This window comes from Phyllobacterium sp. T2-21, from assembly GCF_055378485.1.
The window spans coordinates 1180491-1234745 of sequence record NZ_AP027912.1 but is presented as its reverse complement, the minus strand read 5'-3'; the positions used below and the strand labels follow the sequence as shown (position 1 = coordinate 1234745).

The 54255-nt window shown below is 59.0% G+C and carries 60 protein-coding genes and 2 tRNA genes (2 of these 62 running past the window's edge); 22 read left to right on the top strand and 40 right to left on the bottom strand.

Annotation, left to right across the window (positions count from 1 at the left end):
- A protein-coding gene (gene edd, locus ACZ5FP_RS06165; RefSeq protein ID WP_464662761.1) for a phosphogluconate dehydratase crosses the window boundary here: on the top strand, positions 1-1554 show its 3' portion. Its footprint begins 264 nt before the window's first position; 1554 of the gene's 1818 nt are visible here — the last part of the coding sequence; its start codon lies beyond the left edge, outside the window; its stop codon occupies positions 1552-1554.
- Here edd and ACZ5FP_RS06160 read toward each other — a convergent pair whose 3' ends face one another.
- Both ACZ5FP_RS06160 and folD read right to left on the bottom strand, forming a co-directional pair.
- Complete coding sequence (locus ACZ5FP_RS06160; RefSeq protein ID WP_105736378.1) at positions 1555-2517, bottom strand: GlxA family transcriptional regulator; 963 nt, start codon at positions 2515-2517, stop codon at positions 1555-1557.
- 38 nt (positions 2518-2555) lie between these two features.
- Positions 2556-3455: a bifunctional methylenetetrahydrofolate dehydrogenase/methenyltetrahydrofolate cyclohydrolase FolD gene (gene folD, locus ACZ5FP_RS06155; protein WP_223611778.1), complete on the bottom strand. Its 900-nt coding sequence runs from the start codon at positions 3453-3455 to the stop codon at positions 2556-2558.
- A 211-nt stretch (positions 3456-3666) separates the two neighbouring features.
- On the opposite strand from folD, the gene ACZ5FP_RS06150 reads away from it, so the two are divergent.
- Positions 3667-4920, top strand: a complete 1254-nt coding sequence (locus ACZ5FP_RS06150) for a sarcosine oxidase subunit beta family protein (RefSeq protein ID WP_464662760.1) — start codon at positions 3667-3669, stop codon at positions 4918-4920.
- An 8-nt stretch (positions 4921-4928) separates the two neighbouring features.
- On the opposite strand, the gene ACZ5FP_RS06145 is transcribed toward ACZ5FP_RS06150, so the two are convergent.
- Entirely contained in the window at positions 4929-7043 is a 2115-nt protein-coding gene (locus ACZ5FP_RS06145) for a GumC family protein (RefSeq protein WP_464662759.1), read from the bottom strand.
- Between the two features lie 255 nt (positions 7044-7298).
- Between ACZ5FP_RS06145 and proC the strand changes: the two genes are divergently transcribed.
- The 4 genes from proC to ACZ5FP_RS06125 are packed head-to-tail and all read left to right on the top strand — an operon-like array spanning position 7299 to position 9652.
- Positions 7299-8114 carry a pyrroline-5-carboxylate reductase gene (proC, locus tag ACZ5FP_RS06140; protein ID WP_464662758.1) on the top strand — a complete coding sequence of 272 codons (816 nt, stop codon included), beginning with the start codon at positions 7299-7301 and terminating at the stop codon, positions 8112-8114.
- Positions 8115-8151: 37 nt separating this feature from the next.
- Positions 8152-8985, top strand: coding sequence for an urease accessory protein UreD (locus tag ACZ5FP_RS06135; protein WP_464662757.1), 834 nt, complete (start codon positions 8152-8154; stop codon positions 8983-8985).
- Between the two features lie 50 nt (positions 8986-9035).
- A complete protein-coding gene (locus ACZ5FP_RS06130) occupies positions 9036-9338 on the top strand; it encodes an urease subunit gamma (protein WP_105736392.1) in 303 nt (100 codons plus the stop codon).
- Between the two features lie 8 nt (positions 9339-9346).
- Entirely contained in the window at positions 9347-9652 is a 306-nt protein-coding gene (locus ACZ5FP_RS06125; protein WP_464662756.1) for an urease subunit beta, read from the top strand.
- A 32-nt stretch (positions 9653-9684) separates the two neighbouring features.
- Here ACZ5FP_RS06125 and ACZ5FP_RS06120 read toward each other — a convergent pair whose 3' ends face one another.
- Entirely contained in the window at positions 9685-10053 is a 369-nt protein-coding gene (locus ACZ5FP_RS06120) for a hypothetical protein (protein ID WP_464662755.1), read from the bottom strand.
- 187 nt (positions 10054-10240) lie between these two features.
- Between ACZ5FP_RS06120 and ureC the strand changes: the two genes are divergently transcribed.
- The 4 genes from ureC to ureG are packed head-to-tail and all read left to right on the top strand — an operon-like array spanning position 10241 to position 13738.
- Positions 10241-11953 carry an urease subunit alpha gene (gene ureC / locus ACZ5FP_RS06115; RefSeq protein WP_464662754.1) on the top strand — a complete coding sequence of 571 codons (1713 nt, stop codon included), beginning with the start codon at positions 10241-10243 and terminating at the stop codon, positions 11951-11953.
- Between the two features lie 12 nt (positions 11954-11965).
- On the top strand, positions 11966-12463 hold the full coding sequence (gene ureE / locus ACZ5FP_RS06110) for an urease accessory protein UreE (RefSeq protein WP_464662753.1): 498 nt from the start codon (positions 11966-11968) through the stop codon (positions 12461-12463).
- Positions 12399-13124, top strand: coding sequence for an urease accessory protein UreF (locus ACZ5FP_RS06105; protein WP_464662752.1), 726 nt, complete (start codon positions 12399-12401; stop codon positions 13122-13124). The genes ureE and ACZ5FP_RS06105 overlap by 65 nt, the downstream gene beginning before the upstream one ends.
- A complete protein-coding gene (gene ureG / locus ACZ5FP_RS06100; RefSeq protein ID WP_346306016.1) occupies positions 13121-13738 on the top strand; it encodes an urease accessory protein UreG in 618 nt (205 codons plus the stop codon). The genes ACZ5FP_RS06105 and ureG overlap by 4 nt, the downstream gene beginning before the upstream one ends.
- Here the strand turns inward: ureG and ACZ5FP_RS06095 are convergent.
- The 7 genes from ACZ5FP_RS06095 to ACZ5FP_RS06065 form a co-directional block, all read right to left on the bottom strand.
- Positions 13735-14754: an LLM class flavin-dependent oxidoreductase gene (locus ACZ5FP_RS06095; RefSeq protein ID WP_463011723.1), complete on the bottom strand. Its 1020-nt coding sequence runs from the start codon at positions 14752-14754 to the stop codon at positions 13735-13737. The genes ureG and ACZ5FP_RS06095 overlap by 4 nt on opposite strands.
- Before the next feature lie 122 nt (positions 14755-14876).
- Positions 14877-15122 carry a hypothetical protein gene (locus tag ACZ5FP_RS06090; RefSeq protein ID WP_464662751.1) on the bottom strand — a complete coding sequence of 82 codons (246 nt, stop codon included), beginning with the start codon at positions 15120-15122 and terminating at the stop codon, positions 14877-14879.
- A gap of 303 nt (positions 15123-15425) precedes the next feature.
- A complete protein-coding gene (locus tag ACZ5FP_RS06085) occupies positions 15426-15701 on the bottom strand; it encodes a hypothetical protein (RefSeq protein WP_464662750.1) in 276 nt (91 codons plus the stop codon).
- 536 nt (positions 15702-16237) lie between these two features.
- Positions 16238-16456 (bottom strand): hypothetical protein, encoded by a 219-nt coding sequence (locus tag ACZ5FP_RS06080; protein WP_223611805.1) that lies wholly within the window; start codon positions 16454-16456, stop codon positions 16238-16240.
- Between the two features lie 136 nt (positions 16457-16592).
- On the bottom strand, positions 16593-17849 hold the full coding sequence (locus ACZ5FP_RS06075; RefSeq protein WP_464662749.1) for a glycerate kinase type-2 family protein: 1257 nt from the start codon (positions 17847-17849) through the stop codon (positions 16593-16595).
- Positions 17850-17854: 5 nt separating this feature from the next.
- Positions 17855-18166 (bottom strand): Dabb family protein, encoded by a 312-nt coding sequence (locus ACZ5FP_RS06070; RefSeq protein WP_464662748.1) that lies wholly within the window; start codon positions 18164-18166, stop codon positions 17855-17857.
- 153 nt (positions 18167-18319) lie between these two features.
- Positions 18320-19621, bottom strand: a complete 1302-nt coding sequence (locus ACZ5FP_RS06065; protein ID WP_464662747.1) for an amidase — start codon at positions 19619-19621, stop codon at positions 18320-18322.
- Between the two features lie 188 nt (positions 19622-19809).
- Here ACZ5FP_RS06065 and ACZ5FP_RS06060 point away from each other — a divergent pair, with 188 nt between their 5' ends.
- A complete protein-coding gene (locus tag ACZ5FP_RS06060; RefSeq protein WP_346306010.1) occupies positions 19810-19953 on the top strand; it encodes a DUF1127 domain-containing protein in 144 nt (47 codons plus the stop codon).
- Positions 19954-20010: 57 nt separating this feature from the next.
- Here ACZ5FP_RS06060 and ACZ5FP_RS06055 read toward each other — a convergent pair whose 3' ends face one another.
- Entirely contained in the window at positions 20011-20856 is an 846-nt protein-coding gene (locus ACZ5FP_RS06055) for a MipA/OmpV family protein (protein WP_403169942.1), read from the bottom strand.
- Positions 20857-21136: 280 nt separating this feature from the next.
- Here ACZ5FP_RS06055 and ACZ5FP_RS06050 point away from each other — a divergent pair, with 280 nt between their 5' ends.
- Entirely contained in the window at positions 21137-21979 is an 843-nt protein-coding gene (locus ACZ5FP_RS06050; RefSeq protein ID WP_464662746.1) for a glycosyltransferase domain-containing protein, read from the top strand.
- Between the two features lie 105 nt (positions 21980-22084).
- Here the strand turns inward: ACZ5FP_RS06050 and ACZ5FP_RS06045 are convergent.
- A tRNA-Phe gene (locus ACZ5FP_RS06045) sits at positions 22085-22160 on the bottom strand.
- Positions 22161-22351: 191 nt separating this feature from the next.
- Between ACZ5FP_RS06045 and ACZ5FP_RS06040 the strand changes: the two genes are divergently transcribed.
- Complete coding sequence (locus tag ACZ5FP_RS06040) at positions 22352-23425, top strand: Gfo/Idh/MocA family protein (protein ID WP_464662745.1); 1074 nt, start codon at positions 22352-22354, stop codon at positions 23423-23425.
- Positions 23426-23456: 31 nt separating this feature from the next.
- On the opposite strand, the gene yacG is transcribed toward ACZ5FP_RS06040, so the two are convergent.
- The 9 genes from yacG to ACZ5FP_RS05995 all read right to left on the bottom strand — a co-directional run bounded on the left by yacG (position 23457) and on the right by ACZ5FP_RS05995 (position 29176).
- The gene (gene yacG / locus ACZ5FP_RS06035) at positions 23457-23663 is read right to left on the bottom strand and encodes a DNA gyrase inhibitor YacG (RefSeq protein WP_374042664.1); all 207 of its coding nucleotides are present in this window, start codon (positions 23661-23663) and stop codon (positions 23457-23459) included.
- A gap of 11 nt (positions 23664-23674) precedes the next feature.
- A complete protein-coding gene (locus ACZ5FP_RS06030) occupies positions 23675-24301 on the bottom strand; it encodes a Maf-like protein (RefSeq protein ID WP_403169935.1) in 627 nt (208 codons plus the stop codon).
- A 59-nt stretch (positions 24302-24360) separates the two neighbouring features.
- Entirely contained in the window at positions 24361-24579 is a 219-nt protein-coding gene (infA, locus tag ACZ5FP_RS06025) for a translation initiation factor IF-1 (RefSeq protein WP_008122731.1), read from the bottom strand.
- Positions 24580-24715: 136 nt separating this feature from the next.
- Positions 24716-25195 (bottom strand): arsenate-mycothiol transferase ArsC, encoded by a 480-nt coding sequence (locus ACZ5FP_RS06020; protein ID WP_223611819.1) that lies wholly within the window; start codon positions 25193-25195, stop codon positions 24716-24718.
- Positions 25192-25677, bottom strand: a complete 486-nt coding sequence (locus ACZ5FP_RS06015) for a UPF0262 family protein (RefSeq protein WP_223611821.1) — start codon at positions 25675-25677, stop codon at positions 25192-25194. Before ACZ5FP_RS06015 ends, ACZ5FP_RS06020 begins: the two co-directional genes overlap by 4 nt.
- 7 nt (positions 25678-25684) lie before the next feature.
- Positions 25685-26977 carry a histidinol dehydrogenase gene (hisD, locus tag ACZ5FP_RS06010; RefSeq protein WP_464662744.1) on the bottom strand — a complete coding sequence of 431 codons (1293 nt, stop codon included), beginning with the start codon at positions 26975-26977 and terminating at the stop codon, positions 25685-25687.
- 21 nt (positions 26978-26998) lie between these two features.
- Positions 26999-27436, bottom strand: a complete 438-nt coding sequence (locus tag ACZ5FP_RS06005; RefSeq protein ID WP_223611825.1) for a DUF2948 family protein — start codon at positions 27434-27436, stop codon at positions 26999-27001.
- A 135-nt stretch (positions 27437-27571) separates the two neighbouring features.
- Positions 27572-28861 (bottom strand): UDP-N-acetylglucosamine 1-carboxyvinyltransferase, encoded by a 1290-nt coding sequence (gene murA / locus ACZ5FP_RS06000; RefSeq protein WP_223611827.1) that lies wholly within the window; start codon positions 28859-28861, stop codon positions 27572-27574.
- A gap of 117 nt (positions 28862-28978) precedes the next feature.
- Complete coding sequence (locus ACZ5FP_RS05995) at positions 28979-29176, bottom strand: hypothetical protein (RefSeq protein ID WP_464662743.1); 198 nt, start codon at positions 29174-29176, stop codon at positions 28979-28981.
- Positions 29177-29330: 154 nt separating this feature from the next.
- Here ACZ5FP_RS05995 and ACZ5FP_RS05990 point away from each other — a divergent pair.
- Positions 29331-29405: transfer RNA gene (locus ACZ5FP_RS05990), tRNA-Thr, on the top strand.
- 86 nt (positions 29406-29491) lie between these two features.
- Here ACZ5FP_RS05990 and ACZ5FP_RS05985 read toward each other — a convergent pair.
- From ACZ5FP_RS05985 to ACZ5FP_RS05975, 3 genes are all read right to left on the bottom strand, one after another.
- Entirely contained in the window at positions 29492-30478 is a 987-nt protein-coding gene (locus tag ACZ5FP_RS05985; RefSeq protein ID WP_464662742.1) for a glycosyltransferase family 2 protein, read from the bottom strand.
- 14 nt (positions 30479-30492) lie between these two features.
- On the bottom strand, positions 30493-31194 hold the full coding sequence (locus ACZ5FP_RS05980; protein ID WP_464662741.1) for a polysaccharide deacetylase family protein: 702 nt from the start codon (positions 31192-31194) through the stop codon (positions 30493-30495).
- 193 nt (positions 31195-31387) lie between these two features.
- Positions 31388-32293: a LysR family transcriptional regulator gene (locus ACZ5FP_RS05975; protein WP_464662740.1), complete on the bottom strand. Its 906-nt coding sequence runs from the start codon at positions 32291-32293 to the stop codon at positions 31388-31390.
- A gap of 114 nt (positions 32294-32407) precedes the next feature.
- Between ACZ5FP_RS05975 and ACZ5FP_RS05970 the strand changes: the two genes are divergently transcribed.
- The gene (locus tag ACZ5FP_RS05970) at positions 32408-33025 is read left to right on the top strand and encodes an FMN-dependent NADH-azoreductase (protein ID WP_464662739.1); all 618 of its coding nucleotides are present in this window, start codon (positions 32408-32410) and stop codon (positions 33023-33025) included.
- 107 nt (positions 33026-33132) lie between these two features.
- Here the strand turns inward: ACZ5FP_RS05970 and ACZ5FP_RS05965 are convergent, their stop codons facing one another.
- Together ACZ5FP_RS05965 and galE are read right to left on the bottom strand one after the other, a co-directional pair.
- Positions 33133-33318, bottom strand: a complete 186-nt coding sequence (locus ACZ5FP_RS05965; RefSeq protein ID WP_464662738.1) for a hypothetical protein — start codon at positions 33316-33318, stop codon at positions 33133-33135.
- 179 nt (positions 33319-33497) lie between these two features.
- A complete protein-coding gene (gene galE, locus ACZ5FP_RS05960) occupies positions 33498-34490 on the bottom strand; it encodes a UDP-glucose 4-epimerase GalE (RefSeq protein ID WP_464662737.1) in 993 nt (330 codons plus the stop codon).
- A gap of 304 nt (positions 34491-34794) precedes the next feature.
- Between galE and hemA the strand changes: the two genes are divergently transcribed.
- Positions 34795-36072 carry a 5-aminolevulinate synthase gene (hemA, locus tag ACZ5FP_RS05955; RefSeq protein ID WP_464662736.1) on the top strand — a complete coding sequence of 426 codons (1278 nt, stop codon included), beginning with the start codon at positions 34795-34797 and terminating at the stop codon, positions 36070-36072.
- Positions 36073-36125: 53 nt separating this feature from the next.
- Here hemA and ACZ5FP_RS05950 read toward each other — a convergent pair whose 3' ends face one another.
- The 3 genes from ACZ5FP_RS05950 to mscL all read right to left on the bottom strand — a co-directional run bounded on the left by ACZ5FP_RS05950 (position 36126) and on the right by mscL (position 38941).
- Entirely contained in the window at positions 36126-37178 is a 1053-nt protein-coding gene (locus ACZ5FP_RS05950; RefSeq protein ID WP_464662735.1) for an AbrB family transcriptional regulator, read from the bottom strand.
- Complete coding sequence (locus ACZ5FP_RS05945; RefSeq protein WP_464662734.1) at positions 37175-38341, bottom strand: pyridoxal phosphate-dependent aminotransferase; 1167 nt, start codon at positions 38339-38341, stop codon at positions 37175-37177. The genes ACZ5FP_RS05950 and ACZ5FP_RS05945 overlap by 4 nt, the downstream gene beginning before the upstream one ends.
- A gap of 186 nt (positions 38342-38527) precedes the next feature.
- A complete protein-coding gene (mscL, locus tag ACZ5FP_RS05940; protein ID WP_464662733.1) occupies positions 38528-38941 on the bottom strand; it encodes a large conductance mechanosensitive channel protein MscL in 414 nt (137 codons plus the stop codon).
- A gap of 223 nt (positions 38942-39164) precedes the next feature.
- Between mscL and ACZ5FP_RS05935 the strand changes: the two genes are divergently transcribed.
- On the top strand, positions 39165-42647 hold the full coding sequence (locus ACZ5FP_RS05935; RefSeq protein ID WP_464662732.1) for a hybrid sensor histidine kinase/response regulator: 3483 nt from the start codon (positions 39165-39167) through the stop codon (positions 42645-42647).
- 13 nt (positions 42648-42660) lie between these two features.
- On the opposite strand, the gene ACZ5FP_RS05930 is transcribed toward ACZ5FP_RS05935, so the two are convergent.
- The gene (locus ACZ5FP_RS05930; protein WP_464662730.1) at positions 42661-43332 is read right to left on the bottom strand and encodes a response regulator; all 672 of its coding nucleotides are present in this window, start codon (positions 43330-43332) and stop codon (positions 42661-42663) included.
- Positions 43333-43560: 228 nt separating this feature from the next.
- Here ACZ5FP_RS05930 and pip point away from each other — a divergent pair, with 228 nt between their 5' ends.
- Positions 43561-44511, top strand: coding sequence for a prolyl aminopeptidase (pip, locus tag ACZ5FP_RS05925; RefSeq protein WP_223611852.1), 951 nt, complete (start codon positions 43561-43563; stop codon positions 44509-44511).
- A gap of 43 nt (positions 44512-44554) precedes the next feature.
- Here the strand turns inward: pip and ACZ5FP_RS05920 are convergent, their stop codons facing one another.
- Both ACZ5FP_RS05920 and ACZ5FP_RS05915 read right to left on the bottom strand, forming a co-directional pair.
- Positions 44555-44998, bottom strand: coding sequence for a VOC family protein (locus ACZ5FP_RS05920; RefSeq protein WP_223611854.1), 444 nt, complete (start codon positions 44996-44998; stop codon positions 44555-44557).
- Positions 44999-45141: 143 nt separating this feature from the next.
- On the bottom strand, positions 45142-45594 hold the full coding sequence (locus tag ACZ5FP_RS05915; protein WP_464662728.1) for a hypothetical protein: 453 nt from the start codon (positions 45592-45594) through the stop codon (positions 45142-45144).
- A 132-nt stretch (positions 45595-45726) separates the two neighbouring features.
- Between ACZ5FP_RS05915 and ACZ5FP_RS05910 the strand changes: the two genes are divergently transcribed.
- The 3 genes from ACZ5FP_RS05910 (at position 45727) to ACZ5FP_RS05900 (ending at position 48323) form a co-directional block, all read left to right on the top strand.
- Positions 45727-46074 (top strand): DUF952 domain-containing protein, encoded by a 348-nt coding sequence (locus tag ACZ5FP_RS05910; RefSeq protein ID WP_464662726.1) that lies wholly within the window; start codon positions 45727-45729, stop codon positions 46072-46074.
- On the top strand, positions 46071-47168 hold the full coding sequence (locus tag ACZ5FP_RS05905) for a quinone-dependent dihydroorotate dehydrogenase (RefSeq protein ID WP_464662724.1): 1098 nt from the start codon (positions 46071-46073) through the stop codon (positions 47166-47168). The genes ACZ5FP_RS05910 and ACZ5FP_RS05905 overlap by 4 nt, the downstream gene beginning before the upstream one ends.
- A gap of 78 nt (positions 47169-47246) precedes the next feature.
- Positions 47247-48323: a D-alanine--D-alanine ligase family protein gene (locus ACZ5FP_RS05900; protein ID WP_464662722.1), complete on the top strand. Its 1077-nt coding sequence runs from the start codon at positions 47247-47249 to the stop codon at positions 48321-48323.
- A 5-nt stretch (positions 48324-48328) separates the two neighbouring features.
- Here ACZ5FP_RS05900 and ACZ5FP_RS05895 read toward each other — a convergent pair whose 3' ends face one another.
- The 5 genes from ACZ5FP_RS05895 to ACZ5FP_RS05875 all read right to left on the bottom strand — a co-directional run bounded on the left by ACZ5FP_RS05895 (position 48329) and on the right by ACZ5FP_RS05875 (position 51949).
- Positions 48329-49684 carry an MATE family efflux transporter gene (locus ACZ5FP_RS05895; protein WP_464662721.1) on the bottom strand — a complete coding sequence of 452 codons (1356 nt, stop codon included), beginning with the start codon at positions 49682-49684 and terminating at the stop codon, positions 48329-48331.
- A 94-nt stretch (positions 49685-49778) separates the two neighbouring features.
- Positions 49779-50276: a CAP domain-containing protein gene (locus ACZ5FP_RS05890; RefSeq protein WP_464662719.1), complete on the bottom strand. Its 498-nt coding sequence runs from the start codon at positions 50274-50276 to the stop codon at positions 49779-49781.
- A gap of 76 nt (positions 50277-50352) precedes the next feature.
- Entirely contained in the window at positions 50353-50619 is a 267-nt protein-coding gene (locus tag ACZ5FP_RS05885) for a DUF6460 domain-containing protein (RefSeq protein WP_464662717.1), read from the bottom strand.
- A gap of 165 nt (positions 50620-50784) precedes the next feature.
- Complete coding sequence (locus ACZ5FP_RS05880; protein WP_223611866.1) at positions 50785-51036, bottom strand: DUF982 domain-containing protein; 252 nt, start codon at positions 51034-51036, stop codon at positions 50785-50787.
- 169 nt (positions 51037-51205) lie between these two features.
- A complete protein-coding gene (locus tag ACZ5FP_RS05875) occupies positions 51206-51949 on the bottom strand; it encodes a hypothetical protein (RefSeq protein WP_464662715.1) in 744 nt (247 codons plus the stop codon).
- 49 nt (positions 51950-51998) lie between these two features.
- On the opposite strand from ACZ5FP_RS05875, the gene ACZ5FP_RS05870 reads away from it, so the two are divergent.
- Positions 51999-53306 carry a glycosyltransferase gene (locus ACZ5FP_RS05870; RefSeq protein ID WP_464662713.1) on the top strand — a complete coding sequence of 436 codons (1308 nt, stop codon included), beginning with the start codon at positions 51999-52001 and terminating at the stop codon, positions 53304-53306.
- Positions 53307-53413: 107 nt separating this feature from the next.
- On the opposite strand, the gene ACZ5FP_RS05865 is transcribed toward ACZ5FP_RS05870, so the two are convergent.
- Both ACZ5FP_RS05865 and ACZ5FP_RS05860 read right to left on the bottom strand, forming a co-directional pair.
- Entirely contained in the window at positions 53414-53914 is a 501-nt protein-coding gene (locus tag ACZ5FP_RS05865) for a Holotricin-3 precursor (protein ID WP_464662711.1), read from the bottom strand.
- A 76-nt stretch (positions 53915-53990) separates the two neighbouring features.
- A protein-coding gene (locus ACZ5FP_RS05860; RefSeq protein ID WP_464662709.1) for a hypothetical protein crosses the window boundary here: on the bottom strand, positions 53991-54255 show its 3' portion. Its footprint extends 26 nt past the window's final position; the window shows 265 of its 291 coding nt (coding positions 27-291); the start codon falls outside the window, past its right edge — the gene reads right to left on this strand; it ends in the stop codon at positions 53991-53993.

Genomic DNA, 54255 nt, shown 5'->3' with positions numbered 1-54255 from the left:
TATCCGCAACTGATCAAGGCGGCCGTGCACGAGGCGGGCGGCGTGGCGCAGGTTGCCGGCGGCGTGCCGGCCATGTGCGATGGCGTGACCCAGGGACAGCCGGGCATGGATCTGTCGCTGTTCTCCCGCGATGTCATTGCCATGGCGACGGCCGTTGGCCTGTCGCATGACATGTTCGATGCGGCTGTTTATCTCGGCGTCTGCGACAAGATCGTTCCGGGCCTCGTCATCGGCGCGCTGACGTTCGGTCACCTGCCCGCCGTGTTCATCCCTGCCGGTCCGATGACCACGGGCCTTCCCAATGACGAGAAGGCAAAAACCCGCCAGCTTTATGCGGAAGGCAAGGTCGGCCGCGACAAACTGCTGGAATCGGAATCCAAGTCGTACCACGGACCGGGAACCTGCACCTTCTATGGCACGGCCAATTCCAACCAGATGCTCATGGAAATCATGGGGCTGCATACGCCGGGCTCGTCCTTCATCAATCCGGGCACCCCCTTACGCGAAGCATTGACGCGCGAGGCTGCCAAGCGCGCCCTTGCCATCACCGCGCTCGGCAATGAATACACGCCGGTCGGCGAAATGATCGACGAGAAGACCATCGTCAACGGCGTTATCGGGCTGCACGCTACGGGCGGTTCGACCAACCACACCATGCACCTCGTCGCCATGGCTGCGGCTGCGGGCATCAAGCTGACATGGCAGGACATTTCCGACCTTTCCGATGTGGTGCCGCTGCTCGCCCGCGTCTATCCAAACGGTCTCGCCGATGTGAACCATTTCCATGCGGCCGGCGGCATGGGCTACATCATCCGCGAATTACTGGATGCAGGCATGCTGCATGAGGACGTCAAGACCGTCTGGGGCGAAGGCCTGCGTGCCTACACCATCGAGGTCAAGCTCGGCGAAAACGGCACGGTGGAGCGCAATCCCATTCCAAGCGAAAGCGCCGACAAGAAGGTCCTTTCCACGGTCAAGGAACCGTTCCAGGCAACCGGCGGCCTGAAGATGCTGAAGGGTAATCTCGGCACCGCCGTCATCAAGACATCGGCAGTCAAGCCGGAACGGCGCATCATCGAGGCGCCTGCCATCGTATTCGACAGTCAGGCGGCGCTGCAGGACGCTTTCAAGGCCGGAAAGCTCGACCGTGACTTTGTCGCCGTGGTCCGCTTCCAGGGTCCAAAGGCCAATGGCATGCCGGAACTGCACAAGCTTACGCCGCCGCTCGGCGTGCTGCAGGATCGCGGCCATATGGTTGCGCTGGTGACGGACGGGCGCATGTCGGGTGCCTCGGGCAAGGTGCCGGCGGCAATCCACGTGACGCCGGAAGCCTTGAGCGGCGGCATCATCGGCAAGATCCGCGATGGCGACATGGTGCGGCTCGATGCGGAAATCGGAACGCTCGACGTGCTCGAAGACCCGGAGGTTCTCGCCGCCCGTCCCGAACCGGTCGTCGACCTTAGCCACAACAGCTACGGCATGGGCCGCGAACTGTTCGCCGCCTTCCGCAACGTGGTGGGCCGCGCCGACGAAGGCGCTTCGGTTTTCGGCTGATCAATAGGTGGTGCGGCGCTCATCGGAGGGTGAGCGCCCGAACTGCGCCCGGTAGCTCTGGGCAAAATAGGAATGGGACGTGAATCCCGTTGCCAGCGCCACGTCGAGAATGGGCGAATGCGTCTGCCGCAGCAGCTCGCGCGCCCGTTCCAGCCGCAGGCTCATGTAGTAGCGACCCGGCGTCATGTTGAGATGGCGCAGGAACAAGCGCTCCACCTGCCGGACGGAAAGACCAACGGCCTTGGCCAGCCGCACCGCCGATTTCGGCTGTTCGAGATTGTCGGCCATCAGCTCGACGATCTTGCGCAGCTTCTCGGATTTTCCGGTCAGGTCCCGCTCGGGCCCGATGCGCTGGCGATCGGTCTGCGAGCGGATGCGCTCATGGTGGAACTGGTTGGCCACTTCATTGGCAAGGCCGGGATCGAAATCCTGCCGGATGATCTCCAGCATCAGATCGATCGAGGTCGTCCCGCCCGCGCAGGTATAGCGCTTGCGGTCGATCTCGAAAACATTGCCGGTGCATTCGATCTGCGGGAAACGCTCCTGAAAACCGGCGCGGTTTTCCCAATGGATCGTGCAGCGATGCCCTTCGAGCTGCCCTGCCTCGGCGAGGATGTAACTGCCGATGTTGAGCCCGCCCAGCGCCGCACCGCGCCGTCCGAGATTGCGCAGCGCTGCGATAACCTTGGGTTTTTCTTCAAACTCGGTGGTCAGCCCAGCGCAGATGAAGAAAATATCGGCGGCGGGAAGCTCCGCCAGCGAATATTGCACATTGATCTGCAGACCGTTCGATGCGGTGACCGGCGCACCCGTGGCGGACACGGTGGTCCACCCGTAGAATGGCTCTTCCGCCATACGGTTGGCCGTGCGCATTGTATCGATGGCAGCGGCAAGGCTGAACATCGGGAATTTGTCGACAAGCAGAAAAGCGAAGGTTCTACTGACCTTGAGGGCTTCGGGCATATGCTGTTCTAACGACAATCCGGTTGCAAACCAATGAATTAGAAGCGGGGCGGTGTTTTTCCGGCACTGCGGTGGGCGGCAACCAGCGTGTTGGCCATCAGCATGGCAATCGTCATCGGCCCGACACCACCGGGAACCGGCGTCAGTGCGCCGGCGACGGGAGCCACGTCGGCAAAATCGACATCGCCGACAAGACGCGTCTTGCCTTCGCCCCGCTCGGGAGCCGGAATGCGATTGATACCGACATCGATGACAGTCGCCCCTGGCTTCACCCAGTCCGCCTTGATCATCTGCGGACGGCCGACGGCGGCCACCAGAATATCGGCATTGCGGCAAAGGCCTGGCAGATCCTTCGTCCGGCTGTGGGCAATCGTGACTGTGGCATTGTGTGCGAGCAGCAGATTGAACATCGGCTTGCCAACGATATTGGAACGGCCGACAACCACCGCATTGAGGCCGGAGAGATCACGGCCGAGAATGCGGTCGATCAGCAGCATCGAGCCCTCGGGCGTGCAGGGGACGAATGCGGTATCGAGCTCGCCGGTCCCCAGCTTGCCGACATTGATGAAGTGGAAGCCGTCGACATCCTTGTCAGGTGAAATGGTCTGGATGATGCGGCCGGAATCGATGTGCTTGGGCAAAGGCAATTGCACGAGAATGCCATGGATGGCCGGATCGGCATTGAGCGTTTCCACCAGCCTGACCAGTTCATCTTCGCTCGTCTGTTCCGGCAGGGTGTGCTGCACGGAATGGAAGCCGCATTCCTTGGCCTTGCGTCCCTTCGAGGCGACATAGACCTGGCTGGCGGGGTCCTCGCCGACGATCACCACGGCAATACCGGGCGTGATGCCAGTGACCTCAATCAGCTCGGCGGCGGACGCCTTGACCTTTGAAACCACGTCTTCGGCAATCTGCTTGCCATCAATCGTCACTGCCATGTGCTGCTCCTGGGCATCGCGCTTCGGGAATGGACGTCATTCTGAGGATTCTTAGGCAATACAATACCGCCAGAACGGCGTTCACTGACGCAATAACGAAAGCGGCCCATAAGGGCAATGCGATGATGTGACCCAAGGATGGTTCTGGGGCTTGCGAATACGCCAAAACCACGCATGATCACACTGTTCCGCCCGCAAACTGGATTCGTCGATGCGCTATTCCGCTTTCTCCCTTCTCAAGAACGCCCTCAACGGCAACAAGGACTGGAAGCCTGCGTGGCGCAAACCCGATCCGAAGCCGGCCTATGATGTGGTGATCATCGGCGGCGGACACGGGCTGGCGACCGCCTATTACCTGGCCAAGGAACACGGCATCCGCAATATCGCCGTGGTAGAAAAGGGATGGCTCGGTTCCGGCAATATCGGCCGCAACACGACGGCGGTGCGATCCAATTATCTCCTGACGGAAAACCAGCACTTCTACGAGGCGTCGATGAAGCTCTGGGAGACCATGTCGCACGACCTCAACTACAACGTGATGTTCTCGCAGCGCGGCGTGGTCAATCTTGCGCACAACCTGCCGCAGCTCGATGTCTATATCCGGCGCGGCAACCAGATGCGGCTCAACGGCATCGACTGCGAGCTGCTCAATCCGAAACAGCTGGAGAAACTCATTCCCGGCCTCGACACCAGCGCATCGGCACGGTTTCCGATCATTGGCGGCCTGATGCAGCGCAGCGCGGGAACCGCACGCCATGATGCGGTGGTCTGGGCCTATGCCCGTGCGGCCGACCAGCTCGGTGTTGATATCATCGAGAATTGCGAAGTCACCGGCTTCATCAAGGACGGCGACAAGGTCACCGGCGTCATGACCACACGCGGTCCGATCAATGCAAAAAAGACCGCCTGCGCCGTGGCCGGACACACCAGCGAGCTGATGCGCCGGGCAGGTGTCGACCGGCTGCCGCTGGAATCGCATGTCCTGCAGGCCTTTGTTTCGGAAGCGCTCAAGCCCGTCGTCGATACGGTTGCGACGTTCGGCGGCGGCCATCTCTATTTCAGCCAGTCGGACAAGGGCGGGCTGGTTTTCGGCGGCGATATCGACGGCTACAATTCCTATGCGCAGCGCGGCAACCTGCCCGTTGTGGAAGATGTGATGAGCGAGTTCGTCGCCCTCATGCCGGCGCTGGCCCGCGTCAAGCTGCTGCGCTCCTGGGGCGGAATCATGGACATGTCCATGGACGGCTCCCCCATCATCACCACCGGTCCATTGCCGGGCATGTATCTCAACACCGGCTGGTGTTACGGCGGCTTCAAGGCAACGCCGATCTCCGGCAAATGCTTTGCCTGGACCATCGCCAAGGATGAACCGCATCCGCTGTCGGCGCCGTTCACGCTCGACCGGTTCTACAGGGGCTATGTCATCGACGATAAAGGCATGGGGCCGACGCCGCGTCTGCACTGAACGCGGCTTTAGTCTCCGGCGGCGCGCTGGCGCAACACATCGCGAATCTCCGCAATATCGGCGAGCATGTCCTCGATGTTGGAGTTGTCATGATGGCGCGGGGCGAAATGCATGTCGGCATATTCGTAGAGAAGCTGCGCAACCGCGACCTGATCCTCGGCCCTTGCCGCATCTTCATCGGCCATTTCCGCCGCATCGGAAGCGGAATTGCGCGTTTGGGCCTGCTTGATGGCAGCACCCAGCCGTGACTCGGCGGGCGCTGCAACCGTCTTGTCCGTACCATGTTCCGTCCGCTTTCCGCCCGACGGCGGATCAAACGGACCGTCGTTTCCGGCACCGGCTGGTGAAGGCTCATGTCGGTTGCGGGCACCCGACCCGCGCAGCATTGCGACACCCAGTCCGGCAAGCAGGCCAGCCAGCATGCCGCCAATCACGGGAATACCGCGTGACGGCCCTGCGGGCTCGGCTGACGGCTGCGCTGGCGAAACAACCCGGATACTGGTGCCGCTCATATCGGCGGTTTGCGCGCTTGCCTGGCCGCGCTGCGCATAGGCGTCATAGGCCGCGCGCTTTGTTGCGGCATCCTGCTCCAGTGCTCGCAGCCGGCTCATATCCCCGCTTGTTCCAGCCGTGCGCGATTTGAGCTGCGCAAGCTGGTTTGCCAGATCCTGCTCCCGCTGCACCGAACGCTTGAGTTCGGCCTGCGCCGAGGCCACCATGCGGCTCAATTCGCTGCGCACGTCCTTGCGGATTGCCTCGACTTCAGACCGCGCCTGTATGAGCAGCGGATGGCGCGGTCCAAGTTTGATCGCCAGCGTATCGGCCTGCTGCTTGAGAACCGAATATTGCGAACGCAGCGCTGCAATCGCGTCGGACCCCAACGCATCCGGCACCGTGTTGCCGAGAACACTATCCACCGACGCGCCTTGAATGGCGGCAGCCTGCGCGTTGAGCTTTATTGTCTGATCGCGGGCGGCGGCGAGCGCATCGCCCGCCTTTGCAACATCGTCAGCCGGTCCGCCCTGGGCATCGGCGAGATTGTTGTCGATCCTGAATTTCTGCGCCGCGTTCTCGGCATCTTCCGCAGCACTGCGCAGCTCATTCAGCCGGCCGGCAAGTGGGGCCGCTGCTCCCGCACCCGGTGACGGATTGCGCTGCTCTTCGATGAAGACATCGGACAGAGTGTTGGCAAGGCGTGCGGATTTCTGCGGATCGCTGGATTTGACAGTAATATCGAAAACAAAATTCTGTGCGCTCCTCCCGATCGTGAGATTGTCGGAGAGATTGCGCACGAGCAATGCTTCGCGTGACGCTGTGTCCGGTGTGCTGTCGGTCGAGAAAAGCTCGCGAACGGCCGCAAGCCAGCCCTTGTCCTTCAGATTGCCATTGAATTCCGGATCTTTGGCGAGACCTGTCCGGTCGATCACCTGGGAAAGCACGCGGTTCGAGCGGATGGCGCGCAATTGGCTCTCGGCAATGGCCAGGGACGCTTCGGCCGGCAGCTGACCGGTTGCTGGCGCTGTCCCGCTCAACGGGATGTTGCTCGGGTCGACCAGCAGTTCAGCGGTTGACGGGTAGAGCTTCGGCATTGTCATCGCATAGCCGGCACCAAGCAAAGTGCCGATCAGGGTCGTCGCGATAATCAGTTTTTTGGAATTGGCGACGCGATTGAGGGCGTTGGACGGCTCGATGAACCGTTTCATCGTGACATGATTGTCCGCAACGGGCTCAACCGGGCTTGTCGCCGGTGCAACGGGTGCATCGGCGGCAATCGTCGGCGAAACCGGCACGGCGGATGCGTTATCGTCGATCCGGCGGTTGAGCTCGGCCTTGATGGCCGCCATGTCGGCACGCATGCGATCGATGGCGATCTGCTCGGCCTCTTCATCCGTCAGGGCAGTATCGGGCGCCGGCGCGGGGAGCTGCGTGATTTCGCTGCTGGCCGCCAGACGCAGCGCCCGCATCCGCTGATAGTGTTCCAGATCGTCTTCGCGGCGGGGTGCTTGCGGGGGTGTTGCAGGCGCCACGCGTGCGGGCGCACTGCCCGCCGTTTCCGGCTGGCTGGCAAACGAGAGCAGCGAGCGTCGTGGCCGCTTGTCTATCCCGTTGTCCCGATCACCCATTCCTGTCCGCACTCCATAAGAACCGTTCAATACCTTACCCCCGAAGCATGGCTTACGGTTAACCCAACCTAAAGTTCTATGGGAAATAAATCGTTAATCATTGGTGAAACACCGGGGAATTTATCCGAAGATGCCCTGCGGTATCGCGATGTCTCCCATTATTTCAATGATCGGTGCACCGGCCGCAGGGTTGCCCAGTTGACCCGGCGCTTAGGACCGGATCAAAGTGCGGCCACATGATTTGGGAGAAGACATATGGTTGACAGCGTGGTTCTGGTTGGTTGCGGCAATATGGGTTTCGCTATGCTCAAGGGCTGGCTGGATGCGGGCATATTGCAGCCAGGACAGGTCCATGTCGTCGAACCGACCGATGCCTTGCGGGATCGGGCAGCGACACTCGGGGTCAATGCCGTCGCGGGCGCCGCATCGCTCGCCGCCGGTCTTCAGCCGCGTGTGATCCTGATTGCGGTCAAGCCGCAGGTGATGGGCGACGTCCTGCCCGCCTACAAGCGCTTTGCCGAACACGCGACATTTGTCAGCGTGGCCGCTGGTATTACCGTGAACTTTTTCGAGAAGCATCTCGGCGATAAAACCGCGATCATTCGCACGATCCCCAACACCCCAGCGGCAATCGGCAAGGGTATGATCGTCACCTTCCGCAATCCCCATGTCGGTGACGACGATGCGGCTTTTGTCGACAAGCTGCTGAAAACCAGCGGCGCCGTCGCCTCCGTTGACGATGAAAGCCTGATCGATGCGGTGACGGCTGTTTCGGGTTCCGGGCCTGCCTATGTGTTCCATTTCATCGAAGGCCTGACCGAGGCCGGGGTCGCCGCCGGGCTGACGCGGGAGATCGCCGGTCTTCTCGCCATGCAGACCGTCTATGGCGCCGGTGCGCTGGCTGCCGCCAGTGCCGACACCCCGACGACGCTGCGCGAACAGGTGACCAGCCCCAACGGCACCACGGCCGCGGCGCTGAAGGTGCTCATGGGCGAGGACCGGCTGAAAAATCTTCTGACCGAGGCCGTGCATGCGGCGCACCAGCGCGCCATCGAACTTGGGAAAGTTTGAGCTTTCCCACCCCGCCGGGCTGCGCTAGCCTTGCGGTATGAACGTTTACCCGTCCCTTGACCTGATACCGGAAACCAGGCCGCAGCGCGCCTACGGGCACGCCCGGCTGGCAGTGAAACCCGTCAATGGGCGTACGCGCATCGCCACGCTCTATCAGGAAGGCTGCGCGAAAATCCGGCTGCCGGATCGCGACGATGCGGCGCTGGAAGCCGTGATGATCAACACATCCGGCGGCCTGACCGGCGGCGACGACATGCGCTGGCAGTTCGACGCGGCCAATGATTGCCACGCGCAGATCACCACGCAGGCCTGCGAGCGCATCTACAAAGCCTCGTTTTCTGTCGCCCAGGTGGAAACCACGCTGTCAGTCGGCGAGAACGCCGGTCTCGCCTGGCTGCCGCAGGAGACGATCCTGTTTGAACGCTCCGCCCTGAAGCGAACGCTGACGGCGCAGCTTGCCGGAACGGGCCGCGCCCTGATCATCGAGCCGGTGGTGTTCGGCCGCAAGGCGATGGGCGAGGACGTCCAGACCTGCACGTTCCGTGACCGGTGGCGCATCTACCGGCAGGACAGGCTGGTTCACGCCGAAGACTTTGCGATTGGTCCCGATACGGCAGCCATGCTTGCCCGGCCTGCCCTGCTCGGCGGAATGCGGACAATGGCCACCATCCTGCTGCTCGACCATGATGCGGAGCGGCATCTGGAGCCGGCGCGAAAAATAATCGGTGAAAAAGGCGGCGCTTCCGCCTGGTCTGGCAAGCTTCTTGCGAGGCTGGTGGATGAGGATGCCTATTCCCTGCGGAAACGGCTGATACCGCTGATCGAACTGCTGAATCAAAAGGCAGGCGTGCCTAAAGTCTGGTCAATCTAGGGGCTGGACCGCGGCGCACGGAACAAACATGGGATGGCCAAGAGGACAAAATGAACCTGACACTCCGTGAAAAAGACAAGCTCCTGATTGCCATGGCGGCAATGGTCGCCCGCCGCCGCCTTGAACGCGGCGTCAAGCTCAATCATCCGGAAGCCATTGCGCTCATTACAGATTTTGTCGTGGAGGGCGCGCGCGACGGCCGCTCGGTCGCCGAACTTATGGAAGCCGGGGCCCACGTCATCACCCGTGCCCAGGTGATGGAAGGCATCCCCGAGATGATCCACGACATTCAGGTGGAAGCCACGTTCCCCGACGGCACCAAACTCGTCACCGTTCACGAACCGATCCGTTAGGAGACACCATGATCCCGGGTGAAATCATTCCTTGCGCAGGCGAGATCGAACTGAACGCCGGCGCAACCACTGTAACACTAAAGGTTGCAAACACCGGCGACCGTCCCGTGCAGGTCGGCTCGCACTATCATTTCTTCGAAACCAACAATGCGCTGATATTTGACCGTGCTCAGGCACGCGGCATGCGGCTGGATATCGCGGCGGGAACCGCGGTGCGGTTCGAGCCGGGACAGGAGCGCGACGTGACGCTCGTGCCGCTTGGCGGCAACAGGACCGTTTACGGGTTCCAGCAAAAGATCATGGGAAAGCTTTGACCGACCAGCTTCCCCAATGCTCTGTCGCGCGGTCAGCTCGGCTTTTTGGTGACAAGGGTCAAAAGGCCCTTGGCATCAAGGCTCGCGACAACCACCGCCGCCGACGTCAGGCCCTTTTCCTTCAGGGCTGCGGAGACTTGCGGCGATGCATCGATCGAGGTGCGCAGCTGCTGCATGTCCTTGTCGGAGCGCTTGGCCACGGCATCGTTGACCTGGGTTTTCGTGCTCTCGGGCAATTCGTTGATATCGACAATGTTGATCGTCGTGATCGGCACCGCTCCGGATTGCGCCGGGGCCTTGCTGGCCGGTTGCTGTGTGGCTGGTGCCGCAGTCTGCGCATAGGCGGCGGACGTGGCGAGCGGGAAAGCGGCACACATGGCCAGGATCATCATCTTTCGCATCGTTTTTCCTTTCACGTGATTGGCGAACGATCATCTTTTGATGACGGGCGCAGTTCACCTGCGGAATTCGATCTCAAGCGGTCGGTTATCGGGTCATTCCGGGGCGATATCGTGGCCGGAATGTGGCTCCGGTCTCCCGCCGCCGTGCGCGTACCGTGCCAGACCTACAGCCCAGGAGGGAACCACCATGCCCGCTAAAATCTCCCGCTCCGCCTATGCCCGCATGTTCGGCCCGACAACCGGCGACAAGGTGCGCCTTGCCGACACGGAGCTGTTCATTGAAGTGGAAAAGGATTTCACCATCCATGGCGAAGAGGTGAAATTCGGCGGCGGCAAGGTCATTCGCGACGGCATGGGACAGAGTCAGGTGGCCCGGGCTGACGGCGCCGTCGATACGGTCATCACCAATGCCCTGATCGTCGACCATACCGGCATCTACAAGGCGGATGTCGGGCTCAAGGACGGGCTGATTGCCGCCATCGGCAAGGCCGGCAATCCCGACACGCAGCCGGGCGTTACCATCATTATCGGACCGGGCACGGAAATCATCGCCTGCGAGGGCAAGATACTGACGGCCGGCGGCATGGACGCGCATATCCATTTTATCTGCCCGCAACAGATCGACGAAGCGCTGATGTCGGGCGTGACCACCATGTTCGGCGGCGGCACCGGCCCGGCACATGGCACGCTGGCAACCACCTGCACGCCGGGCCCATGGCATCTGGCGCGGATGATCCAGGCCTTCGATTCCATTCCGATGAACCTCGGACTATCGGGCAAGGGCAATGCCTCGCAGCCGAAAGCGCTGGAGGAGATGATCCTCGGCGGCGCCTGCTCGCTGAAACTGCATGAGGATTGGGGCACCACGCCGGCCGCCATCGACAATTGCCTCACCGTTGCCGACCGGTTCGACATTCAGGTGATGATCCATACGGACACGCTCAACGAGAGCGGGTTTGTCGAGGATACGGTTGCCGCGTTCAAGGGGCGTACGATCCACGCCTTTCACACGGAAGGCGCAGGCGGCGGGCATGCGCCTGACATCATCAAGATCTGCGGCCTGCCCAACGTCATTCCCTCGTCGACGAACCCGACACGGCCCTACACGAAGAACACCATTGCCGAACATCTCGACATGCTGATGGTCTGCCATCACCTGTCGTCGTCGATCCCCGAAGACGTGGCATTCGCCGAAAGCCGCATCCGCAAGGAAACCATTGCGGCCGAAGATATCCTGCACGATATCGGCGCCTTTTCGATCATCTCGTCGGATAGCCAGGCCATGGGCCGCGTCGGCGAAGTTCTGATCCGCACGTGGCAGACCGCCGACAAGATGAAACGCCAGCGCGGCAGCCTGCCGCAGGAAACCGGCGACAACGATAATTTCCGCGTGAAACGTTATATTGCCAAATACACGATCAATCCGGCGATTGCGCAGGGTGTGTCCCGGCACATCGGCTCGATCGAGGTGGGCAAGCGCGCCGATCTCGTGTTGTGGAATCCGGCCTTCTTCGGCGTCAAACCCGACATGGTGCTGCTGGGCGGCTCCATCGCCGCCGCGCCGATGGGCGACCCCAATGCATCCATCCCGACGCCGCAGCCTGTGCATTACCGCCCCATGTTCGGCACCTTCGGCAAGAATGTCTCCAATACCTCCGTTGTCTTTGTCAGCAAGGCATCGATTGAGGCTGGCCTGCGCCAGTCGCTTGGAACGGACAAGCGCTTGATCGGCGTCGAGAACACCCGTGGCGGCATTTCAAAGGCATCGATGATCCACAATGACGCCACGCCGCACGTGGAAGTTGACCCTGAAACCTATGAAGTGCGCGCCGACGGCGAACTTCTGACATGCGAACCGGCGACGGTGCTGCCCATGGCACAGCGCTATTTCCTGTTCTGAGGAGAATGAACCATGAAACGCGTCACAGGCCATGCGCATGCCGGTCACTACAGCGGCACGCCCTTCGACCATATCGTCCTGGCACATGACGAGAGGCATCTGCGCCGCAAGGTCCTGACCCTGCAACAGGGCGAGCAGATCCTGATCGACCTGCCCGATCCCATCGCCTTCACCCATGGCGACGTCCTTGTCCTCGACGATGGAAGGATGGCGGAGATTATCGCCGCCGAGGAAGTCCTCTATGAAGTGACGCCGCGCGACCGGCAGCACCTGTCGGAACTGGCCTGGCATCTGGGCAACCGCCATTTGCCGGCGCAGCTGGAAGAACACCGCATCGTTATCTTACGCGACCATGTGATCAAGGCCATGCTGGAAGGTCTGGGAGCCAAGGTGACCGAGATTGTCGCCCCATTCCATCCGCTGCGCGGCGCCTATCACAGCGGCCATGGTCACGATCACCACGATCATGCGCATCATGATCACGGGCATCACCATCATTCCCATGACTGATTTCACCGCAAACACCGCGCTGCTGCGGCTCATGACCTGGCTGTCCCCGGCTTTTCCCGTTGGCGCCTTTTCCTACAGCCATGGCATTGAACGGGCGATCCATGACGGACTGATCCGCGACAAGGATACGCTGCATGCCTGGCTGATCGACCTCCTGCATCACGGCTCCGTCTGGAACGACGCCGTGCTGTTTGCCGCCGGTTGGCATGAAGCAGGGGAAGGCGGGGATTGCCAGTCCATTGCAGTCCTTGGCGAAGCCATGGCCGGATCGAAGGAACGGCACATGGAAACTATGCTACAAGGCAGCGCTTTCCTGCAAGCCATCGCGCACTGGGGAGCGGACCAATCGGGCACGACCGGCGAAATGCCCTACCCCGTTGCGGTTGCCATTGCCGCTGCCGGCAATGGCGTGGCGCTGCAGCCGGGGCTGGCCGCCTTTCTGCATGCGGTCATTTCCAACCTCATTCAGGGTGCGGTACGGCTTGTTCCGCTCGGCCAAAGCCACGGGGTCGCGCTGATAGCGGCACTGGAACAGCCGATCCTGGCGGTTGCGCAACGCGCCGCCGCCTCAAGCCTCGATGATTTGGGATCGGCAGCGATCCTGTCGGACATCATGGCGATGCAGCATGAAACACAATATTCAAGGGTTTTCCGGTCATGATCTCGCAGAATGGACCGCTTCGCGTCGGGATTGGCGGCCCCGTTGGCTCCGGCAAGACCACAGTCACCGAAATGCTGTGCAAGGCGATGCGCGACCGCTACTCCGTCGCCGTGGTGACCAATGACATCTATACCAAGGAAGACGCACTGATCCTCAGCCGCCTGCAGGCCCTGCCGGAAGACCGGATCATGGGTGTGGAGACCGGCGGCTGCCCGCATACCGCCATTCGCGAGGATGCCACAATCAATCTGCAGGCGATTGCCGAGATGAACAAGCGCCATCCGGACCTCGATATCGTCTTCATCGAATCGGGCGGCGACAATCTGGCCGCAACATTCTCGCCCGATCTCGCTGACCTGACCATTTATGTCATCTCGGTCTGCCAGGGCGAAAAAATACCGCGCAAGGGAGGACCCGGCATCACCCGCTCCGACCTCCTGATCATCAACAAAAAGGATCTGGCACCCTATGTCGGCGCCGATCTTGACGTCATGGATGCCGACACGAAGCTGCAGCGCGGGGCCAAGCCCTATGTTTTCACCGACATGCTGCGGCGCAACGGGCTTGATGAGGTCATCGCGTTCATTGAGACCGCAGGGGGTCTGCGGCCTTAGCCGCTGGCCCGTGCAGGCTCGGCCTGCTGCCCTGCGATCATGACCTCGGCGAGAATTTCGTAGGACCGAATCCGCGCCTTGTGATCGAATATATGGCCCGTCGCCATGATTTCATCGGCGCCTGTGCGCCGGATGAACTCTTCGACACCCGCCTTGACGGTCGACGGTGAACCGGCGACCGTGCACGACAGCGACTGGCGCAAAATCGCCCGCGCGTGCAGGTCGAGTGTTTCCTCGTAGCCTTCGACAGGCGCGGGCAATGGCCCCGGCATGCCCGTGCGCAGATTGACGAATGCCTGCTGCTGCGAGCTTTTCAGCAAGTGCGCTTCATCATCCGTTGCCGCTGCAAAAACGTTCAGCCCCAGCATCACATAAGGCTTTTCCAGATGTTCGGACGGTTCGAAACGCGCGCGATAAATCTCGACTGCCCGCTCCATCTCGGCCGGGGCAAAATGCGAGGCGAAGGCGTAGGGCAGCCCGAGGGCTGCGGCCAGCTGGGCGCCAAACAGGCTCGACCCCAATATCCAGACCGGGACGTCGAGGCCCGCGCCCGGTACGGCCTGGACTTTCTGGCCCGGTTCCGGTTCACGGAAATAGCCCATCAGTTCCACCACATCCTGCGGAAAACCGTTGATGTCCTGTTCCAGATTGCGGCGCAGGGCATGGGCCGTTATCTGGTCCGTCCCCGGTGCGCGGCCAACACCAAGATCAATACGGCCGGGGTGCAGCGCCGCGAGCGTGCCGAAAGCCTCCGCCACCATCAGCGGCGCATGGTTCGGCAGCATGATGCCGCCGGCACCAAGGCGAATGGTCGACGTGCCGGCGGCCACATGCGCGATGACGACGGCTGTCGCAGCACTCGCAATGCCGCGCATGTTGTGATGCTCGGCAAGCCACAATCGGTTGTAGCCGAGACGTTCGGCATGCTGGGCCAGATCCAGCGAATTGCGAAGGGATTGCCCTGGCGTGCTGCCAACGGGAACCGGTGAAAGGTCGAGGACGGAGAGTGGGGTCATCGCCTTCATATAGGCGAGCAATCACCGCGCACAATGCGCGGCAACCGATTCATGATTCACAAAATTTGAAGCCATGTTCAATGGAGGACAATGAATCCCCGCGCCCTGAATTGAACCAGTATTCAGTTCTTCAGGACCCGCAGACCGGCAGACTCTGCACGCAATTCCATTCCGACAAGCGCACGTGTTTCCTGGGACAATTGTTCATCGGACTCACGGATAGCCGTTTCAATGAAATAGGCGATCATCTCAAAGCCTTCACCATCGGCAATAGCGCACAGTTTCGAGAGTTCTGTTTTCAATACTTTCAGCGTCTGAACTCTTTTGTTCATGCTATTCTCTCCAGATCCCACCAGCGGCACTGCCATTTTTTCTTTTCATTGAAACATTCACACTATTGCAGATAAAAATCCATGTTGCAGACCGCGTGATCAACAAACTCCACGGCACAATTTATGGATATTTTCCTCAGTAGTTAATTGTTCTTGCAGTTTATATTGAAAGTTTTCTAACGGTATTATTAGCAAAATTCACCGCTTGAAAAGCCCCGCAATGATCACAACTTTTGGCAATAACTTCTTACCTTGATTCAAATTTACATAAAATTAGAATTACTTGCGAACAACATCATGAATGCATTCATTTATTTTTTCCGGCCCCAAATTTATCGGTCAGAGCCGGGAAATTCGCAGCTGTGGTTTTCCGCATATTTCTTTTGATCCAGACTTCACAGCCTTGTCGATCAGGCCGGAAGCAAGGTCTGAAACCACTTCGACGGCGATATCTTCCGGCAATCCGGTCTCGGCCATTCCGGCTTTCATGGCGGCAAAACTTGCCGCACTGTCGGTTCCGCAAATATAGGCTTTGGCTTCCAGCAAGGCGGCCCGTTCAAACTTTTTGTTGTAGATCTCACTGGCCTCGGACGGCGCTGCGGCCTGCCCCTTCATGCTGAAGGCTCCTGCCGGCTGGATCGACAATGCCGACGCTATCATCGCTACCATAAGGACTGACGCTGATATTTTACGCATCTTCTCGGCCTCGATTGCGGAGGTCCGATGCTTTCATCATCGGCCCCTTTACGAAGCATTAACGAATCAGGATGCCCGAAAGTTCCGTTCGCGCGCTCAACTCGGCGTGATGGCCAGGTGATAATTGAACGCTTCTTTGCTGCATTGCACCAGGCGCATTGCTGCTATGCAATATTATCTGTATTAAATCACATCAATGGAGTTATTGTTGGATCAGGAATTTTCGACAGCGTCACCTCCTCCCGGCTCTGTCGAAACGGTCGGCCTCTTCTCCTCCCAGAAGGCCTTCCATAACCAACGAAACCCACCGCACCTCCTCCCGCGGTGGGTTTTGTTGTTTCAGGGCTTCCCACACTCCCCTCATGCAACACGCCAGACGAAAACACCGGCCGGAGTTTGATCTCGCGGGCCGGTGCTTTGAAGAACATTCACGTCTTTGACGGTGTATCCAGGTCTTACTGCACCGCGTTCTGCGCGCCCGGTGTCTCGGGAACCTTTGACGGAACGGCCTTCTGGGTCAGGGACTTGGGTGGCGGAACAAAATGCGTGTCCTTCGCCGGCGACAGGGCATCAGCTGCTGCTTTCGGACTGTTGCTCGTGCTGGTACTCGTGCTTGTGCTGCAGGCCGCAAGGGCCAGAAGAGACAAGACAGCCAAGGGTAATGCAATGCGCATTCGACATTCCTTTGTTTGCATGAAAGAGCCGCCCAAGCGACACTTAGGACAATCGCGCCCGCTTGACCACCCAATCCAAGCCATCGAGCGTCAAATAAAGCGCGGGCACGGTCCTTGAAAACCGGACAGGCGTTCCCTAGCGAATGAGGATCGCCCTGAGGTCATTGACATTGGTGCCGGTTGGTCCCGGGACGAAGAGATCGCCGATGGCATTGAACGCCGACCAGGCATCATTGCCGTTGAGATAGGCGGATGCGTCGAGCCCCTTGGCCAAAAGCCGCGCGATGCTGCTGCTGTCGGCAAAGGCCCCGGCATTGTCCTCCGAGCCATCGATCCCGTCCGTGTCCGCCGCAAAGGCGCTGATACCGTCATATCCGTCGATATCGAGCGCCAGGGACAGCAGGAACTCGCTGTTGCGGCCGCCCTTGCCTTTTCCCCGCACGGTCACCGTGGTTTCACCGCCGGAAAGCAGAACCACGGGTTTGGCAAACGGCTGATTTTTCGCCAGCACCTGCTTGGCCAGAGCCGAATGCACGTGCGCCACCTCCCGCGCCTCGCCTTCAATGGCATCGGACAACACGATTGCCTCCACGCCAAGTGAACGGGCGGCATCGGCCGATGCTTCCAGCGAAACGGCAGCGGAGGCAATGACCCGGTGCTCATGCGACGCAAATACCGCATCTGACGGCTTGGGCGCGTCGGCCGCTGCCGACTGCAGGTGTTTCAGGGCTGCCGCCGGCAGAGCGAGACTGTAGCGCTCGACGATCCGCAGGGCATCCTCGCGGGTTATGGCGTCGGCAACGGTCGGACCTGATGCAACAAAGGCCGGGTTGTCGCCGGGTATATCGGACACGATCAATGAAAAGACGCGGGCGGGATAGGCGGCCGCAGCCAACCTTCCGCCCTTGATCGTGGAGAGATGTTTGCGCACGGCGTTCATCGCGGAAATCGGCGCTCCCGAAGCGAGCAGCGCCCTGTTGACTGCGATCTCGTCATCGAGGGTCATGCCATCCGGCGGCGATGGCAGCAAGGCCGACCCGCCGCCTGAGATCAGCGCGACCACCAGATCATCGCTGGTCAGGCCCGAAACGGTTTCGAGCAGGCGCTTCGAGGCAACAAGACCCGCCGCATCCGGCACGGGATGCGAAGCTTCGATGATCTCGATGCGCTCGCATGGGACACCAAAGCCGTAACGGGTGACCACCAGCCCTTCCAGCGGGCCATCCCAGGCCTTTTCAAAGGCGCTTGCCATCTGCGCCGAACCCTTGCCCGCACCGATCACAATGGTCCGGCCCTTGGGCTTTTCCGGCAGATGCGCGGCAATCGTGCGCTGCGGATCAGCGGCAGCGACGGCGGCTTCAAACAGCTTTTTGAAAAATTCCTTATCCTGCATGCGCGTCACATATCCAGATCAAAGACAAAAACACCCTGAACGCCGTCGGCAGCGGCGGCAACAATGCGCCCGCCGATGGCCCTGTGCCCGGCGTCGTCAAGGTAGGTGTCACGTGCATCCGCATCGGCGAAATCGATGATGAAGCCTTCGCTGAAGCCTTTGTCCATGCCGGTTTCCGGACTGACATTGGCACCGGCATGAAAGGACAGGACGCCGGGCAGTTTTCCGCACAGCGTTGCAAGATCGTTGTATATGTCCTGGCGGGTAGCGGCGGCGGCATCACCGCGAAAACGAATAAAAACACAATGGCGTATCACGGAAGAGACTTTCACTGATGGTTAGCGGCCCAATTGTACGGTGAAGCAGCAAGGCCTGGCATTATCTTGGATCAATCGACGCGTATCCTGACGGGATTGCCGAAAATTGCGAGCGCTATTTCCGCCTCCTGCGCAAATTTCTCTGGACGGAACCTAACCGAACAATCGTTCCACCGACATGGCCATCGACAACAGGCGGCGATCCGCGCCATGCCGGGCAAACAGCATTAGCCCTCCGGGCAATGCCAGGCCCGGCATGGGAATGCTGATCGCGGTCAAATCGAACTGGTTGGCAATCTGCGGGTTGCGCAACAGGAGGCCTTCCGTGCGTTTGTAGAATTCCTCGTTCTCGCTCACGTCAGCGATCAGCGGAGCCGTCATCGGCACCGTCGGCAGAGCCAAGAGATCATAGGCGGCAATATGCCGGTCCATTTTTCGCACCAGCGCCTGCCGCTTTTGCATCACGCCGATGTAGTCGGCTTCCGCAACACTCAAGCGCCGCCGCAAGGTTTTCTGGACGCGCTGATCCACATCAAGCCCGGTCTCGTTCAGCCAGTCCGCATGAACCCGGCTGCCTTCGATCCCGGCAATGGAGCCGACCGACGTCGCTTCAGCCATTTCATCGACCAGTTCATCCAGCATGCATTCCACCAGGATCGCTCCGGCTTTTTCGCATAGAAGCAGGCTTTCCTCGAATGCCCGAGCGATAACCGGCTCCATTGCGGAGAGAACCTCCCCCTGCGGCAGGCCGATGCGCAGGCCTGTCAGGGACAGCGGTTCAGGGACATCCGGGGCCTCGCCCGCCATCACCGCATCCGCCACGGCGCAATCGGCGACCGAGCGCGCCAAGGGACCAACGGAGTCAAGACTTGGCGCCAAGGGAAAAGCACCCTGCAGGGGAATGCGCTTTGCCGTGGGCTTGAAACCGGCAACACCATTCAGCGCCGCGGGAATGCGGATGGACCCGCCCGTGTCCGACCCTATGGAAATCTCGCTCGTGCCATCGGCGACAGAAATCCCGGCGCCGGTCGACGATCCGCCAGCAATGCGGCTGCTATCGCGCGCGTTTCCGGCGATGGGATAGTGCGGATTGAGGCCAACGGCGGTGAAGGCAAACTCGGTCATGATGGTCTTGCCGAGAATGACAGCGCCGGAGCGCCGCAAACGCTCGACGATCACCGCGTCCTTGACCGGAGCCGGCGCACTCTGGCGCATGCGCGAGCCAGCCAGGGTTGGTTCGCCAGCCACATCGAACAGATCCTTGATCGAAACGATCCGGCCATCGAGGCCGCCAAGGCTGGTCCCCTCGCGCATCCGCCGGTCCGAGGCGTCCGCCTCCGCCCGTGCGGTGGCGGCATAGAGCTTGACGAAGGCATACCCGTCTCCAGCAGCGATGGCTGCAAGGCTTTGCTCCAGTTTATCACGCACAGATCCGGCCGATTGAGACAAAGGCATCCTCCCCTCACACATGAACTGCATTGTCTATAACGCCGCCTGCTGAAAATTCAAAAGGGGGTTCGGAATGCCGGTTATATTGCTATGCAGCATACTCATTGCTGCCATGCAACATTAGCAATTTTCATGTGGCCGGACGCGTCGCACTATTTTCCCGGGAGGTTGATCAAAAATAAGGGGAATACCAAATGAGCCTTCGCAACCATATCCAGAAGTGGCGCCAGTATCGTCAGAACCTGTATGAATTGAGATTGTGCACCGATCGCAATCTCGCCGATCTGGGCATCGCCCGCTCGGACATCCGCCGCATCGCGTGGCAGGCCTGCGACTGAGCCTTTCAACAGCTGCATTTATATGGACTTAATCGAGCGGGCCGTTATCGGCCTGCTTCAATGACCGACGCCGAATGAGTAATTCCAGGTCACGCCGATTGCCTTCTGGTCCTTGGACCCGAGTTTCGGCACAATCGGACTATCCTCCGCATCGCCCGCCAGCCGGTCATACCGGCCGAACACCTGAACGCTCCACGCATCGGAGAATGAGTAGGTGGTGGCGGCGACAACCCCGTATGATTTGACCCCGCCACCGGGCGTGTACGGCTCGACGCGGTGGTTGTTGTGGGATTCCTCTTCCGTCACACCGAAGGTGTTGCGCATATAGGTGCTGTCGGCAAGCGACAGGCGGGGCCCGACAGAGAACAGAAATTTATTATAGCGCTGGAATACGTCAGCCGAGAGATCGGCGACGAGCCCCTCAGAATTATTGAAAGCCTGCCTCACCTCGGCGCGCACGCGCAAACGATCCTGGATCGGCCAGAACTGCGCGAATACGCCGCCATCCACGGTCCATGACACATGGCGCAGGCCGACAAAGCCCCGATCATCCGAATGGGAACGGCCGGACCGGAAACCGATGACAGGGCCGATCTCCAGCCCGCCGAGGGTCAGCAGCGTATAGTCGATATTGTCGTCGGGCGCACTCATGCCCTCGGGCTCATCGCCACGCCGGATATCGAAGGACGGCATGAAACCGAAGCCGTTGGCGCGCGCACCTTCAAACTTGCTGCCATATTCGACGCTGGCGCCAACCGTCACGATCCAGCGCGCCGGATTGACGGGCTTGCCGTCGCTGGCAATCGGGTCAGAATCTGCCGCAAAGGCACTGTGGGCAGTGGCGGTCACAAGACCAGCGCACGCCAGTGCGGCGGCAAATTGCCTTATACTCCGATACATCATCTCAAACGGTTGTCCCGATTTGCAATCATCCAGGATTGCCCCACCAGCAAAATTCATTTCCCTGGCCAATGCCAGCGCCATTCTCATCAGAGAAAATAGGCGCTTGAATGATATAAGTCACCTTCTGAACGGAAACGACAGAAAAATCGATATACGCAGTGAATCAATTTTAAACCAGAGGCAATCCACAGGGACACGCGCCCTTCAGGCAAACAACGCCATCGCGGCGGCGGGGCTGTGAGCATATTGCCTTTTTACAACCGCTGATTTAGTGACGGTTATGATGTTACTCTCGAAGCTTCGAATAGTATTTCTCCGCGCAGTTCGACGTGAAAACAAGCGGCGCGTTGTCTATACTTGCCTTTTTGGGTACTCCGAACGCTTCGCAGATTTTGAATACGACCGGCCAGAGAATACAGATTTCGTCTGCTTCACAGATGATCCGAAACTGTCTTCAGATTTTTGGCGGGTTATTCACGTGCCCGCCTCATCGCTCGATCCGCACCGGACATCCAAAGGCTATAAAATTCGACCGCATCTGTATTTCCCCAACCACAAATACAGTCTCTATCTCGACAATACGGTGAAACTGAAGAAGCCGGTCTCGACCATATTCGACGAGTTTGCGGCCTCGAGAGATATGATGCAGGCGTTTGTTCATCCTGAGAGAGATTGTGCCTATGACGAGGCCAGGGTTGTCGCTGATATCGGATATGACAGAAAATCCATCGTCGAGCAGCAAATGGCACGCTATCGAGAGCTAGGTTATCCGCAGACCAATGGTTTGAATGTCGGAACGCTACTGCTGCGCAAGCACAATGAGCGGCGGGTCGTTGCCGCAATGAATGCATGGTATGAGGAAGTGCTGAAGTTCTCGAAACGCGACCAGCTCTCCTTCAATTTCATACAATGGCGTCATGGCTTGCAGGTATCGCCAATCCGCGGATCGCCGCACGAAAACGAAATGATGGAATGGCCAACTGTTTTGAACAGCCAAAGGCTGCCGCGCGACTTCGAAGACAACAGGTATCTGGAACTCAATCAGGACGTCGCTGTTGCCGCGGTAAATCCGCGTGAACATTACTTGCATTACGGGATAAGAGAAGGCCGATCGTATAAGTGATTGCCATTCTATGGCCCTGATGTCTGCTGCACCACGACGCAATATGAAATCGGCTGACATCCGACGTGACTATCAAGCAAACCATTGACCATATTGAGAAAGAAGTGGTGCCCAGACGCGGATTCGAACCACGGACACGCGGATTTTCAATCCGCTGCTCTACCAACTGAGCTATCTGGGCACTTCAGGCATTTCCGTTATCCGGCAAGCCTTTCTGACAGCGTTGATTTTCCGTCAGAAGCGGGTGGGTTATAACACTAAAAATCCCCCTGTCCAGCATCAACTGACGAATTTTTTGCCGTTTTTCTGCCTCTTGCAAACAGCATGCATTGATGCGTTGTTTATTATCCAAAGAGACAGGATTCGCATTTCATGGATGAAACGGGGGACAAAGCTGCCAGGAGCAGTGCTTTTGGCTGGGGAATCATCGGCAGCGGCGAGATCGCTCAGCGATTTGCCGCCGATCTTGCGTTTGTTCCGCAGGCCTTCATCGCCGCCAATCACTCCCGCTCGCTCGCCGATGCCGAACAGTTTCGCGATGCATTTGGCAGCAAGTGTGCCTATGGCGATCTTGATTCCCTGCTGGCGGACCCGGCGGTCGACGCCGTCTACATCGCAACACCCAATTCCATCCATCTGGCGCAGGCCCTGAAGGCCGTGCGCTCCGGCAAGGCCATCCTCACGGAAAAGCCCATTGCGCCATCCCACACGGAAGCCTCGGTCATCCAGCGCGAAGCAGCCCGGATCAAGGTCTTTGCCATGGAAGCTATGGAGACCCGCTTCCTGCCGGCTGTCGTGGCGGCCAAAGCGAAAATCGATGCGGGTGAGATCGGAACGATTCGCCGAATCACCGCGGAACTCGCTCATGTCGAGGACTACACCCCGGAAAACCGCCTGTTCAACCGGTCCCTCGGCGGCGGTGCCACGCTTGACCTCGGCATCCACGGCGTCTCCCTGGCGATGCATTTTCTCGGTCAGCCGCAAAAAGTATCCGGCCTGTGGCACGCCGCGCCGAATGGCGTGGATATGAGCTCGGAAATAGCGCTGCACTATGATGGGGCCGACGCGATCCTGTCCTGCGGTTTTGATCGCAACGGCGCGAATCATTGCGTCATCGAGGGAACGCAGGGCACGCTGCGGCTGGATGCCCCGTTTGACAAGGCGCAGCGGCTGACGATGTACCGGCCCTTCCTGGTCGCGACACCCTTCGGCCCGCTGAAACGGTCGGGAGGCCTGCTTGGCAGACTGCTTGATCGCCTGCCGGTCCCCGGGCGCAGGAGCGAAGACTATCCGTTTGAAGGAAATGGCCGGCAGTTTGAAGCCATGGCGGTGATGGACGCCATGCGCAAGGGTGAAACAAGCGCAAGGACCATGCCCCTGAGCGACAGCATCCATGTCCTGCGTGCGATCAATATCGTGCTGGCCAGCCCGCCACACCGCGTGTGATCAAGCTCTGAAACGTTTCACGGCGGTGCGTTCAGCGTTCGGTGTCGTCTTCGCTGTCGTCGGCGCTTTCAACCGCCGGAAGAACATAGGCACCCGTCAGCCAGCGGTTGAGATCGACATTGCGGCAGCGGCTCGAGCAGAAGGGATAGTGCTCCCGCTGTGACGGCCGCTTGCATTCCGGGCATGGCCGTGTCGGCCGCAATGGCGTTACCTTCGCCGCGCTGTTGTTTTCGTCCATCAGTCCAAGACCTAGTGTGCCGATGATTGCCAGTTGGCATAGACGGGATAACCCTCGCCATGCAGGAGACCGGCTGTCTCGTAAAGCGGCAGGCCGACCACGTTGCTGTAGGAGCCGACAAGCTTGACCACAAAACCGCCCGCAAGTCCCTGAATGGCGTAGCCACCGGCTTTTCCGCGCCATTCACCCGATGCAAGATAGCTCTCCAGCTCCTCGCGCGAAAGACGCTTGAAGCGCACCCGGGTTTCGATCAGATCCTGCCGGATCTTGCCCTTCGGCGTGACAAGGCAAAGACCGGTGAAAACGCGGTGCGAACGGCCGGACAAGAGGCGCAGGCAACTGGTTGCGTCGTCGAGAATCTCAGCCTTGGGCAGAATGCGGCGGCCAACCGCCACTACGGTATCGGCAGCGATGATGTAAGACTTGCCAAGGTCCGCGTCACCCTTCAACTCGTCTGCCACCTTTTCGGCCTTGAGGCGCGACAGACGGCGTGCGAGCGAACGCGGGTGCTCGGCACGCAAAGGCGTTTCGTCCACGTCGGCGGGCAACAGGCGATCAGGCTCCAGGCCGATCTGGCCCAGCAGCGCCAGACGGCGCGGCGAGCCGGATGCCAGAACCAGTTTGTGTTGATCGCTCATGAACGCATTCCTGGAAATTCGTGTCCTGCGGACAAGTCAGGCCGAAGCCGGGAGGACTGTTATTTGAAGCGGTAGGTAATGCGACCCTTGGTCAGATCGTATGGGGTCATCTCGACAAGGACCTTGTCACCCGCCAAAACGCGGATGCGGTTCTTGCGCATACGGCCGGCCGTGTGAGCAATGATTTCATGATCGTTTTCAAGTTTGACCCGGAACATCGCGTTGGGCAGCAGCTCCGTCACGAGACCGGGAAACTCTAGTACTTCTTCTTTCGCCATGCGTAGTTCTATCTCCAGAAAGGAATTTGCGGTCACACTCGACCGCAATTTTGGGCGGAACCTATAGTATTGCGCGGCATTTGTGAACAAGGGAGTTCAATGCAATTGTGCACGGGCTGACAAAGGTTCGAATTGCCTAGCCGAAACGCGCTTGAATATGGTGTTTGAGGTTGTCGCGCACGTCGCGGTAGGCCTCCATGATCTGGTCACGGCGTCCGCGCACCAGCGTCGGATCGGGTGTCGGCCAATATTCCACATGGACCGATGTCGTTCGCGTCAGCTCCAGCGCCATGTGATGGGCCTTGGGCGACAGCGTGATGATCAGGTCGAAATAGTCGTCCTCAAGCTCTTCGAAGGTGCGCGGGTGCAGGGAAATGCGCTTTAACCCGAGTTCTTCTAGCACGGCATCGACGAATGGGTCCGGTTCGCCTTTTTCAACACCGGCCGAGGCAACATAGACCCGGGGCGGCAGCAGGCTGCGGGCCAGCGTTTCGGCAATGGGCGAACGGATGGAGTTCATGCCGCAGATGAACAGCACCGCACCGGGCATGCTCCGTTTGGCAGGCTCCTGCCCGTCCGGGAGCTTGTCGGGTTCGGCGCCCACTGGTCCGCTCATCCCCGCCAATGCAGCACACACACCAGGGTAAAGAGGCGGCGGGCGGTGTCGAAATCCACCTCGATCTTGCCGTTCAGGCGATCCATCAGCGCTTGCGATCCTTCATTATGCAGCCCCCGCCTCCCCATATCGATGGCTTCGATCTTGCTGGGACTGGATGAGCGGATGGCCTCGTAATAGCTCTCGCAGATCATGAAGTAATCCTTCACCACCTTGCGCAACGGCGTCAGCGACAGAATATGGGTGACCACATCATCGCCGGCCTCGCGCGAAATGGCAAAGACGAGACGCGACTCGATCAGTGACAGTCTCAGGCGATAGGGACCCATCCCCTCGTCATTGACAGGACGGAAGCTGTTTTCCTCGATGAGATCAAAGATGGCAACGGCGCGCTCATGCTCGACATCGGGCGTGGAGCGGCCGATGGTCTCGTCCAGCTCCACATCGATCAATCGCGCATCGGTATTGCCCGTTGCTGTCATTGTCACCCTATAGGTTCAACCGGATGGCGACGGAATTGCCGTGCGCATCAAGACCTTCGGCGCGCGCGAGTTCTATCGCCGCCGGCCCCAGAGCGCGCAACTGTTCCACACCCAGCTTCAGGATGGACGTTCGCTTGACATAGTCAAGCACCGAAAGGCCGGAAGAGAACCGGGCTGACCGCGCTGTCGGCAGGACATGGTTGGAGCCGCCGACATAGTCGCCGATCACCTCGGGCGTGTAGCGGCCAAGGAAAATGGCCCCGGCGTTGCGCACGCCCGCCAGCAGGGCTTCCGGATCAGCGGTCGCGATTTCCAGATGCTCGGCCGCGATACGGTTGACCAGCGGCAGTGCAGACTGCAAATCCTGAACCTGGATGACCGCGCCATAATCGCGCCAGCTGGCGCTTGCGGTTTCCGTCCGGGGCAGTCTTGCCAGTTGGCGCTCGACGGCGGTGATAACAGCATTGCCGAATGCCTCGTCGTCAGTGATCAGGATCGACTGCGACGCCGTATCGTGCTCGGCCTGGGCCAGAAGATCGGCAGCGATCCAGTCCGGGTCGTTGTCGCTGTCGGCCAGAATGAGAACCTCCGACGGACCTGCGATCATATCGATGCCGACCGTGCCGAAAACGCGGCGCTTGGCAGCGGCCACATAGGCATTGCCTGGACCAACGATCTTCGACACCGGTGCTATGGTTTGCGTGCCATAGGCCAGCGCGGCGATCGCCTGGGCACCGCCCACCCGGTAAATCTCGGAAACGCCGGCAAGGCGTGCGGCCACGAGAACCAGCGGATTAAGCTTTCCGTCCGGAGACGGCACAACCATGACGATGCGCTCGACGCCGGCAACCTGGGCCGGGACAGCGTTCATGAGGACCGAGCTCGGATAACTCGCCGTGCCGCCCGGCACGTAAAGCCCGACCGATTCCACCGCCGTCCAGCGCGACCCGAGTTCCACACCCAGTGCATCGGTGTAGCGGTCGTCCTGCGGCATCTGCCGCTGGTGGTGGGAATGAATGCGGTTGCGGGCGAGCTTGAGCGCCTCGACGGTTTCCAGCGGCGCTGCCGCCATCGCCGCATCGATTTCGGCTGGTGTGATAGCAATGCCGTGCTGCACAAGGTCGATACGGTCAAAACGCTGCGAATACTCGATAAGCGCCGCATCGCCTTCGGTGCGAACCCGATGAATAATATCGGCAACCACGCGATCCACATCCTCCGATACTTCGCGCTTGGTCAGAAGAAACGCGGAAAACCGGGATTCAAAATCAGGGTCGGACTGCCTCAACACCAAAACCACAATAACTGCTCCTCTTGCCCGTCAGGCTTCGTGTTCCGGCTTGAAATCGGTTTCCCATGCGGGCCCGAGATCGGTCAGCTGGGCCTCGATGGCTTCCACCTCGAGCCGCAATGCCCTGTTGGCAGCAAATGTCAGCTCGATCACGCCTGACGGCGCATCGCCAACGATGAAGCGGATCGCCAGCAGGGAAAGCACGTCGTCCTTGAAACGACGGTCGATGCCGGTTGCCTTGAGGCTTTTCACCCGGGCGAAATGCAGTGCCGTGCGCCGGCGTTCAAAACTGCGGTGGCGTTTGCCATCGGCGGCCAATTCCCAGACAAACCGGTTGACGGCCAGCACCAGACGGCTTTCGGCCGGCAGATAATCGATATCGGCTATTTTCAGCACCGAATCCTGCAGATGCGCAGAAAGGATTTGCAGATCTTCCTCATCAAGCGCGATGAGTTTGAGAGTGTCCATGTCTACCCTTTGCATAACTTTTCAGGACCATGGCGCGCAAAACACGCCATGCTCCCTTCCCTGTTAGAGGAAAGTTCAGGCAAATGGAATTCTGCTGCGCGGAGAAAGTGCGCCAGCAGAAAAAACAGCCGGGAATCAGTCGCTGATACGCTCGACAACCGCACCGCAACGGGACAGTTTTTCTTCCAGACGCTCGAAGCCGCGATCAAGGTGATAAACGCGGTTGACCGTCGTTTCGCCTTCGGCGGCCAGACCGGCGATAACCAGCGAAACCGATGCACGCAAATCCGTCGCCATGACCGGCGCGCCCTTCAAACGTTCCACGCCTTCGATCTTGGCCGTTTGCCCCGAAAGCGAGATTTTCGCGCCAAGGCGAGCCAATTCCTGCACATGCATGAAGCGGTTCTCGAAAATGGTTTCGGTGATGTGGGACGTGCCCTTGGCCTTGGTCATCAGGCCCATGAACTGTGCCTGCAGATCGGTCGGGAAACCCGGGAATGGCTGGGTGGTCACATCGACCGGCATGATGCCATGGCCGTTGCGCACAACACGCAGACCGGAATTTGTTTCGGAAATTTCCGCACCGGCCTGTCCGAGCGTCTCCAGCGCCGCACTGAGAAGGCTGGCATCGGCGCCTTCGAGGATCACGTCACCACCCGTCATGGCAACGGCCATGGCGTAGGTGCCGGTCTCGATACGGTCGGGAATGACGCGAACGCGCGCACCGGAGAGGCTGGTCACGCCCTCGATGGTGATGGTCGGCGTGCCTGCACCGCTGACGCGGGCGCCCATGGCATTGAGGCAATCGGCGAGGTTGACGACTTCGGGTTCCTGTGCGGCGTTCTCGATGACGGTTTCGCCCTTGGCCAGGGTCGCGGCCATCATCAGCACATGGGTGGCGCCGACCGATACTTTCGGGAAGGTGAAGCGCGTGCCGACGAGGCCGCCCTTGGCGCTGGCCTTGACGTATCCGTTTTCAATGTCGATGTCGGCGCCGAGCGCCCGCAGACCATCGATGAACAGATCGACCGGACGCGTGCCGATGGCGCAGCCACCCGGCAGCGATACGGTCGCAACGCCCATGCGTGCCAGAAGCGGCCCAATGACCCAGAAACTGGCGCGCATCTTGGACACGAGTTCGTAGGGGGCGGTCGTATCGACAATATTGCGGGCAGTGAAGTGGATCGTGCGGGAATAGGCGCCGTCCTGGCGTTCGCGGCGGCCATTGACCGAGTAATCGACGCCATGATTGCCGAGAATGCGGATCAGCTGCTCCACATCGGCCAGATGCGGTACGTTTTCGAGCGTCAGCGTATCATCCGTCAGCAGAGACGCGATCATCAACGGCAGGGCCGCATTCTTGGCACCGGAAATCGGGATGATGCCATTGAGCTTATTACCGCCAACAATCTTGATACGATCCATAATGTGTCACTTTCGCGGGGATAGACCCGTCCTGTCGTTGAGACCCTTTGCAGAGCCGGTTGATCTAAACCATCGCAGAGAATGGTTCAAGAAATGCTTCGATCGCGACGCGACCAGTCAAGATTCCGAAGACGGGGTATCGGAGGATGTCTGTTCTGCAGCGGTGATTCCCTCGTCCCGCTCATCTGCAGCCCCGGAGCGCCGGGAACGTATTTGCTGTTTTCGCCGCGCCAGATTCGCCCGCAATTGTTCTGAACGCCGCTTCTCACGGCTTGTTTGCTCGGAATTCGGGTTTTTCGAAGACGGCGATGTCATAAGTTATCTTTCAAAATCCGTGCGCCCCAACGCGGCTTTTATCCACGTAAATACAGGGCTTTTGGCAAATACTGATATTTTGCCCAAGAGATTACAATTGCTTGCTTGCGATTTGAGCAATGATATGGCAGAAGTCCGCCGCGTTCGCAAATCAGCTGCGGTAGCTCAGTGGTAGAGCACTCCATTGGTAATGGAGAGGTCGCGAGTTCAATCCTCGCTCGCAGCACCAGTCTTTTCGATGATCGGACGATCATTCCGTGCGCGAACGTTATCCACAGATCATTTTGACGATACAGCCTGATCGCTGACCAGGGGTCATGTTCCGCTGACGCGCTTGTAGTGGGCTGATTCGCTGCCCATGCATGCCCGCAGGACGCCGACGATACTGCCAAGGCGCGATGCAGCCTTGACCAGTGTTCTTCCCCGCGTGAACGGCACGGCGATCAGGTAGAGGCAAAGCGACAGCAGGCGGCCAATGAGCGAGCCGGGCAAACGCAGGAGCGTTGCGGCCCTGTGCTTGTTCAGCTTTGTGCCCATTTCAATGATGCTGATGTCCCGGCTGCGCCGGTATTGATAGGCGAAGGTCAGCCGGTCCTGCGGTACGGTTTCATAGGCAACGGCTGCCGGGGTCCAGCCTGTCTTGGCACCGAGCCTGCGCGCGTCCGCCCACAAGCGCCAATCCTCGCCGCCAGCCAGTGCAAGCGCATTGTCGAAACGCACGCCGGTTCTGCGGAAGAATGCCAGATCTCCCATCCAGCTGCCGGTGGCGATCCGTATCCGGTCGCCCTGTCCGGCATTGCGCCTGCGCAGGTACTTTGCTTCGCTGTTCCGGTTGGCGCGGTCCATGCCGGACCAGATCATTTTCTGCCACACCGTCACATCCGGACCATGCGGTGCGAGCCGAACCGGAGACCCGATAATATCAAAATCAAAGGCGTCACGCTCGGCAAGCAGCTGAACGAGCCAGTCCGGTTCGACGGTTTCGTCGTCGTCGGCAAAGGTCAAAAGGTCATCGCCGGCATCGAGCGCACAGTCCAGAACCCGATTGCGGGCAAAGGCAATGCCGAGACGCGGCTCAACTTCGTACTGAACGGTGGACTGCGGCAGCAGCGCCCGGAACGTTTCCACCACGTCGGAAAGGGTTGGCTGGTCATTGTTCTCGACCACGACAAAACGGATGCGGGTACCCGCCGGAACCTGCATCCGCGCATAGGATTCGAAGAGGTTTTTCAGCATCAGCGGCCGATTGCGGGTGATGGTCCCGACGCAGATGCTGCGTTCCCTCACCGATTCTGCGGACACAGGATTTCCCATCATCAACCGGTGACGGATTTGCGCAGGACGTTCAGCCAGCCATCGGTTCGGCGAACGATCTTGCGGGGCAGGAGCAGCATGTCATGCTGCGGTGTCGCCCGGCCGCGCTGGGTGGTGGTCGCCGTGGTATATCCCGCCTCCTCAACGATTTGCCTGACCTCTCCGGAAAAATCGCCATAGGGATAGCAAAAGGCATCCACCGTGCTGCCCAGCATGTCTTCGAGTTCGTGGCGCACATCGGCAATCTGACGCCGCGCCTCGTCCGGGCTGACCTCGGTCAAGTGCACATGATCAAGCGTGTGCGCACCGACTTCATGCCCCAACGCCGCCCATTCCAGCATTTCCGCGCGGGACATGCAGGGGGAATGGGGAACACCGACGTCGGCATCCCATATGTTGGAGCCGCCGATCTGCCGGCTGACAAAATAATTCGTGGCGGTAAAGCCCAGTGCATCCAGCACCGGCAGCGCATGCGTCATGACGTTGCGGAATCCGTCGTCAAAGGTGATACCCACCACTTTGCCGGTCTTTTGGCCCGCCAGGTAGGGCTGCAAATCCCGCATCGACAATCCGGCATATCCCATGCGTTTGAGCCATTTCATCTGGCGATGGAAATTGGCCGGATCGACGGTCAGATAGCGGAACGGACTGCCGCGCCCTGCCGGTTTGTCGATCTGATGGTACATCAGGATGGGTATGGGCATTTTATGCGAACTCAAATGAAAGTGGACCGGGTTGAAATTTCAGACATGACATATGACGGTATCCATCGAATATAGGAGAAACAGCTGCAGCGCCAATTCTAGCTCCGGCGAACATGCTTGTCGCGCGATCTGTATGTTACGTTTTCAACATGACGGCTGGGTTGCCGCGGGCAAGATTCGGCCTATAGATCACTCAATAGGCGCATGCGGCCATTTCCCGCGCGAATCGCTCGACCCACCATTTTGCAGCGGGTCCAAGCGGATGGTCGGCCATGTGGAGGGCAAAGAGCGAATAGTGGCTCTCCGGATAGGGTTCAAGGTCGAGTTTCACCAACCGGCCTTCGGCAACGTCGTCCTTTATCATCCACTTGGGCAAGCCGCCCCAGCCCAATCCGGCGACCATCAGCTCGTGCTTGATCCCCACATCGGTCAGCCGCCACGTCCGGTAGGCGAAAACGCCAAAGTTCCGGCCCTTGGTCTGTTCTGAGAGGTCAGTCACCACAAGCTGGACGTGATCGCGGATGAAGGAGAGCGGCACTGGCCCCTTGTACAGGGCCAGGGGGTGATCCGGCGCGGCAGCGGGTGTCATGGTCATTTCGCCAACCCGGATCGTCGTGAGATCATCGCTGGTCTGAACCGGCGGCCCGCCAATGCCGATATCCGCCTGCCGCTTCTGTACGAGATCCCATACCATGCCGAGCGCCCCGACATGCAGCCGCAGGCTCACAGTCGGGAATTGTTCCTGGAAGGCCTTCAGCACGGATATGAGCACCGGCGACGGCACGGACACATCGACGACAATCGCTATTTCCGCCTCCAGCCCCGCCTTGAGACCCTCGGCACGCGCCCGCAGTCCCTGCAGCGCCGATGCCATTCGCCGGGCGTCCTCCAGCATGGCGACACCCGCCTCCGTCAGACGCGGTTCGCGGGTTCCGCCGCGGAAAAACAGCTGCAGCTCCAGCTGCGATTCCAGATTGGCGATCGTATAGCTGATAACCGACTGAGACCGGTTGAGATGGCGCGCAGCCGCGGAAAAACTGCCGGTATCGGCAACCGCAAGGAAGACCTGGAGCTGATCGAGAGTCGGATTTGGCTGCATGATCTATCTAATCCATAGATGGGTTTGATAGATATTTTCCCAGTTTTCTAAATGGATGTCGAGCACCAAATTACGGACATCAATTCATTGTCCTTTTTGGAAGGTACCAAAACCATGTCGTCCATACTTCTCATTACCTCGAGCCCACGCGGCGCGGCTTCCCACTCGACACAGGTCGCCACGGAGTTTGCGCGTAAGCTGCAGCGGGCAACACCGGGCAGCACGATCGTCACACGCGACCTTGCCAGCCGCCCGCTGCCGCACATCAATGCCGACTACACGGCCGGCATTTACACCCCCGTGGAGGCACGCACCGCCGAACAGCAGCGGGTTGTCTCGGTTTCGGATCAGGCCGTCGACGAACTCTTTGCCGCCGACAGCATCGTCATCTCGACGGGATTCATCAATTTCAGCATTTCTTCGACGCTGAAATCATGGATCGACCATATCGCCCGCGCCGGCAAAACCTTCAGCTACGGTGAAGATGGTCCCAAAGGTCTTGTCACGGGCAAGAAGGTCTATCTGGTGATCGCATCCGGCGGAATTTACTCCGCTGGCCCGGCATCCGCATTGGATCACGCGACACCTTACCTCAAATCCGTGCTGGGCTTCCTCGGCATGACCGACGTCGAAGTCATTCGCATCGAAGGCGTCGGCATGGGACCGGAAGCCGAAGCCAAGGCAATCGCCACGGCTCAGGAACAGACCAGTCATCTGGCTCTGGCTGCCTGACGCAGCGGGCTCACGGGAGGTGGATTCGCGTCCACCTCTTTGATCCATTTTGTCAGTGATGCTGATTTTAATCGAGGGACGCCCATATATACCCGTTGGGGGGCTGTCTATTTTGCCTGCTTGTATTCGGCTTCGTCCAGGCGGCGGAGCTGGTCGAGCAGGCTCTCCGGCACGGTATCATCAACCTTGTAGATACCGGCGGCGCGTATAGCGGTCCGGTAGGACGACTGGGAAATTTGTCGTCGCATAATCCTGGATAGCTGTTTTTCGTTGGTCCGGTTGGCGCCGCCCATCGCATTACTCCAACTCTACTTCGTGGTCTTCAAGGTCCTGAACTAAACACCTTCCCAGCGAAGAAGGTTCCCCTTTTCTAGGATGACGCATGTTAAAACAATGTGTCGCTCCGCCGCATGGCCGATTCAACGACCGAAAGTACGGCATCCCGCGCAGCGGCGCTGCGCAAACAGGACAGTCAGCGCCCTGAATTGCGGCTGGCAAGACCCTTTTCCCACGCCAGCGCCGTTTCGACGATCACATCAAGATTGTCAAAACCGGGTTCCCAGCCCAGGTCCTTTCGCGCCCGTGCGCTATTGGCCACAACGGATGCGGCATCGCCCGCCCGCCGGTCCGTCAGGCGCGCGTCAATCGGCCTCCCGTGAACGCGCTCGACGCTTTCAATCACGTCGCGCACCGAATATCCCCGGCCATAGCCGCAATTCGCAACAATGCTGCTGGCCCCGGTGCGAAGCCGGTCCAATGCCAGCCGATGGGCGGCGACGAGGTCGCTGACGTGAATATAGTCACGCACGCAGGTGCCATCCGGCGTCGGAAAGTCGTGACCGTAAATTTCCATGTAAGGCCGTTTTCCCAATGCCGTTTCACAGGCAACCTTGATCAGATGAGTTGCTCCACGTGTCGACTGGCCGGAGCGGCCCTTCGGATCGGCCCCGGCCACATTGAAATAGCGCAGCGCCGTATACCGGAAATCATGCGCCGCCGCCGTGTCGCGCAGCATCCATTCCGTCATCAGCTTGGAAACGCCGTAGGGCGATTGCGGCAGCAGCGGCGTCTCTTCGGTAACGGGCTCCAGCCCCCCATCGCCGTACACAGCAGCCGTTGACGAAAAGATGAAGTTCTTCACGTTGGATTTGACCACCGCTTCAATCAAGGTGCGGGATTTCGAGGTATTGTTTTCGTAGTAGGCCAGCGGATCCCGAACGGAATCGGGCACCACGACGGAACCGGCGAAATGGATAACCGCGTCGACATAATTGCGTTCGATCGTATCGCGCACGAGATGCTGGTCGGCAATGTCGCCAATGATGAGCTTGGCCTCCGCAGGGACCGCCCAATCAAACCCGGTGGAGAGGCGATCGATGACCACGACGGATTCACCGGAATCGAGCAATTCCCAGACCATGTGACTGCCGATATAGCCCGCACCCCCGGTTATGAGTACTGTCATCTGCCATCCCCCCTGAACCACGCCAACAGCTCTATTGCGGTATCTTGCCGCATTTTGGCGGGTCTGCAAAGCGTTGAAGATGCATCATAAAAATAACGTGGCGAAAGAATCGCAGACCATCCAGCCTCGGGAGCGCGCAGAACGGGTTTCCGGCGTTGCCCATATCGCCGGCGCTCTTTCGACGTTATAGTGCCGGAGCCCGCTGGCAGACTCGCCATTTGCCAAGCGTGGCAAATTGCCCACCTTCCCGTCATGGATTTTAGCCCGCAAAAAAGCTACTAAGTCCAGGATACAGGAGCAGTTCATGGACTATCGTCGGTTTTTCGAAGACGCGATCGACCAATTGCACGCTGAAAAGCGCTATCGGGTCTTTGCCAATCTGGAACGGATCGTGGGGAGATTTCCGCGCGCGCTTTGGCGTACTGCCGATTCCACACGTGAAATCACCGTATGGTGCTCGAACGATTATCTGGGAATGGGCCAGCATCCCTCGGTTATCGCGGCCATGCACGATGCGTCGAGCCGCATGGGCTCCGGTGCCGGCGGCACCCGTAATATCTCCGGCAACAATCATCCGCTCGTCGAGCTGGAAAACGAACTGGCCGATCTTCACAACAAGGAAGCCGGTCTGGTTTTTACCTCGGGCTTCGTGTCGAACGAGGCATCGATATCGACGATTGCGCGGCTTCTGCCCAATTGCCTGATCCTCTCCGACGAGTTGAACCATGCCTCGATGATCGAAGGCGTGCGCCGCTCCGGCGCCGAAAAGAAGATTTTCCGCCACAACGATGTGGCGCATCTCGAAGATCTGCTGAAGGCGGCCGGCAAGGAACGCGCCAAGCTGATCGTGTTCGAATCGGTGTACTCCATGGACGGCGATATCGCCCCCATCGCGGCCATTGCCGATCTGGCCGAGAAGTACAATGCCATGACCTATATCGACGAGGTTCATGCGGTTGGCATGTACGGCAATCGCGGTGGCGGCATCACCGATCAGGAAGGCCTCTCGGACCGCATCGATATCATCGAAGGAACCCTGGCCAAGGCTTTCGGCACGTTGGGCGGCTATATAACCGGCCCCAAGACCGTGATCGATGCCGTTCGCTCCTACGCGCCCGGCTTCATCTTCACCACCGCCCTTCCCCCCGTGATCGCGGCAGCGGCTACCCAATCGATCCGCCACCTGAAAGTTTCGCAGGAAGAGCGCAGATTGCATCAGCAGCAATCGCAGCTGACCAAGGATGTCCTGGCCGCCGCCAACCTGCCGGTCATGCAGTCGCAGACCCATATTGTCCCGATCCATGTCGGCGACCCGGAACTGTGCAAGATGGCGAGCGACCGGCTGCTTCAGGTGCACGGCATCTATATCCAGCCGATCAATTACCCCACCGTCCCGCGCGGCACCGAGCGCCTGCGTGTCACGCCGACGCCCTTCCACTCCGATGAACTGGTGCTCGAACTGAAGGACGCGCTGGTCGAGGTCTGGACGGCGCTTGGCATTCCCTTCGCCAAGGACAGCGCTCCGTCGGTCAAGACGGGCGAACGCATCGTGACGCTCGCCGTTTCCAAGGCCGGCGGCTGAAGCCACGCTTTCCTGAAATCGTATAAGCCCGCTATTTCAATGAAATGGCGGGCTTATTTGTTGGCATCGGTATCGTTCAGCCAGCGCGCCAGAAACGGCACGGCAAAGGCGATCATCAGAAATCGCGCCACGTGGTGGGACGCCACATAGGACGGATCGACGCCCAGAGAAAAGGCAATCACTGTCAGCGCTTCCAGCGCCCCCGGCGCAAAGGCCAGGGCGATCTGTGCGGGATGGATATCCAGGACGTACCAAACCGCCAGGGCTGCCAGAAAAGAGGCGGCCGTTCCGAGAACAAAGGCGCAAAGGGCAGCCGGCAGATAGCGAACGAGCTGGGTACGATGCTCCGCACCCACCCTCGACCCGATCAGCACGCCCAGAATGATCAACCCGATATCCGCGATCGAGCGCGGGACCACCGCTGTCACGACCGATGCGGCGTGCAATGCCGCGCTTGCCAGCAAGGCACCGAGCATCATGCCGCCGGGGACGCGCGTGTACTGGCCGAGAAGCGCGCCGGCAAGGCCGCAGACAAACAGAATGAGCGCTTCCTGGACCGTCCAGCGATCGTTCATCTCCACCACGACATGCGGCGCATTTTTGGCAATGACGGCAAGCAGCGGGGCAAGAAAGCCGATGAGAAGCAACAGGCGGATACACTGAACGACCGTGATCTTGACCATGTTGGCCTGCGTTCCCATGGCGGCTACCAGCACGAAGGAAAGCGCTCCCGGCAACGATGAAAACAGCGCAGTGGGCCCATCCCAGCCGAAGCCCTTGCGCAGCATGAGATAGGTCAGTCCGGTCACCGCGATAAGCGCCACGAAGAGCATGAAAAAACTGACGGGCCACAGCACCATCTGATTGACGGTATCGGCGGAAACGCCGGACCCGGCCTGGATACCCAGCATGAAGAAGACAAAGGCACGCAGCCAGTCGGGCAGATGAATACGGACACCGGAAAGGGATGCAGCCGTGACCGCAAGTGTCGACCCGAGCAGGAACGGGATAGGCAAACCGGCAAAACCGGCGCTGAAGGCGCCGGCTGAAGCGATGAGGAGCGAAAGAATGGTGGCCTGGGTATTATTCAGATGTAAGCGATTCAACGTTTCCTGATCCAGTCTGCGAGGCGATCGGCAGCCTCCTCGACCTGATCTATACGCCGGGCAAAACACAGTCGCAGGAAGGCTGCGCCACCATCGCCAAAAGCCGTTCCGGGCGCAAGGCCAACCTTTGCCTCATCGACGATATCAAAGGCTGCGCGATAGGAGTCGGAAACGCCCTCGATGCCAAACAGCAGGTAGAAGGCGCCGGCCGGCGGCGACATGCGCACCCTGCCCGTTGCTGCGAGTTTGGCGCAAAGAATATCGCGCGCCTTGCGCGCGCGCTCCACCTGCATCCGGATAAATTCGTCCCCATGATCGAGGGCGGCGACAGCACCGCGCTGCATGAACTGCGCAACACCCGAATTGGAATACTGGATCAGGTTCTCCACGGTTTTGCCGAGGGCGGGATGCACGGTCATCCAGCCGACACGCCAGCCGGTCATTGCCCAGTTCTTGGAAAAACTGTTGACGAAAATAATCCGGTCATCGGGATCCATGACATCGAAAAATGAGGGGGACCGGCGCGCACCGTAATAGAAATGCGTGTAGATCTCGTCGGCAACGATCCACAGACCGTGCTGGCGGGCGATCTGCAATATCTCGCGCAAGGTCTCGATATCAGCGGTCCACCCGGATGGGTTGGATGGAGAGTTGATGAACAGTGCCTTCGTCCTGGGAGTGATCGCGTCGCGGATTTTTTGCGGATCAAGCGTCCAGCCATTGCCGGTGAAATCCTGCGTTACCGGAACCGGCGTTGCACCCGCTATGCCGGCGGCAGCGGCAAAATTCGGCCACGCCGGCGACACGTAGACGACCTCGTCTCCAGCCCCGGCCGTAGCCTGGATGGCCAATTGTATCGAATGCATCCCGGAACCCGTGACATAAAAATGATCGACGGGCAGATCCACATTGAAATGGCGCTTGTGATAATCGGCCAGTGCTTGCCGCAATTCCGGAATGCCTGCCTGCCAGGTGTAAAAGGTCTCGCCATTGGCCAGGCCGGCATTTGCCGCATCCCTGATGAAATCTGGCGTAGGCAGATCGCCCTCACCCGCCCAGAGCGGAATGACGCCGTCCTGGCGCCTGCCATGGTTCATCACCGCAACAATGCCGCTCTCCGGCGCGACCGCAGCTTCATGGCGCAAATGTTCAATCAGACCCATACATATCTCCAGTGCCAAACGCACATCCCGTTCAAAGGCAGACCTAACGCAACGAAGCGCAACAATCACGCGGATATTTGTGATGTTCCCATCACCGATGCTGATGATCTGCTGACGTCATCCTGACAATCAGGCAAACAAAAACCCCGGCACCAGGCCGGGGTGTCTGAACCAATGCGGAAAGTCCTAGCGCTTGGCCAGGAGATCGCGAATATCGGTCAGCAGGGCTTCTTCCTTGGTCGGTGCAGCCGGGGCTTCAGGGGCCGCAGCTTCCTTTTTCTTGAGCCGGTTCATGGCTTTCACCACCATGAAAAGAACCCAGGCAATGATCAGGAAGTTGATCAGCAGGGTGATGAAGTTGCCGTAAGCAAGTGTTGCACCGGCTGTGCGTGCGGCGGCCAACGTCGCAGCGGGCGCACCTGCCAATTGGATAAACATATTGGAGAAGTCGACACCACCGGTGAGAAGCCCGATGATTGGCATCAAGATGTCGTTCACGATCGAATCAACAAGTTTGCCGAAAGCACCGCCGATGATCACACCAATGGCGAGATCGACCATGTTTCCCTTCAAGGCAAATTCTTTGAATTCCTTTAGCATGATATACCACTCTCCAGTATTCCGTGTTAATTGGAAGCTGTCAGTCCCCAGTGATGCAAGTTGCACCACAGATTGACAGTAACAGATGTTCCTAATTTATTAATATAAAGTTTTATTTTCCGAACGAGCAACCCTGGTTATTCAAGTGTTTTCGACAGGCAGGTTTTAAAATTAATTCATTTTGATGAACACGTTCATCGCAATTTATGGAAGGTTGAAGCCCATGACGGGCTGGACTGTAGCGCTTGTCGCGATTTTATATCTCATTGCACAGTATGTGCGGGTCAAAACCATCGGTCGGCGCAATCGCCTTGATCAGAAGGGCGACCGGCCGTTCATCTATGCGCTCAGTCTTGCATCGGGCGGCAGCAGCTGGCTGTTTTATGGTGGCCTTGGATATGCCGCCGAAAGCGGCATTGAATTTGCCGGGCTGTTCATCGGAATAGCTCTGGCTTTTACCCTGGGCTTTCAGTTCTTCCATCGTGTGATCAAACTTGCGCAATCGCAGGGCATTGCCTCCATCGCCGACCTGATTGGCGCCCGCTATGGCAAGAGTTTCTCGGTGACGGCGTTTGTCACGATCATCGTCACGGTTGGCGGCGTTCCCTACCTCGCCCTGCAGCTCACCGCAGTCCATTATCTCTTCGAGGTATTCGCCGGCACGTTTACCCCGCATAGTGCGGACAGGGCCCACGAACCCCATTGGCTGCTCTGGGGCCTCCTGTGCGTCATCGCCCTGTTCGTCATCCACAACAGCGAAAAATCGCCTCAAACCATGGATCGCGATGAAAGCATGGTGCGCACGCTGGCCAGCGATTCCGCTTTGAAGATGATTGCCTTCATAGCGGTGGGCATAGCCGCGACGACATTTCTTTTCGGCACACCGGGCGAATTGCTCAGCCACCTCGCTGGCAGCAATACTGCCATCCCCGCACTGCAGGCACACATCTCGTTGGCGAATGTTGTCGCGCTCGCGCTGATCGGCGCATCGACAACCCTGCTTCTACCCAGTCAATTCTACCTCACGGTCGTGGAAAACAGGAGCAGACGGGAATTGTCGGCCGCGCGATGGCTGGTTCCGGCATGCCTGTTGATTGCCGGTCTTCTTGTTTTGCCCCTTGCGGCAATTGGCAACTGGATCCTGCCGTCCGGTGTCTCTCCCGATTTTTATTTTCTTTCACTCCCTCTGCGGGCGCATCAAAACTGGCTGGGCATTCTGGCTTTCGCTGGTGGTCTCTCGGCTGCAGCCACCATGCTGGTACTGCCTACCATTGTGCTGTCCATCATGATTTCCAACGACCTCATTTTGCCGACCCTGTTGAACTGGCCAAGGCGGGCGACATCGGCCGGCAAGGACGATTACACGGCAATCATTCCAAAAATCCGGCGTTACTCCATCATTGCCATTCTGCTTGCCGCCTATGCCTATCAGTTCACAATAAAGGATTACGTTGACTTTGCGGAGCTCTCGCTCATTTCCGCGGTGAGCCTGATGCAGATGCTGCCACCCTTTCTCGGCGGTTTTGGCTGGCGCAGGGCAACAGCACGCGGCGCACGGTGGGGTATGGCTGCAGGCACTGCCGTGTGGCTTTACACCATGCTTCTCCCCACCTGGCTTGATGAATCCTGCTCCCTTGTCACCAGCGGACCCTATGGCATCGGTCTGTTGCGCCCGCATCATCTCGGGGGATTGGACGCAAGTCCCGTGGTGAACGGGCTGCTGTGGAGCCTGACCGCTAACCTGGCTTTGTTCATCCTTGGCTCCCTGTCGAAAAGCGCAACGCCGCTGGAGCGCATCCAAGCCAATATTTTCATCCCCGAAACGGAAGAAGCGGCTCTTTCCAGCAGGAATCATCATGCCAACGTGACTGTCGATCAGTTGAAGGACACCATATCCCGTTACATCGGCGCTGAACAAACCCGCCTTGCGTTCAACGCCTTTCATGACCAGGAGGGAATTGCCCTGGAAGGCGCGGCCGATTTCAAAACGATGCATTTCTCCGAACAGCTGCTTTCCAGTATCGTCGGCTCGCCGTCCGCCAGGCTGATCCTGTCCCTTGCCATGGGTCCCTCCGGAGCGGCGCAGAAGCAGACGCAGATACTGCTTGATCACGCGACAGAAGCCCTGGTGCAAAACCGCGACCTGCTGCAAACGGCGCTAGACCGGGTGGATCAGGGGATCGGCGTTTTCGACCGGCAGTTCCGGCTCATGTACTGGAACCGGCCGTTTCCGCTCATGCTCGATCTTCCCGATCGCCTGCAGCGCATGGGCACACCGTTCGACGCAATTGTTTCCTTTCTCCTTGTGCAGAGAAACGCTGCTGCAAACGGCGGCGATGTCGCTTTGCCCGAGCTGGAAGCACTGCCCGCGCGCTGGCGCATCGCCCTTGGCAATTCGGGCCGGATCATCGACATTCTTGCCAATGCCATACCGGACGGTGGCATGGTGGCAACCTTTACCGACGTCACCCAGACTGTCGAAACAGACAGAATATTGCGGCAAAGCAATGAGCGCCTTGATGCGCGGGTGCGCGAACGCACGAAAGCGCTCACCCTTGCCAATCAGGAACTGGCCAAGGCACGGCGCCGCGCCGAGGACGCCAATATCAGCAAGACACGTTTTCTGGCCGATGCGGGGCATGATATTCTGCAGCCCCTCAACGCAGCCCGTCTCTATGCCTCGGCACTGACGGAACAGCTTGCCAAGCCGCAGCTGAAGGATCTTGCGACCAACCTCAATTCATCCCTTGAGGCGGTCGAGTCGATCTTCAACGCCTTGCTGGATATTTCACGGCTTGATGCCGGTGCCCTCAGGCCTGAGATATCGACCATTCCATTGAACACCATCCTCTTGCAGGTCTTTCGCGATTTTCTGCCGGTGGCGCAGGAAAGGGCGCTGGAGTTCAAACTGGTTGAAAGCTCGGTTGTCGTTGCAACCGACCCTCATCTTCTGCGGCGGCTTCTCCAGAACCTTGTTTCGAACGCCATCAAATATTGCAAATCGGGCAAGATACTCATGGGCGTTCGCCGTCGCGGCGATATGATCGAGGTTCAAGTCTTCGATACGGGTATAGGCATAGCCAAAACCGAACTGAGCATCATTTTCCGCGAATTCTCCCGGCTCTCCCGCGGCATGAGGGAATCGGCTGGGCTTGGGCTTGGGCTATCGATTGTCGAGCGCATCGCCGCACTGCTGGGGATGTCCATCGGCGTATCTTCCCGCGTTGGCAAAGGCTCGGTGTTCTCCGTCAGAATGCCGGTATGCTCCGATGCTGTGCTGCCGGTCATCAAAAATCCAGCGGCTTCGGAGCCCAATCGCGCGCTGGATGGCCTCAGGATTCTCTGCATCGATGACGACGAACGTTCTCTTGCCGGAATGAAGGAGCTGCTGCAGACGTGGGGCTGCGCAGTGGAGGTCTTGACCAATGGCAAGAGCTTGGAGGCGCTATGCCAGAACCTTGGCGAACCGCCGGATATGATCCTTGCCGATTACAATCTCGAAGATGAGAACGGAATTGACCTCATCGGGTATTTGCGCGGCCAGTACGGGTGTCCCATACAAGCCGCCCTGGTCACCGCAGACCGGTCGAGCCAATTGCGCGACCGGGCTGCCGCCGCAGCTATCCCATTGATCAACAAGCCCGTGCGGCCCGCTGTCCTGCGATCGCTGCTATCCCATCTTCAAAACACCCCTGCGGACGCCTGAATGATCGCCCGCGCTAATGAAACTCCACCGTTCTGGCGTTCAGGGGCGCGGGGGTGCTGTTGAAACGGGACAAGCAAATGACCGCTTGTGTCCGGCTTTCAACACCAAGCTTGTAGAGAACCGCAGAGACGTGCGCCTTGATCGTGGCTTCCGACACATTGAGTTCATGCGCAATCTGCTTGTTGAGCATACCGTCGGCCATCATGCCGAGAACCCGCCCTTGCTGCGGGGTAAGACGGCGCAAGCGGCCGACCAGTTCGAACAGTTCCTGATCCAGTTGTCCCCCGCCCTGACCGGTCAGCGGTGACCATATCTCGCCATCGAGTATTCTGCCGACGGCATCGGCAATCTCGTCAAGGGTTGAGGATTTGGAAATAAAGCCCGAGGCGCCGAGCGCCAGCGCAGTACGGATGGTAACCGCATCATCGGTTGCCGAAACAATCGCTATCGGCACACTCGGATGCAGCGAACGCAAAGCAATCAAGCCAGTCAGACCGCCGACGCCGCCCAAGGCAAGATCGAGCAGCACAAGATCAACGTCGGCTGCATCGAGGATGTGCCTTTTAGCACTCTCCAGATCGCTGATCTCGATAATATCCGCGTCGCCTGCCTGCAGCATAAGTGCAGCTTTCAACGCACCCCGGAAAAGCGGATGATCGTCCACAATGACAAACTTAAATCTCATGCCTGAAAAGTCTCCGTTTTGAAATTGCAACATCTGAAAATCTAATCGTTTTAATAATAGCGACTAAAGCGCATTTTCCTGATATATCAAGACAAATCTATTGCGCGGGTAAGTTCAAAACCAATGCGGACTGTTCGTAGATGTCTGCTAAACACATGAATTGACTTGGCAAAACATCAATCCCGCGCAATCATAGACCTATTTCGCCACTTTTCGAAAGAAAGATGTATGATAACGAATACACTTTACCCCGAGACCCAGCCCTATGCCGAGCAGATGCTCGCCGTGTCTGATCTGCACAGCATTCACGTGGAGGAATGCGGCAATCCCCAGGGCAAACCGGTCATCATGATCCATGGCGGCCCTGGCGGCGGGATCAACCCCGCCATGCGCCGGCTGCACGATCCTGAACTCTACCGCATCATTCTTTTCGACCAGCGCGGCTGTGGAAAATCAACGCCTTATGCTGAACTGCGCGAGAACACCACTTGGGATCTAGTGGCGGACATGGAGCGTATCCGCAACCATTTCGGCATCGATAAATGGCAGGTTTTCGGCGGCTCGTGGGGGTCGACACTGGCTCTTGCCTATGCGCAGACCCACCCCGCCCATGTCAGCGAGCTGATCCTGCGCGGCATCTTCATGATCCGCCGTTTCGAAATCGAATGGTTCTATTCCAACGGTGCGAGCATCATCTATCCCGACCGCTTCGAAGCCTATCAGGAGCATATTCCGGAGGCAGAACGCGGCGACATGATCGCGGCCTATTACAAGCGCCTTACCGACGAGGACCCGGCCGTGCGCCTGGCCGCCGCCAAATTGTGGGCACGCTGGGAAGGTTCCGCGCTTTCCCTTCTGCCGGATCCGGCGCGGGAAGAGGCTTTTGCCGGCGATCATTTCGCCATCGCGTTTGCACGCATCGAATGCCATTATTTCCAGAACAGGGGCTTCTTCGAAACGGATGACCACCTCCTGCGCAATGCCCATCTGATCCGTGAAATTCCCGGCGTTCTCGTGCACGGCCGCTATGACATGTGCACCCCGCTCCTGAACGCCTGGCATCTGAAAAAGGTCTGGCCGGAAGCCGACCTTCGCATTGTCGAAGATGCCGGGCATTCCGTCACGGAACCGGGCATTGTGCATGAACTGATTGCTGCAACCAAAAGATTTGCAGCCTGACAGCAACGCGGGCAACCGGTTGTTTCGGCGGCCGGTTGCCTGATCATGCCGCCAGATGCTTGCGGCGTGACTTGACCACCCACAAATGGCCAAAGGGATCGGTCAGCACACCGACGCGGTCACCATTGTCCAGTTCCTCGACGGCATTGCGCACATGGCCGCCTTCCGCCGTGGCGTGGTGCATGACACGGTCGACGTCGTCGACATGGATATCGAGCATGACTGGCGTCGCGCCAATCGCGTGGACAGAACGCGGCCCGCCCAGCGATGCATCCGCATCGCGTTTGGGGTTGGCGCCGACAATCATGATCACCGACGCGCCCATCCGCATTTCCGCGGCAATCAACGCGCCATTGTGCAGATACGGGCGCCCGACCACCCGCGCGCCGAATACATTTTCATAAAAATCCATGGCCATTTGCTGGTCGCCGTGGCGCACAAAAAGCCGGATGGAAATTTCACCGATCAGTCTTGGCCCCTCGTTCATCCTGTCCCTCCAGCGTCCATTAGCGAGGGACTAAAGTCGTATAAAAACGCGAACAAATCAAGAACAAAATGATCTTTGGAGCAAAGGTTTTGGCGTTTTCCGTGGAAAACATGCCTTGACAGATCGCCCAGATTTTACCCGTTTCAGGTTTTCTGCGGCTGGGCCTGCTGCGGCTTGGCGCCGCTGTTATCGTTCTGGAATTCCTTGGCTATCCCCATGAAACGGCGCATGAATTTCTCCATGTAATTCATGCCCTTCTCGAACTCTTCATCGGAAGGAAGCGCATCGCGGACAACCGGCGGAATCTTGCCCATGCTGGCGACCGTGTCTTCCAGCTTGGCAACACGGGTCTTCAGATCCGCCACATCTTCCTCGTAGGCCCTGCGTTCATCCGCCGCGAGTTTGCAGATCAGTTGCCCGGACTTTTCCTGGCAGATGGACATCTCTCCGGTCCTGTTGTTCATCCTGATGTAACCGGTATCGGTTTTTTCCAGGGAATAATTCGTGGTTTCCTCCGCCATCGCGCCGCTCGAGGCTGCGATTGCGAGGAACGGAACAGCCGCAGCAGCGGCCAGCAGTGTTCGTGTGCGTGACATGACAGACCTCCGAAATGCTGAACCTCAAGCTTGAAAGGATAATACGCCGAAAATAGGAATGAGCGCCGAGATTTCTGTTACCGGCAGCAGTCTACCCTTTGCGTATTGCGGTTTTGCGTCTAGTAAATCCGCATGAGCAAACTGATTTACAAGATTGCCCCACGGGCACTGTGGCAGGCGGCGGAAGCCGCAGGCGTGTTTGATGGCGCGCCGATCGACCATGCCGACGGCTATATCCACTTCTCCACCGCTGTACAGGCGGTGGAAACGGCGAGCAAACACTTTGCCGGACAGGATGACCTGCTGCTGGTCGCCGTCGAGACCGACCGGTTGGGTGATGCCCTGAAATACGAGGTTTCCCGCGGCGGCGACCTCTTCCCGCACCTCTACGCGTCTTTGCCGATGGCGGCCGTCCTGTGGGTCAAACCGCTGCCGCTTGACATCGATGGCAAGCACCAGTTTCCGGAGATGAATGCATGAGCGGACTGTTTCAGTCGCTGGGCCGCAAGGTCCTGTTTTCCTTCGACCCGGAAGACGCCCATGGCATGTCGATCAAGGCATTGAGGACCGGGCTGGTGCCGGGATGCACATTGCCGGACAGCCCTGCCCTGCAGCTTACCGTTGCCGGGCTGAAATTTCCCAACCCTCTCGGCATGGCCGCCGGTTACGACAAGAACGCGGAAGTGCCGGACGCCCTGTTGAAGCTCGGTTTCGGCTTTGCCGAGATCGGGACCCTCACGCCGCTGGCGCAATCCGGCAATCCAAAGCCACGCATTTTCCGCCTTGTCGACGACAATGCCGTGATCAATCGCCTTGGCTTCAACAATGAAGGCCACGAAGCCGCGTTCCAGCGGCTGTCATCGCGCAAGAATCGTCCGGGAATTGTCGGGGTCAACATCGGAGCCAACAAGGATTCAACCGATCGCGTGGCTGACTACGTCGCCGGCATCCGGAAGTTCCATACGCTCGCAGCCTACTTCACCGCCAACATCTCGTCGCCCAACACGCCGGGCCTGCGGGATTTGCAGGCCCGTGACAGCCTCAAGGAATTGCTCGGCAAGGTGCTGGAAGCCCGCGATGCGGTTGCAGCGCAATCCGGTGTCCGGCGCCCGGTCTTTCTGAAGATCGCGCCGGATCTGCCTGAAGCCAGCCTCGACGATATTGCTGCCGAAATCGCGCTGCATCCGCTGGACGGCCTGATCATCTCCAACACCACCCTGTCACGCACGGGTTTGCGTAGCCCGCAGCACACGGCCGAGACCGGTGGCCTGTCAGGTGCGCCGATCTTCAATCGCTCCACGATTGTTCTGGCAAAGATGCGCCAGCGCGTTGGCCCCGCTTTGCCGATCATCGGTGTCGGCGGCATCGACAGCGCCAGGACGGCAATCGCCAAGATTCGCGCGGGTGCCGATCTCGTCCAGCTCTATACCAGCATGATCTACCATGGCCCTGGGCTCGCTGCTGAAATCCTCAAGGAGATGTCCGCCACGCTCAAGCGCGAAGGCATCAGCAATATCAGCGCATTGCGGGATCGTGACCTTGCGGATTGGGCGGCGAAAGACATTCCCGCCTGACGGCAGAGCGTAATTTTGCCACTGTTCCGCAATCCAACGGATGACGGCGATAAACTCCAGCAAAATGGAAACACAGTGATGACACGCAAGAGACGGGTGGCAGTTCTATTTGGCGGCCGTTCGGCCGAACATGAGGTTTCCCTGCTTTCCGCCGGCAATGTCGTCAAGGCAATCGATACGTCAAGATACGAGGTGGTGCCCATCGCCATCACCCGCACCGGTCAATGGCTGCTTGTCGCGCTTGAAGATGGCGGCCTGCCAAAGGCTGTTCCGGCAACCGGACCTGAAATCAGCCTGCTGCCCGGCGGCAAAGGCCGGCTTCTCGTTATTCCGGCAAACGGCGCACCGCATGAAATACCGCCGGTCGATGTGGTCTTCCCCGTGCTGCACGGCCTCTTCGGTGAAGACGGTTCGGTGCAAGGCTTGGCCGAAGTTGCCGATGTGGCCTATGTCGGCTGCGGCATTCTCGGTTCCGCAACGGCGATGGACAAGGACATTGCCAAGCGCCTGCTCAAGCAGGCCGGCCTGCCCGTCGCCAAGGGCGTGACACTCCAGTTTGGCGAAACCGCCGGGTTTGACGACATCACGCACGAGCTTGGCACACCGGTCTTCGTCAAACCCGCCCGGCAGGGCTCGTCCGTCGGCGTTGGCAAGGCTGCCACAGCCGAGGCTTTCGAGGCCGCGGTCAAGGAGGCATTCCGGCACGACCGCAAGGTCATTGTCGAGGAGTTTGTCCAGGCCCGCGAGATCGAGTTTGGCGTTCTCGAACGGAGCGACGGTTCATTGACCGTTTCGGTTCCCGGCGAGATCGCTCCAGCCGCCAGCCACGGCTTTTATACCTATGAAGCCAAGTATATCGATGCCGATGGCGCGGCCTTGTCCATTCCGGCCAACCTTCCCGCACCTGTCCGGGAACAGCTGCAGGACATGGCAGGCCGGGCCTTTCGGGCCCTCGGCTGTGAAGGCATGGCACGGGTCGATTTCTTCCTGCGGCCGGACATGAGCGCCGTCGTGAACGAGGTCAACACCATACCGGGTTTCACCAATATCAGCATGTACCCGAAGACACTGGGCGCGAGCGGCATTCCCTATCCCGAACTGGTGGACCGGCTGATCCAGCACGCGCTGGATCGCGCTGATCGCCAGCGCTCCTGAACGATCTAGCTGGCGAACTGCAGCCGCGCCCGCCGTGGCAGGATCGCCAGCAGCGACAGACCACGCAGCCCGAGGAACAGGTGAAGCGCCAGCCAGAGCCCGTGATTGCCCATGAACTGCGGCAGAATGAAATAGGCGGCGAAGTACCCGGCAAGTGACAGCAGCATCATGTTGCGCATGTCGCGTGACCAGGTGGCCCCGATGAATACGCCGTCCATATGGAAGGCCAGCAGCCCGGTAACGGGCGCGAGGGCCGCCCACGGCATGTAGAGTGCGGCCATGGCCTGCACATCCGCAGATTTGATCAGAACCGCCACGATGGCATTGCCGTAGATGAGGAAGAACAGCGCCATCAGCGAAGCAAGGACCAGCCCCCACAGGAATGAAAGCTTGATGCCGCGATCAAAGGCCGGGCGATAATGGGCGCCGACGGCACGGCCGGAAATCTGCTCGGCTGCCGTCGTCACGCCATCAATGAGATAGCCCGAGATCAGCAGAAAATTCATCAGCACGGCGTTGGTTGCCAAGGTCACGGCACCGGCCTCGGTACCAGCGCGGGTGAAATAGGCATAGGCGATCAGCAGGAAGAACGAGCGCAGCATGATATCGCGGTTGACTGCAAACATCCGCCGGATGGCCGGCATATCAAGGATACGCGCAAGCGACGGATTGGGAACGGCCCGAAACTGCCAGTAGACCATGGTCAAGCCGACAACCAGCGCGACGCTTTCGCCAAGCACGGTTCCCCAGGCAATGCCCGCCACGCCCCAGCCCATGACCAGACCGAGCCAGCAGGTCATGACCACGTTGACGCCGTTGAGCAGGAATTGCAGGTAGAGGCCCTGCATCGCCTTGCCCTGCCCGAGCAGCAGACCGAGAACGACAAAGTTTCCAAGCGCCATCGGCGACGAAAACAGCCGGATCGACACATAGGTGGACATGGCGTCGGCGACCGCCTGATCCGGGTTCATGAAGCGAACCGTTGCAGTCAGCACCAGCGGCGTTACGGCAATAAAGACAAAGCCGACAAGCACGGCTATGCCGATGGCCCGCCAGAACACCGCTTGCTGCTCCACATTGTCATGACGGCCCATCGCCTGCGCCACCAGCCCGGTTGTTCCGGCGCGCAGGAAATTCATGGTCGAGAAGAGAAAATCGAAAACCAGAGCCCCGATCGCCAGCCCGCCGAGCAGATGCGGATCGCCGAGCTGGCCAATCACAGCCGTATCGACGAGACCGAGCAAGGGCGTCGTCAACGATGCCAGCATCACGGGAATCGTGATCGACAGCATCAGACGGTTCGTCACCTCGAACGGGCGAACGATTTTTGATCCATCAGGATGGGACACTTGCGTTGACATGGGACACCGGGAAAGACGCCAGAGGGGCTATCGATATCCTATGCCATTGCGCGCGGCGCTTTTCCAGAACTATCGGCCAATCCCGGCCGATCGTTCAGCTGGCAAGGACCAGCGCCCAATACCGCTGGCTGCTGCCGCTGGCAGCTTCCGAATAGGCAAGACCGAACCGGGTGAACTTCTGATCCAGCATATTGCGGCGATGCGGCGGCGAGGCCATCCACATGGCAAAGAGCCGGCCGAGTTCCATGCGGCCGACGGCGATATTCTCGGCGGCAATACCGTGGATCTCGTTGTTCCGCACACGGCTGGCAAAATCACGCCCCCAGCCGGTCGTATGGGACATCCGGCCGGCGCTGGCCATGTAACCCGCCTGCTGCAATGCGGCGCCTTCCAGCGAAGAATCGGCGGTCAGGCCGACCAATCCATTGGAAGAGCGTATATTCTGCACAAGCGATGTCGCTGACGCCGATACACCGGCACTTTTCCCCGGCGTACGTGTCACTGTCTGGCAGGCGGCCAGCGGCAACAGCGCCGAGACGGCGGCGAACCCAAGCACGCTGCGGCGTGACAAATGAAATCTATGGTCGGGCATAAGCAATTCCTGAATGAGACGCACTGCCGATATCCAGCAATTGTGGCTCATTCAGGCCAAGGCGATATTTTTGCGCTTAACGCCGGTAGCTCAGCAGCCGCAAAATGATGAAGCACGGCACAACCACGATCGCGCCCAACAGGAAGTAACCGGCGAAACGCTCGATGGCACCAAAACCGAGGTTCCAGATGCGGCGGGCAAAATTCTCGAAGCCATACAGAATATCGAGCGGCGACCAGTTGAACGCGTTCATGATCACGCCGACAAAAAGCGATACGAGAATGAGCTTGAGCAGAACACGGCCCGGCGTGTCTCCCAGAAAACGGTTCATCTTGTCCGACATTGATACTCCGATAGCGGCGGCGGCAATTGCAGCGATGGTGTTCACATATGGCCATATGCGGCCCGGTTCAAGCAATTGCACAGCGATAGCGGATTCGCCAAGCGTTGCAGACCAAATATATCCGGGATAAGGCTGGCGGAAGCCGGCAAGACGGTCAGATTGGTTTCAATGCCGATCCTGCACGAAAATATCGACGGTTTTTGCCGCCGCAATGAAGGCTTTTCGGGCTTCGCCGACCGTTCTTTCGCCATTCAGGGCATCGTGGCATATTTGTTGTGCGGCGAGATAACTCGGTCCGTGCCGGGCCGGCCAATCCTCCGACAGAAATTCAGCGGCTTCTTTTACCGAGGCTATACTTCGGTATTTGCCTATCTGCCTGGTCTCTACGGTCACAGATTCAAATGTCAGTTTACGCATGATGTGAGACGCCCAAGAAACAGCCATGTCCCCTCAAGCTTTCATTATATTGGCATTCGATAGTGAGTACAACTCTTCCGGCCGGGCATACCGCCAAGCAGGTTATGCCTGACAGGCCATTGCCGTGCGACGAGTGCCCTCGATCACAGTGCGTCTGAAGATGATCGCGTTACTTGCCGCATTCTTCGAACAACTTGGAAACAACTGGCAAAAAGTGATCTTCATAGGTCAAGCAGGAGTGATAAATACCCGCCGCAACCCTTTCACGTCCGATTTCCTCCCACTCGGGATTTTTCGGTGTGTGCCAATCGGTGACTTGAGAAATCAGCACTTCCCTGTCCATTGCTGCGGGATACTGTTTCAAAATAGAGCGCGCCTCATCAACCAGTGGAAGATAACGCGCCACCGCCGCCAATTTTCGCGTGCGGGCTTCCCCATCCAAAACCAGTTCACAGACACGACCGCCTTTTGCTCCAGCTGTCGCGGCGGAAAAGAGGAGTTCGGCCGGTTTGCCGCGCGCGGACAATCGCTTTTGCAGGATCGCGCCCATGGCCGATGCCAGGTCGTGGATTGGATTGTATCCATCACGTGCATCCGCAACTATTCTGTAAGAATGATGCTCTCCAATATCAGCCTCAATTGACGCGATCACCCCCGCGAAAAACCCGTGATCATGACGTGCCAGCGCTTCGTACCAAAGCCTGTCCGAAATATCGCCAAATATCGCGCCCGCAGCGGATCCGGTCTTTTCGATGATTTCCCGGGAATAATGCGTTCGGGACTGTTCCTTGCTTCCGGACCCGTCTGTCAGAAAGAAAACAAGGGGCTTGTTCAATTCCACCCAATGGTGAATGCGCAGCTCATGCCCAGGATGCGCCAAAAGAAGAATACTTAGTGTTTGTTTATTCTGCATTGGTGAAATAGACCATAGCTGCGCAACAAAAGCATCGGGGAAATATAAAGTGCGTGTTCTTATTACAAATTTTGTTTTTGGAATGCGGTCCGGATCCGAAAGTGTCGTTGAACTGCTGGCTGACGCACTTCGAGGTGCCGGCCACCAGGTGATGATTTTTGCCCCGACATTGGTCGGCGACACCAACTGGATGATACAGAAGGGACATCTGATCTATCATGCGATAGATCAGATACCCTATCGGCCTGATGTCATTCATGCCCACCATGTGTCCCCATGCTTTATTGCCATGGCACGTTTTCCCGACGTGCCGGTCGTCTACACGTGCCACAGTTCCGTGTTCGAGATCGAAGCGCCTTTGCTGCACCCGCAGATCAAGCACTATGTCGCCGTAGACGCAGCGTGCAGAGACAAATGCTTGTCCAGAGGCATCCCGGCCAATCGCCTGACCACGATAGAAAACGCCGTTGATTCAGCGCGTTTTATCGCAAGGCCCCCTCTTCCGGACCGCCCCCGGAAGGCGCTCCTGCTTACCAAGGCCAGCGGTCATGCTGAATTGGTGCGGCGCGCGTGTGCCGCAGAGACCATGACCCTTGACGAGCTTGGCCCTGGAACAGGCAAGTTTTCCGATGCGCTTGAGAAGGAATTGCTCCAATATGATCTGGTCTTTGCAACGGCGCGCATGGCGCTGGAAGCGGCCTTTGTCGGATGTGCGGTTGTTGTATGTGACGGTCGCGGCTTTGCTGGACTTCTCACGACCCGCAATGTCGCGGCCTGGCGGAAGAATAATTTTGGTGTGCGGTTGCTCGCCCGGCCGACAACTGTCGGGCTGTTGCAGGAAGCGATCCAGCACTACGACGCCAAGGATGCGGCAGATGTAGCCGATTATCTGCGTGAGCATTCGCCGGCGGACAAATATGTCTCCCAATACGAAAAGCTCTACCGTTCGGCCATCAAGGCAGGATCACCCGGCCTGCCTGCACTCGGTCTTGCCAATGGCCTTTGGGCGCAGGAACTCGTTGCAACCGCGGAAAAAAGAACCTGGTTTCGTATCGCCTCTGAAATGCATTGGATGCCGGAAACAGACACTCTCAGGCAAATGCTGGATCAATCAAAATCAGAGATCCTTGCCGAACTGCATTCGGTAACAGAGCGTCATCTGCCCAATTCCCATTCCATGGAAACGCTCGCTCAAACATTGACCACGAAAATCGATAAACTCGATCGTGAAATTTCAACGTCAACGAATATCCTGATGAGTTTGAAGGCCATGTATCAAGCGCTTATACCATCTCCACTCAGGCGCGTTGGTGCAGTGTTGCGGGCGCGCTCAAAGCGGCAAAACAAATCGCCGTAGTCGAAAATATCCGGCGCGAGGACCACCTCAATTACAAAAGCCCCCGCGTCCGGAGATACGGGGGCTTTGGAATATCGCACCAATCCTGTCGATTGGCCATTTCGGTCTCAGCGGCGGGCGTCCAACAGGTCGTTCACTTTGTCAATTTGCGCCGTCGTGAGTGTCCGATGGAAATCCGTGCTCAATTTGGCTTCAGCGGCTTCGAGGGCCTGCTCCCGCAACGTGGGATCAGTAATGGCAAGGGCTGCTTCGCGGCTGCGTTCGTAAGCGGCGATCTTGCCGACGGAGGAATTGGGGGCTGCCCGCTCCCGTGCCCGCGCGGACGCATGTGCTGCGTTGAGCGGACCCAAGGTATTCTTGTCCAGATCCCTGTCGCTCAGATCAGCTTCCTTGGTCTTGGATTTGTCATTTGCGTGGTCGCCCTTGGCATTGCCATGGCCTTCGCCGCCATTGCCTTTTCCGCCGCCCTCGCCGCCACCGTTGCCATTGCCATTTTTGGCCAGTGCAGAACTGACAAGGCTGTAATTGCCCGTCGTCGAGAGTGCTGTGCCGGCAACCAGCAAACCAAAACATGCAACGGCAACAAAACCGCGCTTCACAAGAGTCATACCCATCTCCTCAATTGTCCCGGTGATCGTTCCCCTGCCGGAACGTTAAGAATCCGTTTAGGGCCATTATGAGGCGCTAATAGCGATAATAGTGCCTGTGATGACGATGGTGCTTCCAATAGCCGGGACGATGGTGCCGATTATTCCAGTGGTGGCGGCGATGGTGATGACCTCTCCAGCCGTGCCGATAATGATGGCGGTGGCCCCAATGCCTGCCGCGATTGTGCTTGTATTTGACCAGCTCCACATTCGAAGCGATCGGCGCGCGTTGGACGGAGATAGGCGAGGCCTGCGCGGATACGATTGATGTCAGGCCCATCACAAGCGCGATGAGGCCAGCA

What these genes read in the sequence shown, in the direction of transcription:
- ACZ5FP_RS05895 (WP_464662721.1), bottom strand. Translation starts at nt 49,684, where the DNA reads ATGTCAACGCAAGTGTCCCATCCTGATGGATCAAAAATCGTTCGCCCG.
- ACZ5FP_RS05965 (WP_464662738.1), bottom strand. Translation starts at nt 33,318, where the DNA reads ATGGGCGGCGCCAACCGGACCAACGAAAAACAGCTATCCAGGATTATG.
- ACZ5FP_RS05945 (WP_464662734.1), bottom strand. Translation starts at nt 38,341, where the DNA reads ATGGGTCTGATTGAACATTTGCGCCATGAAGCTGCGGTCGCGCCGGAG.
- ACZ5FP_RS05910 (WP_464662726.1), top strand. Translation starts at nt 45,727, where the DNA reads ATGAGCAAACTGATTTACAAGATTGCCCCACGGGCACTGTGGCAGGCG.
- ACZ5FP_RS06075 (WP_464662749.1), bottom strand. Translation starts at nt 17,849, where the DNA reads ATGCAGGATAAGGAATTTTTCAAAAAGCTGTTTGAAGCCGCCGTCGCT.
- ACZ5FP_RS05905 (WP_464662724.1), top strand. Translation starts at nt 46,071, where the DNA reads ATGAGCGGACTGTTTCAGTCGCTGGGCCGCAAGGTCCTGTTTTCCTTC.
- ACZ5FP_RS06150 (WP_464662760.1), top strand. Translation starts at nt 3,667, where the DNA reads ATGCGCTATTCCGCTTTCTCCCTTCTCAAGAACGCCCTCAACGGCAAC.
- murA (WP_223611827.1), bottom strand. Translation starts at nt 28,861, where the DNA reads ATGGATCGTATCAAGATTGTTGGCGGTAATAAGCTCAATGGCATCATC.
- ACZ5FP_RS06085 (WP_464662750.1), bottom strand. Translation starts at nt 15,701, where the DNA reads ATGAAGGGGCAGGCCGCAGCGCCGTCCGAGGCCAGTGAGATCTACAAC.
- yacG (WP_374042664.1), bottom strand. Translation starts at nt 23,663, where the DNA reads ATGGACGAAAACAACAGCGCGGCGAAGGTAACGCCATTGCGGCCGACA.
- ACZ5FP_RS06015 (WP_223611821.1), bottom strand. Translation starts at nt 25,677, where the DNA reads ATGACAGCAACGGGCAATACCGATGCGCGATTGATCGATGTGGAGCTG.
- ureC (WP_464662754.1), top strand. Translation starts at nt 10,241, where the DNA reads ATGCCCGCTAAAATCTCCCGCTCCGCCTATGCCCGCATGTTCGGCCCG.
- ACZ5FP_RS06130 (WP_105736392.1), top strand. Translation starts at nt 9,036, where the DNA reads ATGAACCTGACACTCCGTGAAAAAGACAAGCTCCTGATTGCCATGGCG.
- ACZ5FP_RS05920 (WP_223611854.1), bottom strand. Translation starts at nt 44,998, where the DNA reads ATGAACGAGGGGCCAAGACTGATCGGTGAAATTTCCATCCGGCTTTTT.
- hemA (WP_464662736.1), top strand. Translation starts at nt 34,795, where the DNA reads ATGGACTATCGTCGGTTTTTCGAAGACGCGATCGACCAATTGCACGCT.
- ACZ5FP_RS06120 (WP_464662755.1), bottom strand. Translation starts at nt 10,053, where the DNA reads ATGCGAAAGATGATGATCCTGGCCATGTGTGCCGCTTTCCCGCTCGCC.
- ACZ5FP_RS06160 (WP_105736378.1), bottom strand. Translation starts at nt 2,517, where the DNA reads ATGCCCGAAGCCCTCAAGGTCAGTAGAACCTTCGCTTTTCTGCTTGTC.
- ACZ5FP_RS05930 (WP_464662730.1), bottom strand. Translation starts at nt 43,332, where the DNA reads ATGAGATTTAAGTTTGTCATTGTGGACGATCATCCGCTTTTCCGGGGT.
- ACZ5FP_RS06090 (WP_464662751.1), bottom strand. Translation starts at nt 15,122, where the DNA reads ATGGCAGTGCCGCTGGTGGGATCTGGAGAGAATAGCATGAACAAAAGA.
- ACZ5FP_RS06095 (WP_463011723.1), bottom strand. Translation starts at nt 14,754, where the DNA reads ATGACCCCACTCTCCGTCCTCGACCTTTCACCGGTTCCCGTTGGCAGC.
- ACZ5FP_RS05935 (WP_464662732.1), top strand. Translation starts at nt 39,165, where the DNA reads ATGACGGGCTGGACTGTAGCGCTTGTCGCGATTTTATATCTCATTGCA.
- ACZ5FP_RS06135 (WP_464662757.1), top strand. Translation starts at nt 8,152, where the DNA reads ATGAACGTTTACCCGTCCCTTGACCTGATACCGGAAACCAGGCCGCAG.
- ACZ5FP_RS06125 (WP_464662756.1), top strand. Translation starts at nt 9,347, where the DNA reads ATGATCCCGGGTGAAATCATTCCTTGCGCAGGCGAGATCGAACTGAAC.
- ACZ5FP_RS05865 (WP_464662711.1), bottom strand. Translation starts at nt 53,914, where the DNA reads ATGACTCTTGTGAAGCGCGGTTTTGTTGCCGTTGCATGTTTTGGTTTG.
- ACZ5FP_RS06030 (WP_403169935.1), bottom strand. Translation starts at nt 24,301, where the DNA reads ATGAGCGATCAACACAAACTGGTTCTGGCATCCGGCTCGCCGCGCCGT.
- ACZ5FP_RS05915 (WP_464662728.1), bottom strand. Translation starts at nt 45,594, where the DNA reads ATGTCACGCACACGAACACTGCTGGCCGCTGCTGCGGCTGTTCCGTTC.
- ACZ5FP_RS05885 (WP_464662717.1), bottom strand. Translation starts at nt 50,619, where the DNA reads ATGTCGGACAAGATGAACCGTTTTCTGGGAGACACGCCGGGCCGTGTT.
- ACZ5FP_RS06065 (WP_464662747.1), bottom strand. Translation starts at nt 19,621, where the DNA reads ATGCCTTTGTCTCAATCGGCCGGATCTGTGCGTGATAAACTGGAGCAA.
- folD (WP_223611778.1), bottom strand. Translation starts at nt 3,455, where the DNA reads ATGGCAGTGACGATTGATGGCAAGCAGATTGCCGAAGACGTGGTTTCA.
- ACZ5FP_RS05995 (WP_464662743.1), bottom strand. Translation starts at nt 29,176, where the DNA reads ATGACATCGCCGTCTTCGAAAAACCCGAATTCCGAGCAAACAAGCCGT.
- ACZ5FP_RS06020 (WP_223611819.1), bottom strand. Translation starts at nt 25,195, where the DNA reads ATGAGCGGACCAGTGGGCGCCGAACCCGACAAGCTCCCGGACGGGCAG.
- ACZ5FP_RS05890 (WP_464662719.1), bottom strand. Translation starts at nt 50,276, where the DNA reads ATGCCCGACCATAGATTTCATTTGTCACGCCGCAGCGTGCTTGGGTTC.
- ACZ5FP_RS06040 (WP_464662745.1), top strand. Translation starts at nt 22,352, where the DNA reads ATGGATGAAACGGGGGACAAAGCTGCCAGGAGCAGTGCTTTTGGCTGG.
- ACZ5FP_RS05900 (WP_464662722.1), top strand. Translation starts at nt 47,247, where the DNA reads ATGACACGCAAGAGACGGGTGGCAGTTCTATTTGGCGGCCGTTCGGCC.
- ACZ5FP_RS06145 (WP_464662759.1), bottom strand. Translation starts at nt 7,043, where the DNA reads ATGGGTGATCGGGACAACGGGATAGACAAGCGGCCACGACGCTCGCTG.
- ACZ5FP_RS06060 (WP_346306010.1), top strand. Translation starts at nt 19,810, where the DNA reads ATGAGCCTTCGCAACCATATCCAGAAGTGGCGCCAGTATCGTCAGAAC.
- ACZ5FP_RS06005 (WP_223611825.1), bottom strand. Translation starts at nt 27,436, where the DNA reads ATGGACACTCTCAAACTCATCGCGCTTGATGAGGAAGATCTGCAAATC.
- ACZ5FP_RS05875 (WP_464662715.1), bottom strand. Translation starts at nt 51,949, where the DNA reads ATGCAGAATAAACAAACACTAAGTATTCTTCTTTTGGCGCATCCTGGG.
- ACZ5FP_RS05980 (WP_464662741.1), bottom strand. Translation starts at nt 31,194, where the DNA reads ATGCCCATACCCATCCTGATGTACCATCAGATCGACAAACCGGCAGGG.
- ACZ5FP_RS06105 (WP_464662752.1), top strand. Translation starts at nt 12,399, where the DNA reads ATGGTCACGATCACCACGATCATGCGCATCATGATCACGGGCATCACC.
- infA (WP_008122731.1), bottom strand. Translation starts at nt 24,579, where the DNA reads ATGGCGAAAGAAGAAGTACTAGAGTTTCCCGGTCTCGTGACGGAGCTG.
- pip (WP_223611852.1), top strand. Translation starts at nt 43,561, where the DNA reads ATGATAACGAATACACTTTACCCCGAGACCCAGCCCTATGCCGAGCAG.
- mscL (WP_464662733.1), bottom strand. Translation starts at nt 38,941, where the DNA reads ATGCTAAAGGAATTCAAAGAATTTGCCTTGAAGGGAAACATGGTCGAT.
- ACZ5FP_RS06055 (WP_403169942.1), bottom strand. Translation starts at nt 20,856, where the DNA reads ATGATGTATCGGAGTATAAGGCAATTTGCCGCCGCACTGGCGTGCGCT.
- galE (WP_464662737.1), bottom strand. Translation starts at nt 34,490, where the DNA reads ATGACAGTACTCATAACCGGGGGTGCGGGCTATATCGGCAGTCACATG.
- ACZ5FP_RS05975 (WP_464662740.1), bottom strand. Translation starts at nt 32,293, where the DNA reads ATGCAGCCAAATCCGACTCTCGATCAGCTCCAGGTCTTCCTTGCGGTT.
- ACZ5FP_RS05880 (WP_223611866.1), bottom strand. Translation starts at nt 51,036, where the DNA reads ATGCGTAAACTGACATTTGAATCTGTGACCGTAGAGACCAGGCAGATA.
- proC (WP_464662758.1), top strand. Translation starts at nt 7,299, where the DNA reads ATGGTTGACAGCGTGGTTCTGGTTGGTTGCGGCAATATGGGTTTCGCT.
- ureG (WP_346306016.1), top strand. Translation starts at nt 13,121, where the DNA reads ATGATCTCGCAGAATGGACCGCTTCGCGTCGGGATTGGCGGCCCCGTT.
- ureE (WP_464662753.1), top strand. Translation starts at nt 11,966, where the DNA reads ATGAAACGCGTCACAGGCCATGCGCATGCCGGTCACTACAGCGGCACG.
- ACZ5FP_RS06080 (WP_223611805.1), bottom strand. Translation starts at nt 16,456, where the DNA reads ATGCGCATTGCATTACCCTTGGCTGTCTTGTCTCTTCTGGCCCTTGCG.
- ACZ5FP_RS05970 (WP_464662739.1), top strand. Translation starts at nt 32,408, where the DNA reads ATGTCGTCCATACTTCTCATTACCTCGAGCCCACGCGGCGCGGCTTCC.
- ACZ5FP_RS06050 (WP_464662746.1), top strand. Translation starts at nt 21,137, where the DNA reads ATGATGTTACTCTCGAAGCTTCGAATAGTATTTCTCCGCGCAGTTCGA.